At 64.1% G+C, this 54,948-nt stretch carries 56 protein-coding genes (2 of these 56 cut by a window edge); 25 read left to right on the plus strand and 31 right to left on the minus strand.

Annotated elements, in window-relative coordinates; all coding sequences use genetic code 11:
* Positions 1-166: the start of an acyltransferase family protein gene (locus ACP15N_RS08385; protein WP_425091786.1), read on the minus strand. Its footprint begins 902 nt before the window's first position; 166 of the gene's 1,068 nt are visible here — the first part of the coding sequence; the start codon lies at positions 164-166; its stop codon lies off the left edge, out of view.
* A 119-nt stretch (positions 167-285) separates the two neighbouring features.
* Positions 286-1,206: a manganese-dependent inorganic pyrophosphatase gene (locus ACP15N_RS08390; RefSeq protein WP_425091787.1), complete on the minus strand. Its 921-nt coding sequence runs from the start codon at positions 1,204-1,206 to the stop codon at positions 286-288.
* Between the two features lie 139 nt (positions 1,207-1,345).
* Between ACP15N_RS08390 and ACP15N_RS08395 the strand changes: the two genes are divergently transcribed.
* The gene (locus tag ACP15N_RS08395) at positions 1,346-2,029 is read left to right on the plus strand and encodes a DUF2161 domain-containing phosphodiesterase (protein ID WP_425091788.1); all 684 of its coding nucleotides are present in this window, start codon (positions 1,346-1,348) and stop codon (positions 2,027-2,029) included.
* 116 nt (positions 2,030-2,145) lie between these two features.
* On the opposite strand, the gene ACP15N_RS08400 is transcribed toward ACP15N_RS08395, so the two are convergent.
* Entirely contained in the window at positions 2,146-4,053 is a 1,908-nt protein-coding gene (locus ACP15N_RS08400; RefSeq protein WP_425091789.1) for a pentapeptide repeat-containing protein, read from the minus strand.
* 732 nt (positions 4,054-4,785) lie between these two features.
* On the opposite strand from ACP15N_RS08400, the gene ACP15N_RS08405 reads away from it, so the two are divergent.
* Both ACP15N_RS08405 and groL read left to right on the plus strand, forming a co-directional pair.
* On the plus strand, positions 4,786-5,097 hold the full coding sequence (locus ACP15N_RS08405) for a co-chaperone GroES (RefSeq protein WP_425091790.1): 312 nt from the start codon (positions 4,786-4,788) through the stop codon (positions 5,095-5,097).
* A 44-nt stretch (positions 5,098-5,141) separates the two neighbouring features.
* A complete protein-coding gene (gene groL / locus ACP15N_RS08410) occupies positions 5,142-6,785 on the plus strand; it encodes a chaperonin GroEL (protein WP_425091791.1) in 1,644 nt (547 codons plus the stop codon).
* A gap of 55 nt (positions 6,786-6,840) precedes the next feature.
* Here the strand turns inward: groL and ACP15N_RS08415 are convergent, their stop codons facing one another.
* A complete protein-coding gene (locus ACP15N_RS08415; protein WP_425091792.1) occupies positions 6,841-8,016 on the minus strand; it encodes a hypothetical protein in 1,176 nt (391 codons plus the stop codon).
* A 304-nt stretch (positions 8,017-8,320) separates the two neighbouring features.
* Between ACP15N_RS08415 and ACP15N_RS08420 the strand changes: the two genes are divergently transcribed.
* From ACP15N_RS08420 to ACP15N_RS08430, 3 genes are read left to right on the plus strand one after another with little or no spacing between them, the layout of a single operon-like run.
* Positions 8,321-8,812, plus strand: coding sequence for a GNAT family N-acetyltransferase (locus ACP15N_RS08420; RefSeq protein ID WP_425091793.1), 492 nt, complete (start codon positions 8,321-8,323; stop codon positions 8,810-8,812).
* Between the two features lie 45 nt (positions 8,813-8,857).
* Complete coding sequence (locus tag ACP15N_RS08425; protein ID WP_425091794.1) at positions 8,858-9,997, plus strand: alpha-D-ribose 1-methylphosphonate 5-triphosphate diphosphatase; 1,140 nt, start codon at positions 8,858-8,860, stop codon at positions 9,995-9,997.
* Entirely contained in the window at positions 9,994-10,848 is an 855-nt protein-coding gene (locus tag ACP15N_RS08430) for a DMT family transporter (RefSeq protein WP_425091795.1), read from the plus strand. Before ACP15N_RS08425 ends, ACP15N_RS08430 begins: the two co-directional genes overlap by 4 nt.
* Here ACP15N_RS08430 and ACP15N_RS08435 read toward each other — a convergent pair.
* Positions 10,836-11,411: a hypothetical protein gene (locus ACP15N_RS08435; RefSeq protein WP_425091796.1), complete on the minus strand. Its 576-nt coding sequence runs from the start codon at positions 11,409-11,411 to the stop codon at positions 10,836-10,838. The genes ACP15N_RS08430 and ACP15N_RS08435 overlap by 13 nt on opposite strands.
* A 201-nt stretch (positions 11,412-11,612) precedes the next feature.
* Between ACP15N_RS08435 and ACP15N_RS08440 the strand changes: the two genes are divergently transcribed.
* Positions 11,613-12,428, plus strand: a complete 816-nt coding sequence (locus tag ACP15N_RS08440; protein ID WP_425091797.1) for a hypothetical protein — start codon at positions 11,613-11,615, stop codon at positions 12,426-12,428.
* Positions 12,429-12,460: 32 nt separating this feature from the next.
* On the opposite strand, the gene ACP15N_RS08445 is transcribed toward ACP15N_RS08440, so the two are convergent.
* Positions 12,461-12,910: an NUDIX domain-containing protein gene (locus ACP15N_RS08445; protein WP_425092113.1), complete on the minus strand. Its 450-nt coding sequence runs from the start codon at positions 12,908-12,910 to the stop codon at positions 12,461-12,463.
* 81 nt (positions 12,911-12,991) lie between these two features.
* Between ACP15N_RS08445 and ACP15N_RS08450 the strand changes: the two genes are divergently transcribed.
* The gene (locus tag ACP15N_RS08450) at positions 12,992-13,750 is read left to right on the plus strand and encodes an esterase/lipase family protein (RefSeq protein WP_425091798.1); all 759 of its coding nucleotides are present in this window, start codon (positions 12,992-12,994) and stop codon (positions 13,748-13,750) included.
* Positions 13,751-13,774: 24 nt separating this feature from the next.
* Here the strand turns inward: ACP15N_RS08450 and ACP15N_RS08455 are convergent, their stop codons facing one another.
* On the minus strand, positions 13,775-14,803 hold the full coding sequence (locus ACP15N_RS08455) for a substrate-binding domain-containing protein (protein WP_425091799.1): 1,029 nt from the start codon (positions 14,801-14,803) through the stop codon (positions 13,775-13,777).
* A gap of 163 nt (positions 14,804-14,966) precedes the next feature.
* Between ACP15N_RS08455 and ACP15N_RS08460 the strand changes: the two genes are divergently transcribed.
* From ACP15N_RS08460 to ACP15N_RS08475, 4 genes are read left to right on the plus strand one after another with little or no spacing between them, the layout of a single operon-like run.
* On the plus strand, positions 14,967-16,091 hold the full coding sequence (locus tag ACP15N_RS08460; RefSeq protein WP_425091800.1) for an aryl-sulfate sulfotransferase: 1,125 nt from the start codon (positions 14,967-14,969) through the stop codon (positions 16,089-16,091).
* Positions 16,082-16,894: an ABC transporter permease gene (locus ACP15N_RS08465; RefSeq protein ID WP_425091801.1), complete on the plus strand. Its 813-nt coding sequence runs from the start codon at positions 16,082-16,084 to the stop codon at positions 16,892-16,894. Before ACP15N_RS08460 ends, ACP15N_RS08465 begins: the two co-directional genes overlap by 10 nt.
* Positions 16,894-17,682, plus strand: a complete 789-nt coding sequence (locus ACP15N_RS08470) for an ABC transporter ATP-binding protein (RefSeq protein WP_425091802.1) — start codon at positions 16,894-16,896, stop codon at positions 17,680-17,682. The genes ACP15N_RS08465 and ACP15N_RS08470 overlap by 1 nt, the downstream gene beginning before the upstream one ends.
* Before the next feature lie 20 nt (positions 17,683-17,702).
* On the plus strand, positions 17,703-18,665 hold the full coding sequence (locus tag ACP15N_RS08475) for an ABC transporter substrate-binding protein (RefSeq protein WP_425091803.1): 963 nt from the start codon (positions 17,703-17,705) through the stop codon (positions 18,663-18,665).
* A gap of 57 nt (positions 18,666-18,722) precedes the next feature.
* On the opposite strand, the gene ACP15N_RS08480 is transcribed toward ACP15N_RS08475, so the two are convergent.
* From ACP15N_RS08480 to ACP15N_RS08510, 7 genes are all read right to left on the minus strand, one after another.
* On the minus strand, positions 18,723-19,904 hold the full coding sequence (locus ACP15N_RS08480) for an oxidoreductase (RefSeq protein WP_425091804.1): 1,182 nt from the start codon (positions 19,902-19,904) through the stop codon (positions 18,723-18,725).
* A gap of 200 nt (positions 19,905-20,104) precedes the next feature.
* Entirely contained in the window at positions 20,105-20,794 is a 690-nt protein-coding gene (locus tag ACP15N_RS08485; RefSeq protein ID WP_425092114.1) for a fumarylacetoacetate hydrolase family protein, read from the minus strand.
* Between the two features lie 101 nt (positions 20,795-20,895).
* Positions 20,896-21,966 carry an Ldh family oxidoreductase gene (locus tag ACP15N_RS08490; RefSeq protein ID WP_425091805.1) on the minus strand — a complete coding sequence of 357 codons (1,071 nt, stop codon included), beginning with the start codon at positions 21,964-21,966 and terminating at the stop codon, positions 20,896-20,898.
* Complete coding sequence (locus ACP15N_RS08495) at positions 21,959-22,822, minus strand: ABC transporter permease (RefSeq protein WP_425091806.1); 864 nt, start codon at positions 22,820-22,822, stop codon at positions 21,959-21,961. The genes ACP15N_RS08490 and ACP15N_RS08495 overlap by 8 nt, the downstream gene beginning before the upstream one ends.
* Positions 22,819-23,628, minus strand: coding sequence for an ABC transporter ATP-binding protein (locus tag ACP15N_RS08500; protein ID WP_425091807.1), 810 nt, complete (start codon positions 23,626-23,628; stop codon positions 22,819-22,821). The genes ACP15N_RS08495 and ACP15N_RS08500 overlap by 4 nt, the downstream gene beginning before the upstream one ends.
* On the minus strand, positions 23,625-24,653 hold the full coding sequence (locus tag ACP15N_RS08505) for an ABC transporter substrate-binding protein (protein ID WP_425091808.1): 1,029 nt from the start codon (positions 24,651-24,653) through the stop codon (positions 23,625-23,627). Before ACP15N_RS08505 ends, ACP15N_RS08500 begins: the two co-directional genes overlap by 4 nt.
* A 66-nt stretch (positions 24,654-24,719) precedes the next feature.
* Complete coding sequence (locus ACP15N_RS08510) at positions 24,720-25,646, minus strand: fumarylacetoacetate hydrolase family protein (protein WP_425091809.1); 927 nt, start codon at positions 25,644-25,646, stop codon at positions 24,720-24,722.
* Positions 25,647-25,831: 185 nt separating this feature from the next.
* On the opposite strand from ACP15N_RS08510, the gene ACP15N_RS08515 reads away from it, so the two are divergent.
* Positions 25,832-26,536, plus strand: coding sequence for a FadR/GntR family transcriptional regulator (locus tag ACP15N_RS08515; protein ID WP_425091810.1), 705 nt, complete (start codon positions 25,832-25,834; stop codon positions 26,534-26,536).
* On the opposite strand, the gene ACP15N_RS08520 is transcribed toward ACP15N_RS08515, so the two are convergent.
* The 5 genes from ACP15N_RS08520 to ACP15N_RS08540 form a co-directional block, all read right to left on the minus strand.
* Entirely contained in the window at positions 26,533-27,117 is a 585-nt protein-coding gene (locus tag ACP15N_RS08520) for a c-type cytochrome (RefSeq protein WP_425091811.1), read from the minus strand. The genes ACP15N_RS08515 and ACP15N_RS08520 overlap by 4 nt on opposite strands.
* Positions 27,114-28,379 (minus strand): PQQ-dependent sugar dehydrogenase, encoded by a 1,266-nt coding sequence (locus tag ACP15N_RS08525; protein WP_425091812.1) that lies wholly within the window; start codon positions 28,377-28,379, stop codon positions 27,114-27,116. The genes ACP15N_RS08520 and ACP15N_RS08525 overlap by 4 nt, the downstream gene beginning before the upstream one ends.
* A 177-nt stretch (positions 28,380-28,556) precedes the next feature.
* Positions 28,557-29,630: a 5-(carboxyamino)imidazole ribonucleotide synthase gene (locus tag ACP15N_RS08530; RefSeq protein WP_425091813.1), complete on the minus strand. Its 1,074-nt coding sequence runs from the start codon at positions 29,628-29,630 to the stop codon at positions 28,557-28,559.
* The gene (gene purE / locus ACP15N_RS08535; RefSeq protein ID WP_425091814.1) at positions 29,623-30,108 is read right to left on the minus strand and encodes a 5-(carboxyamino)imidazole ribonucleotide mutase; all 486 of its coding nucleotides are present in this window, start codon (positions 30,106-30,108) and stop codon (positions 29,623-29,625) included. Before purE ends, ACP15N_RS08530 begins: the two co-directional genes overlap by 8 nt.
* A gap of 74 nt (positions 30,109-30,182) precedes the next feature.
* Entirely contained in the window at positions 30,183-30,401 is a 219-nt protein-coding gene (locus tag ACP15N_RS08540; protein ID WP_425091815.1) for a YdcH family protein, read from the minus strand.
* Between the two features lie 202 nt (positions 30,402-30,603).
* Here ACP15N_RS08540 and ACP15N_RS08545 point away from each other — a divergent pair, with 202 nt between their 5' ends.
* Positions 30,604-31,041: an Hsp20 family protein gene (locus ACP15N_RS08545; RefSeq protein ID WP_425091816.1), complete on the plus strand. Its 438-nt coding sequence runs from the start codon at positions 30,604-30,606 to the stop codon at positions 31,039-31,041.
* Complete coding sequence (locus tag ACP15N_RS08550) at positions 31,038-31,265, plus strand: DUF1150 family protein (protein WP_425091817.1); 228 nt, start codon at positions 31,038-31,040, stop codon at positions 31,263-31,265. The genes ACP15N_RS08545 and ACP15N_RS08550 overlap by 4 nt, the downstream gene beginning before the upstream one ends.
* A 5-nt stretch (positions 31,266-31,270) precedes the next feature.
* On the opposite strand, the gene ACP15N_RS08555 is transcribed toward ACP15N_RS08550, so the two are convergent.
* Both ACP15N_RS08555 and ACP15N_RS08560 read right to left on the minus strand, forming a co-directional pair.
* Entirely contained in the window at positions 31,271-32,158 is an 888-nt protein-coding gene (locus tag ACP15N_RS08555; protein WP_425091818.1) for an FAD:protein FMN transferase, read from the minus strand.
* Positions 32,155-34,263, minus strand: coding sequence for a 4Fe-4S binding protein (locus ACP15N_RS08560; RefSeq protein ID WP_425091819.1), 2,109 nt, complete (start codon positions 34,261-34,263; stop codon positions 32,155-32,157). The genes ACP15N_RS08555 and ACP15N_RS08560 overlap by 4 nt, the downstream gene beginning before the upstream one ends.
* Positions 34,264-34,360: 97 nt before the next feature.
* Between ACP15N_RS08560 and ACP15N_RS08565 the strand changes: the two genes are divergently transcribed.
* The gene (locus ACP15N_RS08565; protein WP_425091820.1) at positions 34,361-35,125 is read left to right on the plus strand and encodes an ABC transporter permease; all 765 of its coding nucleotides are present in this window, start codon (positions 34,361-34,363) and stop codon (positions 35,123-35,125) included.
* On the opposite strand, the gene ACP15N_RS08570 is transcribed toward ACP15N_RS08565, so the two are convergent.
* Genes ACP15N_RS08570 through ACP15N_RS08595 form a run of 6 tightly spaced genes read right to left on the minus strand, consistent with a single transcriptional unit; the run spans position 35,122 to position 42,049 of the window.
* The gene (locus ACP15N_RS08570) at positions 35,122-36,477 is read right to left on the minus strand and encodes an FAD-dependent oxidoreductase (RefSeq protein WP_425091821.1); all 1,356 of its coding nucleotides are present in this window, start codon (positions 36,475-36,477) and stop codon (positions 35,122-35,124) included. The genes ACP15N_RS08565 and ACP15N_RS08570 overlap by 4 nt on opposite strands.
* A gap of 4 nt (positions 36,478-36,481) precedes the next feature.
* The gene (locus tag ACP15N_RS08575; protein WP_425091822.1) at positions 36,482-37,342 is read right to left on the minus strand and encodes an isocitrate lyase/PEP mutase family protein; all 861 of its coding nucleotides are present in this window, start codon (positions 37,340-37,342) and stop codon (positions 36,482-36,484) included.
* Positions 37,339-37,935, minus strand: a complete 597-nt coding sequence (locus ACP15N_RS08580) for an isochorismatase family protein (RefSeq protein WP_425091823.1) — start codon at positions 37,933-37,935, stop codon at positions 37,339-37,341. The genes ACP15N_RS08575 and ACP15N_RS08580 overlap by 4 nt, the downstream gene beginning before the upstream one ends.
* Positions 37,925-39,994 carry a hydantoinase/oxoprolinase family protein gene (locus tag ACP15N_RS08585; protein WP_425091824.1) on the minus strand — a complete coding sequence of 690 codons (2,070 nt, stop codon included), beginning with the start codon at positions 39,992-39,994 and terminating at the stop codon, positions 37,925-37,927. Before ACP15N_RS08585 ends, ACP15N_RS08580 begins: the two co-directional genes overlap by 11 nt.
* Positions 39,991-41,682, minus strand: coding sequence for a hydantoinase B/oxoprolinase family protein (locus tag ACP15N_RS08590; RefSeq protein WP_425091825.1), 1,692 nt, complete (start codon positions 41,680-41,682; stop codon positions 39,991-39,993). The genes ACP15N_RS08585 and ACP15N_RS08590 overlap by 4 nt, the downstream gene beginning before the upstream one ends.
* On the minus strand, positions 41,675-42,049 hold the full coding sequence (locus ACP15N_RS08595; RefSeq protein WP_425091826.1) for a nuclear transport factor 2 family protein: 375 nt from the start codon (positions 42,047-42,049) through the stop codon (positions 41,675-41,677). The genes ACP15N_RS08590 and ACP15N_RS08595 overlap by 8 nt, the downstream gene beginning before the upstream one ends.
* Before the next feature lie 162 nt (positions 42,050-42,211).
* Here ACP15N_RS08595 and ACP15N_RS08600 point away from each other — a divergent pair, with 162 nt between their 5' ends.
* The 7 genes from ACP15N_RS08600 (at position 42,212) to ACP15N_RS08630 (ending at position 49,502) form a co-directional block, all read left to right on the plus strand.
* Complete coding sequence (locus tag ACP15N_RS08600) at positions 42,212-43,021, plus strand: GntR family transcriptional regulator (protein ID WP_425091827.1); 810 nt, start codon at positions 42,212-42,214, stop codon at positions 43,019-43,021.
* Complete coding sequence (leuC, locus tag ACP15N_RS08605) at positions 43,018-44,400, plus strand: 3-isopropylmalate dehydratase large subunit (protein ID WP_425091828.1); 1,383 nt, start codon at positions 43,018-43,020, stop codon at positions 44,398-44,400. Before ACP15N_RS08600 ends, leuC begins: the two co-directional genes overlap by 4 nt.
* Entirely contained in the window at positions 44,397-45,002 is a 606-nt protein-coding gene (gene leuD, locus ACP15N_RS08610; RefSeq protein ID WP_425091829.1) for a 3-isopropylmalate dehydratase small subunit, read from the plus strand. Before leuC ends, leuD begins: the two co-directional genes overlap by 4 nt.
* A 116-nt stretch (positions 45,003-45,118) precedes the next feature.
* Positions 45,119-46,102, plus strand: coding sequence for a TRAP transporter substrate-binding protein DctP (dctP, locus tag ACP15N_RS08615; protein ID WP_425092115.1), 984 nt, complete (start codon positions 45,119-45,121; stop codon positions 46,100-46,102).
* A gap of 43 nt (positions 46,103-46,145) precedes the next feature.
* Positions 46,146-46,652, plus strand: a complete 507-nt coding sequence (locus tag ACP15N_RS08620; RefSeq protein WP_425091830.1) for a TRAP transporter small permease — start codon at positions 46,146-46,148, stop codon at positions 46,650-46,652.
* Positions 46,652-47,959, plus strand: coding sequence for a TRAP transporter large permease (locus ACP15N_RS08625; RefSeq protein ID WP_425091831.1), 1,308 nt, complete (start codon positions 46,652-46,654; stop codon positions 47,957-47,959). Before ACP15N_RS08620 ends, ACP15N_RS08625 begins: the two co-directional genes overlap by 1 nt.
* A gap of 25 nt (positions 47,960-47,984) precedes the next feature.
* On the plus strand, positions 47,985-49,502 hold the full coding sequence (locus tag ACP15N_RS08630) for an AMP-binding protein (protein ID WP_425091832.1): 1,518 nt from the start codon (positions 47,985-47,987) through the stop codon (positions 49,500-49,502).
* 148 nt (positions 49,503-49,650) lie between these two features.
* Here ACP15N_RS08630 and ACP15N_RS08635 read toward each other — a convergent pair whose 3' ends face one another.
* Together ACP15N_RS08635 and ACP15N_RS08640 are read right to left on the minus strand one after the other, a co-directional pair.
* Positions 49,651-49,854 (minus strand): hypothetical protein, encoded by a 204-nt coding sequence (locus tag ACP15N_RS08635; RefSeq protein WP_425091833.1) that lies wholly within the window; start codon positions 49,852-49,854, stop codon positions 49,651-49,653.
* Positions 49,855-49,967: 113 nt separating this feature from the next.
* On the minus strand, positions 49,968-50,825 hold the full coding sequence (locus ACP15N_RS08640) for a lysophospholipid acyltransferase family protein (RefSeq protein ID WP_425091834.1): 858 nt from the start codon (positions 50,823-50,825) through the stop codon (positions 49,968-49,970).
* A gap of 151 nt (positions 50,826-50,976) precedes the next feature.
* On the opposite strand from ACP15N_RS08640, the gene ACP15N_RS08645 reads away from it, so the two are divergent.
* On the plus strand, positions 50,977-52,920 hold the full coding sequence (locus ACP15N_RS08645; protein ID WP_425091835.1) for an acyl CoA:acetate/3-ketoacid CoA transferase: 1,944 nt from the start codon (positions 50,977-50,979) through the stop codon (positions 52,918-52,920).
* Positions 52,921-52,966: 46 nt separating this feature from the next.
* Positions 52,967-53,626, plus strand: coding sequence for a phosphoglycolate phosphatase (gph, locus tag ACP15N_RS08650; protein ID WP_425091836.1), 660 nt, complete (start codon positions 52,967-52,969; stop codon positions 53,624-53,626).
* Here the strand turns inward: gph and ACP15N_RS08655 are convergent.
* Together ACP15N_RS08655 and ACP15N_RS08660 are read right to left on the minus strand one after the other, a co-directional pair.
* Complete coding sequence (locus ACP15N_RS08655; protein ID WP_425091837.1) at positions 53,623-54,750, minus strand: Gfo/Idh/MocA family protein; 1,128 nt, start codon at positions 54,748-54,750, stop codon at positions 53,623-53,625. The two genes, gph and ACP15N_RS08655, sit on opposite strands and share 4 nt — an antisense overlap.
* A 24-nt stretch (positions 54,751-54,774) precedes the next feature.
* Positions 54,775-54,948: the end of a GntR family transcriptional regulator gene (locus tag ACP15N_RS08660; protein ID WP_425091838.1), read on the minus strand. The gene runs 522 nt beyond the window's last position; the window shows 174 of its 696 coding nt (coding positions 523-696); its start codon lies off the right edge, out of view; its stop codon occupies positions 54,775-54,777.

The raw sequence follows: 54,948 nt of genomic DNA on the forward strand, positions 1-54,948 counted from the left end.
TCCCAGCCGACATGAGGCCGCGATTGGTATGGCCGACGACGACAAGAAAAATCGCCAGACCCTTTGCCATGTCCAGCCAGTCGAGCCGTTGACGGGGGGCGTCAGAAAACGAAATATCCGGGGTCGTCAAAACAGCCATCATCACAAAACCAAGCACGCTCGGCATTGCTTGGCTCTTCTGAGGGTGTCAACGTTTCGCTGACGAAGTAGACGCGCGGCCCGCCAAACCATGTCCGAAGGGCCACAAAATTATGCAATTCTCCGGCGAATGCGGAGTTCCCGGGCTCAAACTGCCAGGTTCGGGATGATCTGCTTTTTGCGGCTCACGATGCCGGGCAGAACGACGCTGTCTCCGGTTGCATCGGCCCCAAAGCTCTTCCGGGCAACGCCCTTCACCAGATCGTTCGGCACGAGCAGCGTGGCCTCCTCGTTCAGGATATCCACCACGAAAAGCAGAACCTGATCCACCCCATCTTCTGAGGCAACCGCTGGCATCGTTTCGATCAGCGATGCTTTGCGGTTGAGAACGGTGGCAGGCGATGTCGTCTCCAGTACAGAAACGCGGAATTTCGTGCCGTCCACCTCGTAGGCCTTGCTGTCCATGCGGATCAGTTCTGCGTCGGAGAATGCGGAAACATCGGATTTTGCGGCAAACATCTCTGTCGCGTAATCAGTCACGTTCACGCCCAGGTCCGCGGCGAGTGCGGCGACCACTTCGCGGTCGCGGTCTGTCGTTGTGGGCGAGCGAAATTCCAGCGTGTCGGAGATGATGCAGGACAGCGCCGCACCCTTGATCGCCTCGGGCATCTTGGCGGCATCGTCGCCCATCAGGTCGTACATGATTGTCGCGGTACAGGCGACAGGACGGATCGTGATGTCGATCGGGCCTTTGGTTTCCAGCCCGCCGACGAGCTTGTGATGGTCGATGATCTGTTGAATGTCCGCGCCGTTGATGCCGTCAGGCAACTCTGCGGGGTTGTTCGTGTCGACGATGATCACGGCCTCATCTTCGGACACATCGTCGATGATGGCGGGTTGGGTGAACCCCCACCGTTCCAACATGAACGCGGCTTCGGTGTTCGGTGTGCCGAGCAGAACCGCTTCGGCAGGGGTGCCTTTGACCTCTGACAGATACCAAGCCCAGATCAACGGGGATCCAGTGGAATCGGTGTCGGGGGATTTGTGGCCGAAAACTTTGATCGTCATATCACTCATGTCCATTCGGGGAGGCATTCGCGCGCGTTATAGGGGGCGTGCCGGGCCCTGTCACCGGGGCGCATGGGCGGCATTTGGACGCCGCGCGGGCAGGGGTGGTGTTCAGATCGCATCCCGTTAGGGTCGATGTATGACAAAGCCACGCGAGACGGACCTCTACCGCCCGATCAAGGCCTTGCTGGAGAGGCAGGGGTACGAGGTGAAAGGCGAAGTGGGCGCAGTCGACGTGATGGGCCTGCGCGACGGCGACGATCCCGTGATCGTGGAACTGAAGGTCGGGTTTTCCCTAGCACTTTACCATCAGGCGCTGGCGCGGTTGGCGGTCACGGATGCTGTCTACATTGCTGTGCCTCGCCCCAAGGGACGCATGGCCAAGCGCATCCTGAACGACAACACGGCCATGTGCCGACGTCTTGGGCTGGGTCTGATCACGGTGCGCCCGGACGGGTTTGCGGAGGTGCTGTGCGACCCGGGGTCCTATCGCCCACGCAGGTCGCCGATGCGCAAAGCGCGGTTGCTGCGAGAGTTTCAGCGTTTGCAGGGGGATCCCAACGATGGCGGCGCGACCCGCCACGGGATTGTCACCGGCTACCGCCAGGATGCACTGCGCTGTGCGGCGTATCTGGTTGAGTTCGGCCCGAGCCGCGGCCGCGATGTGGCCGCGGGCACGGGCGTACAGGTCGCTACACGCCTGATGGCGGACAACCACTATGGTTGGTTCGAGCGCGTCGAGAAAGGCGTGTACGCGATCACGCATGCGGGGCGTCAGGGGCTTGTCGACTGGGCTTACAGCTGGGATCCGGCGCGGCTCTGACCCGACCCGCCGCGCCCTGTGCTGCGTGGGTTCAAAGCACGCCTGGATTTTTGTCGGGTGAGGGGCGGATCCGGATCAGACCGCGCGCCTGCGCCAAGAGCACCCGCTAAATTGCACTACGGGTCTGTCTGCCTCGCGTAAAAGGCGCGTGACCAGGCAAAACCCGTCTCCGGATCCATGTCGGGAAAGTCACACTCCGCCGGCGGAGGTGTTGGTACGACATCGTCAAAAGCGGAGTCCGCCATGCCAACCCAGAACGGTTGCAGGTTCGTGGCAAGTGTCAGACCACGCCAGTGCGCGTAGAAGGCGGTGTCTGCAAGCACGTCCTCAACCCAGTGGCAGGGGCGCGGCATGCCCTCGGGCAGCGTGACGCTGCCATCGCCGAAAGTGTAGGCCAGCGCATCCGGCCCGTCGAAGATAGCCTGGCTCATATCGGCATTCCGAAAGGCCACCCACTCCAGCTGAGCGTTCGTGAAATCGGTTCTTCCGAACCAGAATGCACCGTCGTGGTCGAGCAAGACACCCGTAAGATACGCGCCAACAAATTGCGCGTTTGAAATCGTTGCACGTCCGATCCGCGTCCGGCCAAGCCACGCGCCAGACAGATCGGTCTGCACCAGATCCGCGCCTGTCAGGGTGGCCTCGCGCAGATCGGTGTCCACGAGCGTGGCGCGGTGAAACAAGGCGCCACGAAGGTTGGCCCCGTTGAGGTTGGCAGAGGTCATGTCAGCGACGTTGAGAAGCGCGTGGGAAAGGTTCGCGTCCGTAAGGTCGGCGCTGCGCATCCGTGCCGAGACGAAATCCGCGCCCGGGGCCGCGATCTGGTACATGTTCGCGCCGTTCAGCGTGGCCCGCCTGAAGTCGGCCATCGCGGCATCGGCAGACGCAAGGACGGCGTTGGTCAGGTCTGCGCGTTGGGCCACCACGCCTTCGATCACCGCGCTGTGGAAATCCGCGCGGCGCAGTTTCGCACGATTCATCCAGACACCGGGCAGAAATGCGAAAACGAAATCCGCGTGGTCCATGTGCCGGTCGCTCAGGTCGGGCTTCTCAAATATCGCCAGGGCACGGTCGCGTCGGTCGCGATAGGCGCCAAGGAATGCCGGATCTGCCAGACCAATGGCGCGGCATGCAACCGGGTCCGCCTGATCGGGACACCAGTCGCGGCCAAAGTCAGCGACGGCCTCGACATGGGGCACCCAGTCCCTGGAGAGCTGGGTGATGCGCGCAAAGCGCAAATCCGCAATCGCGGGGCGAAACCACTGCGCCGTCCGTTCAAAGGTACCGGGGTCTTCTGGGTGGCGCGTCACCAGCGCCCCCATCGGGTCCCATTCGGTGCGCGCGAGTGAGACACACGCGACAAGACCCCCGAAGGCTAGCGTGACCATCCCGAGAAGCCGGGCCCGCGACGGTGCCCTGTGCTGCACGCGACGGATCAGTGTGCTGAAACTCATAGCGCTTATTGCAGCAGCGATCGTCGCCAACAGACCCACGATAAGGGTCAACCAAGCTTCATGCGCAGGTTGAGAGACCAGCCAAAGCCACGCTAACAAAACGGGACCGGCCAGAAACAAAAGGGCAAAAGACACCAGCGCCCCGAGCAGCCCGAGGGGCGAGGCCTGGATCGGCGCCTGCGCCTCCGTATTGATCCGCGCGCGCAGGTGAAGCGCGAAGCCCGTCACGAGCCAGGGTGGCAGCGCCGAGGACAGGGGGCGCCCATCGCTCAGGACGGCAGGGGCATCCGCCACGGCGGACCAGAACTCCTCCAGCACGACATGCAGATAGCCGTTTATGGCGGCGACCAGAAATGCGCTCGCCATGATGAAGATGGTGACAGGTACCGTCACGCCAACGAGGGGCAGTTGGATTCCGGACCCGCTGTCGAAGAAATCGGTGTGGCGTACATTCAGGAGCGTGACAGCGACGAACAGCAAAATGCCGAGGTAAGTAAACCAGGTCGCCCTGGACGATGTCGTAAGCGTTGCGATCCGTGCGACCAGTGCGTCGGGGGTCACGTTTGCCATAGCCCAAGTCTCCGTTCAGGAGTGCTGCCCAACCGTGCGCGTTCCTCTCCAACCGGTCAAGCCAGCCGGATGCCGTCGGCTTGCGAAGGGCCGTGATAACGCGATCGGTGGCTGGCATGTGTTCAAGGTGCAAGGCATGCCCAGACCCGCACGTTGCGATTGTCTGTCACCGCCAATTCTTCGAAGTCCGAAGGCGTGCGCCTCTCGGTCCGCGACGGGTGCTAGGGAACGGAGGTCATCGCAAACGCCTCGTCCAAAACGTCGTTTTCTCGCGACGCCGGATGCCAATCCGAAAGTTCGCGGCACGTGTGTTGCCGTGAATGTCAAAGACAGGCAAGCCGCGTGAAAGGCCAGATTTTGGCAGCACTTACCTGCATGACGACCGGGTCCGGCTCTTGGGCGCCATATCGGAACCGTGCCGGTCCGTTCGGAGTCGTGAGAAACACTCAGCCGACGATGCAACCGTGATCCGTGGTGCATCCTTGTTTCATTCGACAGCAGATGTGACCGTGCAGGCGCAATCAACTCACGCTTCGAAGGCCGCAAGTCCGCAAGAGCAAAGAGGCGAAAAACCAGCATCGCGCCCCCCCCAAATTTTCCCCAAATGCCCGTTGACAGCTTGTCGCGGCATCTCTAACTACGCTGCGTTAGCACTCAAATTGCGTGAGTGCTAATGGCCTCTCGGGGACCCGGGGGGCGACGGAGAAACACTGAGCGAAGGAGCCTCAGAAAATGGCATTCAAACCGCTTCATGACCGTGTACTGGTTCGTCGCGTCGAGAGCGAAGAGAAAACCGCCGGCGGCCTGATCATCCCGGACAGCGCCAAGGAAAAGCCCGCTGAGGGCGTTGTCGTGGCGTGTGGCGAAGGCGCCCGCAAGGACAGCGGCGAGCTGATCCCGATGGCGATCTCCGAAGGCGACACGATCCTGTTCGGCAAGTGGTCCGGCACGGAAGTGACCGTTGATGGCGAAGAACTGCTGATCATGAAAGAGAGCGACATCCTCGGGATCATTACCGATGGTGCAGCGGCCAAAGCCGCCTGAACGCCTCAACTGATCATCAACAAAGACTTACAGGAGCGAACATAATGGCTGCTAAGGACGTCAAATTTGACACCGATGCCCGTAACCGCATGCTGACTGGCGTGAACATCCTCGCCGATGCGGTCAAAGTGACCCTCGGCCCCAAAGGCCGCAACGTGGTCCTCGACAAATCCTTCGGCGCACCGCGCATCACCAAGGACGGCGTGTCCGTGGCGAAGGAGATCGAACTGGAAGACAAGTTCGAGAACATGGGCGCCCAGATGGTGAAGGAAGTTGCTTCCCGCACCAATGACGAAGCTGGCGACGGCACCACCACCGCGACGGTTCTGGCGCAAGCCATCGTCAAGGAAGGCATGAAGTCGGTTGCCGCAGGCATGAACCCGATGGACCTCAAGCGGGGTATCGATCTGGCGACCTCCAAGGTTGTCGAGGCGATCAAGGCCGCATCGCGCGAAGTGAAGGACAGCGCAGAAGTCGCGCAGGTCGGCACCATCTCCGCCAATGGCGAAGAAGAGATCGGCAACCAGATCGCGGACGCGATGCAGAAGGTCGGTAACGAGGGTGTGATCACCGTCGAAGAGAACAAGGGCCTCGAGACCGAAACCGACGTTGTCGAAGGCATGCAGTTCGATCGCGGCTATCTCAGCCCCTACTTCGTCACCAACCCCGACAAGATGACCACCGAGCTGGAAGACGCGATCATCCTGCTGCATGAGAAGAAGCTTTCTTCGCTGCAGCCGATGGTCCCGCTGCTCGAGTCCGTGATCCAGTCCGGTAAGCCGCTGCTGATCATCGCGGAAGACGTCGAGGGCGAAGCGCTGGCGACCCTGGTGGTCAACAAGCTGCGCGGCGGTCTGAAAATCGCAGCTGTCAAGGCGCCGGGCTTCGGCGACCGTCGCAAGGCCATGCTGCAGGACATCGCGATCCTCACCGGCGGTCAGGTCATCTCCGAAGATCTGGGCATGAAGCTCGAAAACGTCACCATCGACATGCTGGGCTCCGCCAAGCGCGTGTCGATCACCAAGGACGAAACCACCATCGTCGACGGTGCGGGTGAGAAGGCCGAGATCGAAGCGCGTGTCAGCCAAATCCGCACGCAGATCGAAGAGACCACCTCCGACTATGACCGTGAGAAGCTGCAGGAACGTGTGGCCAAGCTCGCCGGTGGCGTGGCAGTCATCCGCGTTGGCGGCATGACCGAGGTCGAAGTCAAAGAGCGTAAGGACCGTGTCGACGACGCGCTGAACGCAACCCGCGCAGCCGTGCAGGAAGGCATCGTCGTAGGCGGCGGTGTGGCCCTGATCCAGGCGGCGAAGACCCTCGAAGGTCTGACGGGTGCGAACAACGATCAGAACATCGGTGTGAACATCGTGCGTAAGGCGCTCGAGGCACCGCTGCGCCAGATCGCCGAGAACGCAGGCGTCGATGGCTCCGTTGTGGCCGGCAAGATTCGCGAAAGCGATGATCTGTCCTTCGGCTTCAACGCGCAGACCGAAGAATATGGCGACATGTTCTCGTTCGGTGTCATCGACCCTGCCAAGGTTGTGCGCACGGCCCTGCAGGACGCTGCGTCGATCGCAGGCCTGCTGATCACCACCGAAGCGATGGTCGCCGACAAACCCGCCAAGGAAGGCGCGGCTGCTGGCGGCGGCATGCCCGACATGGGCGGCATGGGCGGCATGATGTAATCAGCCCCGCTGATGTGAATTCGGAAAGGGCGCCTGCGGGCGCCCTTTCTTTTTGTCAGATGTTCAGATCACGCCAAAGTGCCTCAACCCGCCGACGCAGCTCCGATCCGTCCTGTGCGCGGTAGCATTCGTTGAAATGCGTCTCGAACGCCCCGTGCATCTGCGGATTTGCGTTGTAGACGCTGTTGTCGAGAATCTTGAGGCTTTCATAAAGGTCCAGGTCACCAATGCTGCGGGCGGCGTGTTCCTGACAGAAGCAGATCTGCGCAAGACCACGTTCGCCAGCATTCAGACCGCGTGCAGCCATTGCCTGCTGTTGCAACGGAAAGCAGGAGGCGACAAAGGCACTTGCGTCGCTCGGGAGTCCGCCTTGTTGCGTGTCACCCGCCGTGTCCGGGAGCGAGACGCCCATCACCGCGGCAAGCCCAGCCTCCAACTGCTTGAATCCAGATCCTGCGCACCCTTCCACTGAAATCAGGTCCAGAACAGCGCTGCGCACGGTCGAAATCGGTTGCGGCGGATACACGTTGATATTGGACCGTGCCCATTGGGCAAACTCCGGGCGGACCCGAAACTCCTGCGTGTATTGCTCAGTCTCCGTGCCCCGGATCGTGCCGAACCCGTTGCGCGTGGTGGTTGTGGTGGTGACGGTCACCGGGATGTCCACCGCGTTCGGCCCACTGCAGTTTTTGACGTGCATGGAAATTGCCTGTAACGCCAGCATCGCGTCGTAGGCGATATCGTAGGGGTCCGACAGGGACGGGTCGCCTTGCAGGATCGCCATGAGGCCCTTGTGCGATGTGACCGCGCCACGCAAGGTCGGCGGGATGCGTGCCGCTTGGGCTCCGGGCGCGGCAGCAGTCAGCTGGTACTCGCGTTGCCACCCACTGTCCGCATCAAAGACATACAGCAGAAGCGTCGGTGGTTCCTGCCGTCTCGCGGCCCCTTCGAATGCGTGCAATATACCCTGCAGATCCCTGCGCGCCCCCATCAGATCGGAGCCGCGCAAGACATCCCCGACCTTGGCACCTTGCTGCGCGGCGGCCCCGTTCGGGTCAAGCGCGGCAACGAATGCGGTGAGGTCATGCTCTTCGAAATAAATGCCGAAGCGATCCCAAGCAATCTGCCGCCCCGCTTCGGCGCGCGGGTTCCCCAATGGACGGCCAAGGTCGGGCGTCACACCGTAAAGGCCGGCTGCACGAGCGGCCTCCACCGGGTTGGATTGCGACATTGCTGGGGTCGAAAGTCCGCCTGCAACAGAGAGAGTCAAAAACAGAAACACAACACAGCGCAGCATGAAAACCCTTTCAAATTCCAATTGAAATCAATCGAGCCTAAACCCGTCCTCGCGACCCGGGCAAGCATGCAAACCACAACTCCGGTGCCCTGGTGGCCAGCGCGACGTGATCACGATCAAGATGAGCGCGCCGGGACCTGAGAAAAACTGTTACCTTTAGCGGTAACATCCGCGAAAAGCTCTTTACGCTTGCGCAATGCTTCGGCCATCGTTGCGGCACATCCGGGGTGTGTGTTTCATGGTATCCTATTCAATCAGGCAAGCGACCGCACGGGACCACCTGGCGATCTCTATCCTGCTCAACACGAACTTCGAAGGACCGTCCGAGGGACGGCTCGTTCAGGACCTGCGTAGCCAGGGCGTTCTGACGTTGGAGGCCGTGGCAGTGGACGGCGATGCATTGGTTGGTCATATCGCGTTTTCCAACCTCGAAGCGCCTGAAGGCTGGGCGGCGCTGTCTCCGGTTTCAGTGCGGTGGGACCGGCGCGAGACCGGGATCGGGTCCGCGCTGGTGCAGTATGGGCTCGACCAGTTGCGCCAGCAGCATGTTCCCGGAATTGTGGTTCTGGGCGACCCGCAGTTCTATCGGCGCTTCGGATTCTCGCTGGCTGCCGCGCGCAATCTCAAGACCCCTTACCCGGCCGACAACTTCATGCTTTTCCCGATTGGCCCGGATGTGTCCGGCAGCACCCATGAGGTGATCTACCCCCGCGCCTTTCGCTATTTGTGAAGGGCAGGGCTTGCCCGGCGCAGGCGGGTCAGCCATGAGGTGCAGGTGCCTGATCTGCTTTTTGACAACGCCGCTCCGTTCGGAGCCGATGCGCCGCCACTGGCCATGCAAGACGGTCGGCTGTGTGCGCCTGCCAGTGGCATGCGGCGGGTCGATTGTGACGGGTTCATGGTCCTGCCCGGAATCGTCGATCTGCACGGTGACGGGTTCGAACGACATCTTGCGCCACGGCGCGGAGCCGTCGCCGATCTGGGCGAAGGGCTGCGCGCCGTCGATGCGGAACTGGCGGCCAACGGCATCACCACCGCCGTACTCGCCCAGTTCTGGAGTTGGGAGGGCGGGATGCGCGGCCCGGCTTTTGCGCGCGCCCTGGCGGAGGCCCTGCAGATCCACGGGGCAAGGCTGAAAACCCGGATGATCCTGCAATTGCGCCTTGAAACCCATACCGAAGACGGGTTCGCGGCGGCGGAGGCTTTTGTAGCAGAGGCGGGTATCGACTACGTCGTCCTGAACGATCACCTTCCGCATCGGGCTTTGGCGGCAGGCAAGCGCCCTCCGCGTCTGACAGGGCAGGCTTTGAAATCCGGTCGCTCGCCCGAGGCGCATCTGGCGCTCTTGCAACAGTTGCACCGCGCTCAGCCGCACGTCGAGGCGGCCTTGCCCGGCCTGTGTGCCCGGCTGCGCGCGCGGGGTGTTCGGCTCGGCTCCCACGATGATCCAACGCCCGAGCGCCGCGCGACCCTGCGTGCGATGGGTGTCCGGATTGCGGAGTTTCCCGAGACCGAAGCCGCCGCCCGCGCTGCGCATGACGCAGGCGATGCAGTCATTCTGGGGGCTCCCAACGTGATGCGCGGCGGTAGTCACAAGGACAACCTGCGCGCGCAGGACATGGTGACAACCGGTGTCTGTGACGCGCTGGTTTCAGATTATCACTATCCGTCTGTCCGGCAGGCTGTGTTCCGGTTGGTCCGCGAAGGTTTCCCCAGATCAACGGCGTGGTCCCTCGTGTCTGCCAATCCGGCCAAGATCCTGGGGCTCTGCGACAGGGGGGGCTTGCACGCGGGTCAACGGGCAGACCTTGTTGTTCTGGACGCGCAAACCCATGACGTCGGCGCAACGTTTGTCGGTGGCAGGGTCAGCTACGCGGCGGGGGTCTTCGCCGAACGTCTGATGGAGGCCGTATGAGCGCCCCTTATCGCGCCGTGTTGCTCGGGCTGACACTGATCGCCTTCGCTGCCAACTCGCTCCTGAACCGGGCCGCCCTCGTGGAGAACGCGATCGGGCCTGCGACTTTTGCCACGATACGGGTTGCGGCGGGGGCGGGCGTGCTGCTGGCGCTTGTGGCGCTGCAAGGGCGCGTACCACGCCCGGACGCCCGCAATCTGCGCAGCGCAGCGGCGCTGAGCGTGTACATGCTCGGCTTCTCCTATGCGTATCTGAGCCTTGATGCGGGGTTCGGGGCACTGTTGCTGTTCGGCGCGGTGCAGGTGACGATGTTCGCAGGCGCGCTCGTTCTGCGGGAACCTGTGCCGCCTCGGCGCTGGGTTGGTGCGCTCATTGCTCTGGGCGGTCTTGTAATCTTGCTCAGACCCGACGCCAGCGGCAGCGTCGGCGGGCTTGCCGGGGCTGTCCTCATGGTCAGCGCCGCGATTGGTTGGGGCGTGTATTCGCTGATTGGCCGGGGCAGCACCGCGCCGTTGATCGACACGGCGCTGGCCTTCGCGCTGTGCCTTCCGGTGATGGTGGTTGCGCTGTTGGCCCTGCCCGATCAGAATCCGGCCAGTTTTCAGGGGGTCGTGCTGGCAATCGTTTGCGGTGCGTTGACCTCCGGCGGTGGTTACGCGCTGTGGTATGCCGTGCTGCCCGGCCTTGGGGCGAGCCGGGCGGCGGTCGCCCAACTCAGCGTGCCCGTGATTGCGGCGCTCGGTGGTGTCCTGATCTTGTCAGAGACGTTGACGGTGACGATGGTGCTGTCTGCCGCATTGGTCGTTGCGGGCGTGACCGTGTCGCTCGGGCGCGGGCGTCAGGTGGGCTGACGCGATTTCCGCCTTGCCCGGCGTCCCAGTACCCCGAACGCGCCCAACCCGATCAGCAGCAAGATGCCCGAGGCTGACAGTGGCATGACCACAAGCGGCACGGCTTGCGATGCCGCAACCGGTGTGCCGGAAAATCCGCCCGCCTGCGTGCGGATGCTGAACTCGTTGACAGTGTATACGTCGTCGACAAATCCGAATGCGGCGAACACCGTGTCCGCCGCTGCGGGCAGGTGTACGGCTGGGGAAGTGGCCACATTGCCGGACGCGTTGTTGATGGCGACCGTCCGCAGGTTCACGAAATCCCGCGTGCCTAATTCGTCTCCTCCCGGGGTCAGGCCAAAGGAAATCCGCAATGTCGCCCCCGGTGCAAGGGTGCCTGCCGCGTCCTGACAGATCGGATCGAAGCTGCAACTGAACGCGGTTTGCTCAACCACAAGGTCCCCTGAACTTCGTATGTCGAACGAAAACAGGGACATGTTGAACGCATCCACCGTTGCGGACCGGGCCGTTGCGGACAGGGTGAAAAGGGCAGCAGCGACAGCCGCGGCTTTGACGAGGAACATCCGGTGTCTCCGTGGGTAAGGAACATGAGTGTCCCTGCACACTCACCGAGGCGTGGTTAAAAGAGCCTTAATCCCGAAGCCCGCACCTGTGCATGCGGCTCTGGGGGACTTGCGAAGAAACATCACCGACAAGCCGCATTGCGAGGCTGCTCTGCCCGTGGCATAGCGCTCGCGCGACACGTTCGGCTGCAGGACACGGCAATGCGCATAGCTTCTCTCTGGATCGGTCCGCAGATTCCGCGGCTTACCCGACTGGCGTTGAAATCGTGGTTGCGGCACGGCGAAGGCGTTGACCTTTACGTGGCGGACCCCGGTGCACCTCCTTCGGGGATCCCGGACGGCGTTGCCATCAAAAGCGCAGGCAAGGTCTTGCCGCTATCGCTCATGGATGATCTTGCACCGCTCGTGCTGACCCATCTGAGCCCGCGACAGGAACGGCTCAGCTATTCGGATATCTTTCGGATCATGCTCCAACAGCGCGGTCTGGGGTTCTGGATGGACACCGATGTCGTGCTTTTCCGGGACTTTTCGCCCGCCCCGGACACGGCTTACTTCGCTTTCGACAAACCCAACACCATTGGTGTCTCGGCGCTTTATTTCCCGCCTGATGATCCTTGCGTCACCGACTTCTTGAAGATTTTTGACACGCCGGACCTGTGGCCGCATTGGCTGGGCTTCAAGCGGGCGCGGCTGAAACCGCTTGTGTACAAGCTGCGCGGCAAGCCATTCCGCGCCACCGATCTCGGGATCACGGTGTATGGAAACGAAGCGATCACACGGATTCTGAAGAAGCAGAACCGTTACGGCGAGGCGCGCCCGATGGAGGAGTTCTATTATCTGCCCGGCTCCAGTTTTCATTTTTTCGAACCGGAATACGCGCAGGAACTTGTGGGAAATCCGAAGATCATCGGGCTCCACGTGCATCAGAAAGCCTTGTCGGAGGAGCCGCCCAAAAAGGGAAGCGTTTTCGACCTCCTTCTGGCGGAGTATGGCCTGTCAGGCGCTTCGGCACCGTAGATCTGCGCCTTGCTCCCGACGCCCCGCTGGCCTCAGCGCACAATCGGCTCAAGGGGGTCGTAGTAGACCGCAGTGTCCCACGCCACCTGCGCCAGCCCATCCGGCTTGAGCCTGATCCCTGCGAGGTCCGCCCGGCTGAAGAACTTCCGTTCTGTCACGACGCCTTCGGGATCCCGCCAGTCCGCGTCCAGCGCGCCCGTGATGATCTCGGCGCGAAAATAGATGTCCACTTGGTGAAAGCTGCCGTTTGGGTCGTGAAACTCGTTTACGAGACAGGGCGGCCCAACCGCGATGCCCAGTCCGGTTTCCTCGTGCACTTCGCGCTTGAGGTTGTCGGGCAGGGACGCGCCCCTTTCCACACCGCCACCGGGCGCAGTCCACAAGTCGCTTTTGACGCCGCCCCATGCATTGACCAGCAGCAGGCGGTCGTCCTTCAGAATGACAGCCCGAACGGCAAGGCGGGGGGCGATGGGACGGCTCATCGGCATGGGGGGACCGTGCCGCAGCCCTGCACAGGGTGCAAGCGCTACCATCGCGGATAAGAACGCCCTAGGATCGCACCCATGCACCGATTTGCCCTTGCCCTGATCGCGGGTCTCATGGCCAGCCCCGCTGCCGCGTCGGATCCGGCGCCGGATTGTATCGTTCTGCTGCACGGTCTTGCGCGGACGGATGCGTCCTTCACGGTGATGGAGGTCGTGCTGCGGCGCCAGGGGTACCGTACGGTCGCGCCGGAGTACCCGTCGACCGAGGCGGAGGTGCGTCCCCTTGCACGGATGGTCGTGCCCGCTGCCCTCGCCGCGTGTGGCCCGGGCCCGGCCCATGTGATCACCCATTCCATGGGCGGTATCCTGATGCGCGTGGCCGAAGACGAAGGGTTTCTGCCGCCGATTGCGCGTGTGGTGATGCTCGGCCCGCCAAACCATGGCTCGGAACTCGTCGATGTGTTGTCCGATCTGACCCTGTTCGACTGGATAAATGGCCCCGCAGGTCGTCAATTGGGCACCGGGCCCAACGCCGTGCCCGCGTCGCTTGGACCGGTGGGGTTCGATGTCGGGGTGATCGCGGGGAACACGACGTTGAACCCTTTCTTTTCACAACTCATTCCCGGCGAGGATGACGGCAAGGTCTCCGTCGCCAGCACACGGGTGGCAGGGATGACCGACCATATCACGCTGCCGGCAACGCACACCTACATGATGAACGACTTACAGGTCATCGCGCAGGCCGTGACCTTTCTGGAGACAGGAGCGTTCGATCCCGATCTTGATGTCGCCGATGCCGCGCGGCGGTTGTTGAACGCCGAGGCCGAGGGCCAATAACCCCACCGGTCGGTCAGCCGCGCCTTATGGAATATGGCTTGAGCCGCGCACGACGAGGGTCGGGGCGGGCACGGTCACGGGCAAGTCGTTTGACCGGTCTTCGATAATCTCGGCCAGTTTCTGTGTCGCAAGGGTCGCAACCGTGTCGAGTTGCAAATTCATCGCGGTCAACGGCGGCGTTTCGGTGCGCGCGCGAACTCCGTCATAGCGCGTTACGACGCGCACCTGCCCGGGCACCGCCAGTCCGTTCAGGCGCAGGGCGCGCATGACGCCGGTGGCCATCGCGTCCGTGGGCACAAGCACCGCGTCGAAGCTCTGCGCCTGTTCGATCAGACCGGACACCGCCTCCGCCGCCCCGTCCTCGGCCCGGTCTTCGGGCACCTCGACGACGGTTGCCTGCATCCCGATCCGCGCCGCTCTTTCGTGATACACCTCCTTGAAGACAAGGTTGCTGGGGCGGGTGCTGGCACCAACGATCAGGGGAAATGCGCGCGCGCCGGTCGCCAGAAGATGATCGATCAGCGTGCGCGCCATCAGGGCGTAGTCAAGGTCGACATAGGCGGTCTCCACACCGGCAGGCTTTCCGATGCAGACTGTCGGAACACCGACACGGTCCAACAACGCCAGTACCGGGTCGTCCGCCTCGGGTTCCACCACGATCGCGCCGTCCATTGCCAGTGTTCTGAACGTTTCAGTCGGGGTTTCGATCGGCGGGACAAGGATCAGCGCAGTGTTGCGCGCCAGTGCCGCGACCGCGGCCGAGGCCGCAATTTCCATCAGGAAGCCCAGTTTCGACGGCCCCGCGGCCACGGCGGTCGGCATGGATGAGAAGATCGCAATTGTGTTGGTCTGGCCGGTTCGCATCCGCCGCGCCGCATGGTTGGGCCGGTAATCCAACGCTCGAATCGCGGCTTCGATGCGCTTGCGCGTCGTCTCGTCCACGTGGCGTTTCCCGCTGATCGCGTTCGACACAGTGCCGGGCGACACGCCGGCCGCCTGCGCGACATCGATGACGGTGGCGCGCTTTCCGGGCGGCAGGGGGAGGTCAGTCATCAGCAATCTGCCTTCGAAATCATCGAAACGAGTGGTCCTGTCCAATTTTCAGGCGGGCGCGGCCAGAGCATGCAACTGTAACCGTTAAAACGTTTTACCGGACCTTCGGCAACTGCTACGTCATATTAAAACGTTTTAACGCAATGCTCGGGAGATACCCGCCATGCCAGACGGACAGCACGACCTGCCGCAACAGATCACCTTGTGCCGACGCCGCCTCGGCCTGACTGCGCATGACCCGCGCGGGTCTGCCGGGGGATACACCCTGTTTGCCCGGCAAACCGGCGGCGGCGTTGTTGATCTGATCACCATCGAGGGACAAACCGCGCACCAGTGGACCTTGCCGGTGCGTCCCGGGCGTGATGCGGTGATCCTTGCCAACGGCAACCTTGGATACAATGGCAGCCACGCGACGTCTGCCGCGCTCTATCCGGCGTGGGATCTCTGGCATGGGGGCGATTTCTACGAGGTTACGCCGACTGGCGAGATCGTCTGGCAGCACGAAGATATCTACCACCATCACGATGCGCAGTGGCTGCCAAACGGCAACCTGCTCTACACCGTTGCGGCCGAGTTGCCCGCCGACAAGGCGAAGCGCATCACCGGCGGCGATCCGGCCAAGGATGGCGCGGATGGCATCGTGCAATCGGACATCGTGCGTGAAGTGAACCGCGCGGGTGACGTGGTCTGGGAATGGCGCATCTGGGACCATATCGACCCCTCCGCTTTGCCCGTCCATCCGAATTTCGACCGGCGCCACTGGCCGATGATCAACGGTGTGTCGCAGACCCGCGACGGGCTGGTCCTGATGAGCTTGCGCACGACGTCGGGCGTGATCGCGGTGGAGAAGGCGACAGGCAACATCGTCTGGCATGCAGGCCCGGACATCGTCGCGCAGCAACATACCCCGATCGAGATGGAGGGGGGCACGGTCCTGTGTTTTGACAATGGCAACCTGCGCCCCGGCATGTCCAACTCGTTCTCTCGTGCGCTGGAGTTCGACCCCAGGACGATGGAAACCACCTGGGCATATACGGACCCGACGCCGATCTCGTTCTTCTCGCCGTTCATGGGCAGTGCAGAACGGCTCTGGAACGGCAACACGCTGATCTGTGAAAGCGCGTTCGGGCGCCTGTTCGAGGTCACACCTGACTGCAAGCTCGTCTGGGAGTACGTCATTCCGGATTTTGCCGAGTATCCCAGCCCGCTGAACGAATTCATCACTGGGGCCACCAACAGTTGTTTTCGCGCGCATCGCTACAAGGCGGAGCAACTCCCATGGCTGTGACCGATCCCGCCACCGCAAAGTCCCGCCCGGCGATGTGGCGCAGCCCGCTGAGCGCCTTGGCCGAGGGCGGCGCGCCATTGATCTCTTTCGGATTTGTGCTGGCGATCTGGACAACCGTCTCGCTGCTGAAGGTTGTGCCCGAAACGATCTTTCCCTCCCCCTGGTCGGTGTGGTTCGCCACCGTGGAAATGTGGCAGAACGGCACCCTGCCGAACGACTTGCGAGTCTCCCTGTCGCGGGCAGCCATCGGGTTTTCTATCGGCGCGTCCCTTGGCGTTCTGCTGGGGCTGATGACCGGACGCGTGGTGCTGGTGCGGACCCTGCTGAACCCGTTTCTGAACCTGCTCAGACCCATTCCCGCGATCGCGCTGGTGCCCGTGGCCATTGTCTGGTTCGGCATAGGTGAGGGGTCGAAGTATTTCGTCGTGTCCTACACGGTGTTTCTGACCGTCTGGTTCAACACCCATCACGGCATGCAGTATGTTCCGGAAACGTACTTGCGCGCCGCGCGGTCACTGGGGGCGTCCAAGCTGCGCGAGTTCGTGACCGTGATCATTCCGGCTGCGGCCCCGCACATCTTTGCAGGCATTCGGCTGGGCGTTGCGCTGGCCTTCCTGAGCCTGATTGCCGCCGAACTGTCCGGGGCGTCGTCGGGTCTGGGGTTCCGGTTGCAGGAGGCGCGGCAGTACATCCGCACCGATCGCATGTTCTCGCTTCTGATCATCCTCGGGATACTGGGGGCGACGGTGGATTACGTCGTGCATCGGATCGGCCAGAGACTCGTACATTGGGAGCAGGGCTGATGACCGATCAACCGAATGTCGGTCGCGTGGGCATTGATGATGTCGTGATCCGGTTTCCCAGCAAACAGGCGGAAACGACTGCCCTGGATCGAACCAGCCTGACCCTGGAACCGGGGACGTTCACGGCCCTGATCGGCCCGTCGGGATGCGGCAAGTCCACCTTGATGAACGCCATCGCCGGTTTCGTGGCACCCTCCGAAGGCCGGTTGTCGCTGGATGGTGCGCCGATCACCGGGCCGTCCAATGATGTCGGCGTGATCTTTCAGCAATACGCGCTTTTTCCGTGGTTCACAGCGCTCGGCAATGTGCGCTTCGGCCTCAAGCAGATGGGCTTGCCGAAGGCCGAGGAAATCGGCCGCGCCCGCGCGGCCCTCGAAGAGGTCGGGTTGAGCGCTCACGCGGATAAATTTCCGCAACAACTTTCGGGCGGGATGAAACAACGGGTCGCGATTGCGCGCACCTTCGTTGTTGGCCCCAAGGTTCTGCTCATGGACGAGCCGTTTGGCGCGCTGGATGCGCAGACGCGGGTGTCGATGCACAGCCTGCTCATGGGCGTATGGCAAAAGCATCGCGCAACGGTTCTTTTCGTTACCCATGACGTCGACGAGGCGCTTTTGCTGGCCGACGACGTGCGCGTGATGAGCCAGGCCCCGGGGCGGATGATCCGCCACTACGCCCTGACGCAACAACGCCCCCGCGCCTTCAGCCGCTCGGGACCGGAGCTTCTGGAAATTCGCGAAGAAATTCTCGGCCTGCTGCGGCCGGAAGACGACCTGATTGCCACCTGAACCACCGATTGGAGACTGCCATGACATACCTCAAGCCATTGGCCCTCGCGGCCCTGATCAGCTTGCCCGGTGCGGCGCTGACCGAAGAACTGACCTTCGCCTGGACCCCGAACCCCCAGACCCCGCAGGTCGATATCGCGATCAAGAACGGGTACTTCGAAGAGGCCGGGCTCGACATCAACTTCGTTGCCTTCCGCACCGGGCGCGAGGGGTTCGAGGCGATGCTGGGCGGACAGGTCGATATCACGTTCATGGCGGAGTTTCCGGCCGCTGTTGGTGCATTGACCGGGCAGGATTTCGGGGTTGTGGCCGATCTGGCGCGCTTCACCGGTTCGCGTGTGATCGTCAATACGTCGAGCGGGGCCGTTGCCAGCCCGGCGGATCTTGCCGGCAAGAAAATCGGTACCACGCTGGGCACGAACGTGAATTTCTACCTCGACAAGATCCTGACCGATGCGGGGGTCGAAGCGGAACTGGTCAGCGCCTCACCGCCCGATCTGGTGCCTGCCGTGGCGCGCGGCGATGTCGACGCAATCGTCCCGTTCCCCAGCTTCTACAGCGCGGCGCGCACAACCCTTGGTGACGATTATGGCGAGTTGCGGGTGCCCGGGTATCAGGTCCACTACATCCTGTCCGCCTCGCCCGAGATGATCAATGAACGCGCTGACGTTCTGGAGGCGTTCATGGGTGCGCTCGCCAAGGCCGACGCGGATGTGAAGGCTGACCCCGGGGCTGCGATGGCAGCGGTCAGCGCGTCCATGAGCGGGGCCATGTCGCCAGAGGATCTCGGCACGATGTGGCAGGATGTCGACATCGGGTTGAGCCTTGATACCGGGTTGGCCGAGTTGCTGGTGGCCGAAGCAGACTGGATCCTTGCCCAGGGTGTCGTGAAGGGCGATCCGGTCTCGCTTGAGGACATGCTTGGCAATTTCGCACCGGCGGCGCTTGAGGCCGTGATGCCCGACGCAGTGGATCTTCCGTAACCCGGACCGGGCACCGCTCTGTCCGAGGGGTGCCCGCGCCCGGTGCACATGTCGGGATCACAAATGCGCGCTGCGCCAGAGCGGTGCGCGCTGTGCATCGCGCGCGTCGTACGCCGCAAGTGCCTCCGCCAGCCCAAGGTGATACCGGTCCTCGCGATCCTCACCAATCGCGGTCAGGCGCATCGTGTACCAGGCGGTGACACCGCCGGGTGTCGTTTCTTCAAACCTTGGGAACACGACATCATTTTGTTTCGCGCTCCAGCGCTTTGGCAGGTCCGGCGCCAAGACCAGCGCCCGTGCCAACCCGACCAGATCGATGTTGCCCTCCGCCAGCGCGGTGTCCGCCTCCGCCTGCTTTTTGAAGCCACCCGTGGCCATCAGGGGGATATCGGTCACCCGTCGCGCGGCTCGGGCGAAATCCAGAAAATAGGGGCCCGATGTCTGCCGGTCCGACGCGGCAGGGGCGCCGGGAAAATAGGTGCCGCCGCTGATATCGATCAGGTCGAGCCCTGATCCGTTCAGATCGCGCACGACCGCCAACGCATCGTCGGGACTGAACCCTCCGTCAAGCAGGTCACTGGCATTGAGTTTCAGGGCCACCGTGAACGTGGGCGACACCGCAGACCGGGCCGCGGCCACAACCTCCAGCAGCAGGCGCATCCTGTTGGCGATCGGACCACCATAGGGGTCGTCCCGGCGGTTGAAGAGCGGGGAGAGGAACTGGCTCAGCAAAAATCCATGCGCTGCGTGAACCTGCACGCCTGAAAACCCCAACTGCTCTGCCAGACGTGCGGTACCCGCAATCTGGTCCGGCAGGGCCTGTATCTCTGCACGGGTCAGGGCGCGGGTTTTCAGCCCTGGCACGTCAAGCGCGCTGGGGCCCGCGGCAGGGCCAATGGCTTGCGGCGTCAATGCACCTGCATGGCCCAGTTGCAGCCAGAGGTGTGATCCAGTCACCGCTCCGCGCCGCGCCAGGTGACGAAACGCGGGATGATCGGACCCATCCGTCAGCAGCAAATTACCGGGTTTCTCGGGATAGCGCGGGTCGCCCTGTACCTCTCCGACTATGGCGGCGCCGACCCCGCCTTTCGCCCATCGCTCATAGAGCCGCATCTGCACCTCGGTCGGGTTGCCCACGCCATCCCCCAGAGAGTCTGACATGGCCGACTTCACGATCCGGTTTCGCAGCGTAGTTCCGTTCGGCAATGTGAACGGCAGGAACAGGCGATCAATGTGCATGGCTGGCGTCCTTTGCCTATGGCGTCCTGACGTAATCGCGCAGGCGCCATCTGCAAGAGGCCGCTTGACGGTGAGGCTGCAACCGGGGCGCAAGACCGGTGCTGATCCGGCAAGCAAAAGCGCCGCGGCCGGAAGCCTGCGGCGCTTTGGTTACCTTAGCCCCCGCGTTTCAGGACAAGCGGGCTTGTTCAGGTGCCCGTTCAGGTCACCGTGAGCCTCAGGTCGCCAACACCGGCCACATGGCCATGCATGCGGTCGCCCTTGTGCACCGGACCCACGCCGGAGGGGGTTCCGGTCAGGATCACGTCGCCGGGCTGCAGGGTAAACAGCGTCGACAGGATCGAGATCATTTCCGGCGTCTTCCAGATCATCTGGTTCAGATCGCCCGACTGGCGCAGCTCGTCATTGATCTTCAGCCAGATATCCCCGGCATCGGGGTGTCCGACCGCCGAGACGGGCATGATCGGGCCGGCAGGCGCAGACATCTCGAACGCCTTGCCGATTTCCCACGGGCGCCCCATTTTCTTCATCTGCCCTTGCAGGTCGCGCCGCGTCATGTCGAGCGAGACGCCATAGCCGAACACGCAGTCCAGTGCGTCTTCGACGGCGATATCCTCGCCGCCCGATTTCAGCGCGACAAGCAGTTCGATCTCGTGATGCACGTCCTCGCTGGCCTTGGGGTAGGGGAACTCGGTTGCGTCGGGCACCAGGTTGTCAGGGTTCTTCTGAAAGAAGAACGGCGGTTCCTTGTCGGGATCATGCCCCATCTCGACGGCATGGGCGGCATAGTTGCGGCCCACGCAATAGACGCGGTGCACCGGGAATCGTTCTGCCGTGCCATGTATCGACAGGGTCGCCTGCGCGGGCGGGGTGAAGACATAGGCAGTCATATCGGCGGCATCGGGGACGGAGTTCATGTGTTTTTCTTCCTTGTTGGTATCGATTTGGTTCTGTGATCAGACGATGCCGCGCGCATCTGCAAGCCGCAGCCCTAGACGGGAAACGGATCGGGCAGCCCGACATCCGACGCGAGCGCCTGCAGATCCTTGCGGAGCGCCGGGTTCAGCGACAATCCGGCAGTGCGGCGCGCTTCCGCCGCAGCCGTCTTGCCATCGCCCGGCAGGCGTACAGGCGCGTGCCCGGGCAGGGGGGGCGAGCCCCGCAACTCGGCAAAGACGCGCGCGGCGGCGTCTGCGAACTGGTCCGGGCTTAGACCGAACGCGGTCACGTCCAGTGCCATAACGAACTGACCGGTGTTGGTTTCACTGGTGGTGTCGGATGTGAACTCCACCACGTCGGAGCCGAAGGCGGCCCCGTTGAGCACCCCGGCCAGAAGCCCGATGGCAACGGACAATCCGAACCCCTTGGCACCGCCAATCGGCAGCAGGAACCCGTCCGCGCGTTTGGCCGGGTCGGTCAGCGGCGCACCGTCGCGCCCGACCATCCAGCCCTCTGGCATCAGCTCGCCGCGCTGTGCGAGCACCTTGATCTTGCCCATCGCGGCCACGGTCGTCGCCATGTCCAGAACAAACGGGTCCGCATCCGCGCTGGGGGCGGAGATGGCAAACGGGTTGGTCCCCAGCAGCAGGTCGGTTCCGCCGAACGGCGGAACATGGTTGGCGCTGCCCACGACGGCCGCCATGCCGATCATGCCAGCCTCGGCCTGCGGGCGTACATAAATTGCAAGCGGCCCTGCGTGGTTGCCCCGGCGCACGCCGACCCAGCCGATCCCGGCTTCCCTGGCTTTGGTCATTGCCAGATCCCGGGCTGCTGACATGGCCAGGTGTCCCAGCCCATTGTCGCCGTCAATCACCGCGGTCGCCGACGTCTCGTGGGCAACCGTTACCTGCGGCGTGGGGTTGCATCCACCGTCGCGCAAGCGTGCCAGATACTGCCGCAGCCGGAACACCCCATGCGTCCCGTAGCCGAACACATCCGCCTCGACCATCAGCGCAGCGACCTTGGCTGCATCGTCCGCCGGTACGCCCTGGGTTCGGAACGCCTCGGCCACGAACCCTGACAGGGACGTGACCGAAACGGTGTCTTGCGCGCCGTCAGCCATCGAAGGCGCCCACGCGTTCCTTGTGCCAGAACACCAGCTTGCGTTGCGTCCACTGGACCAGCAGGTACAGCGCCAGCCCGACAAGGCTGAGATACAGGATCAACGAGAACACGCGCGGGGTGTTCAACTGCGATGCCGCCACCCGGATCAGTTCGCCGAAGCCCTTGCCACCGCCCAGAAACTCGCCGGTGATCGCACCGGCCATGACGCCAACCGCGCCGATCTTGAGGCCGGTGAAGATTTGCGGCAGGCCGGACGGCAGCTTCATCTTGATCAGCGTCTGCATCCGGCTGGCACCCATCGTCTTGAAGAGCATCCGCGCGTTCTCATCCGCGGCATGAAGCCCCGCGGCAGTGCCGACGACAATTGGGAAGGTCGCAATGAACGCGGCCAGCGCCACCTTGGATTCGATCCCGAACCCCAGCCACGCCACAAAGAGCGGCGCGAAAGCCACCTTTGGCATGGTGTCGATGGCCACCAGATACGGCATCACCGCCTTTTCGCCAAAAGCGGTCTCGCCGACCAGAACACCCAGTGAGAACCCGATGGCGATGGCCAGCGCGAAGCCGTAAATCACCTCTTTTACGGTGATCCACAGCGCGCCGAGCATGTAGCCGCCCGTCAGAAGGTTCTGCCCCACGAAGATCATGTCCTTCAGCGTTTCCCACGGCGTCGGCAGAATGATCGGCGAGACGAGGCCGAAGTAGGTCACGAATTGCCACGTCCCGATAAAGAGCAGGAACACGAAGGTCATCGCGATCCAGCGTGGGACGGAGTCGATGAACGCGACCTCCTGTTCCCAGACGGTATCCTCGAATGGTTCGTTCAAAGACTGGCTGTGCTGAATGTCGGTCACATGTCTTCTCCCTTGTCCAGAAGACCACGGATATGGTCGACGATTGCGCCGAATTTCGGCGTGGTCATCATGTCGAGCGTGCGGGGACGCGGCAGATCGACCTCGACAATCTCGGCGATGCGGCCCGGTCGCGGTTTCATCACCACGATCTCGTCGGACAGAATGACCGCCTCCTGGATCGAGTGGGTTACCAGAAACGCGGTGGCGTCCTGTTCGCGACAAATCCGCTGCAATTCCATATTCATCATGTCGCGCGACAGCTCGTCGAGCGCGCTGAACGGCTCGTCCAGAAGCAGAACAGCCGGTTCGGTGATCAGCATCCGACAGATAGAGGCGCGCTGCGCCATACCGCCCGAAAGCTCGTTGGGGTAAACGTTTTCGAAGCCTTTGAGGCCGACGATCTCCAGAAGCTCATAGGCTTTGTGCATCGCCGCCTTCGCGGCCGCCTTGCCATCGCGGATCTCGATCGGCAGGACGATGTTCTCTACCGCCGTTTTCCACGGAAAAAGCGTGGCTTGCTGGAACATCATGCCGATGTCCCGCCGCGCGCCCGTCACAGGCTGGCCTTGCAGGATCACGCGCCCCTTCGAAGGCGGGATCAGGCCCGCCATGATTTTCAGCAGGGTCGATTTTCCGCACCCGCTGGACCCGATCACGGATGTGAAGCTGCCCTTGCGTAGGGTCAGACTGACATCTTCGAGCGCTACGACACTGTTGCGCGCGTAGGTCTTGCTGACGCGGGCCAGTTCGTAGACCGGCGCGCGCAAGGGCGCGCCGGAAATCTGTTCTGCGACAGCGGAGGTCATCCGCCGACAGCCTCGTTGCCGATCTTGGCAAATTCGTTGGTCCAGATCGCACCCAGATCGTCCAGTGGTGCTGCGATCTCACCACCTGCAACCAGCGCTTCCTGCCACTCTTCCCAGACGGCTGCAGGGTACCAGCCCAGATGCTCTGCATCGTCGGTCGGGACGGTCTTGGAGCGAACCGCGTCGAACAGCGCGGACTGGAACTCCTTGTCCTCGCCTTCCTGTGGGTTGCCAGCGGCCAGATGCGCCAGAACCGCCTCGCGGTTTGCGTCGTCCAGGGCGAAGGCATGGCCCTTCGCGAAGGCACGGCTCCAGGCTTCGACCAGTTCGCGATCATTGGCGATGGTGTCGGCCATGGTTGCGATGCCATTGCCGAAGAAGCGTCCGAACTCCGCAGGCGTGATGTCGCGAACGGCCATCCCCCGCTGGTTCAGGATCGCCGTGTCGGCTGTGGATGCGGAATAGGCGTCGATCTCACCATTCAGGAACGCCGCCGTCGCCGGGCCGCCGTCTCCAACGGTCAGGAACTCGAAATCGGTGCCTTCGACCATGCCTGCGCCCGTCATCACGTTGCGGGCAAAGCCCACTTCGGCGCCATCGGCAGTGCCGGTGCCGATGACCTTGCCACGCAGGCCCTCGATGTTCTGGATATCGGAGCCTTCCTGCACCGCGATTCCGAAATTGCTGCGCGCTGCAACGTTATAGATATGTACCGCATCCACACCGCGCGACTTCGCCGCGATCAGGGGGCCGGGGCCGGGGCGACCGAAATGCGCCTGACCAGCCGACAGAGCCTGCAACACCGCACCGGAGCCGTTGATTGCCTCCACCGTGACGTTCAGCCCCTCCTCTTCGAAAAAGCCTTCGCCGATGGCGACGAACACCGGGAACGAGTTGATCGCGGACGGGCTGGGCTGCACGAATGTGATGTCACGCAGATCCTGGGCAACGGCCTGCGCCCCAAACACGCTGGCAAATGGCAGCGCCGCGACCAATGCGGCTGTGAATAGTCTTCTGGATGTCATGTTATGTTCCTCCTTGGTATTGAAATGGGGTGTTGTCCGCACCTCTGACGGGTGCGTTCCAGCAGGTCACGCGATGCGCACTGTGTTCTTGAGTTGCCCGATTTTCGCGATATCGCAGACGACCGTATCGCCTGCTTTCAGAAACTGCGGGGGGTCCATGGCATAGCCAACACCGGATGGCGTGCCGGTCGCCAAAATATCTCCGGGCTCCAGCGTCATGCCTTCGGAAAGGGACGCGATCAGCGTGGGAATATCGAAAATCATGTCCCCCGTCTGGCCGTTCTGGCGCAGTTCCCCATTCACGGTCAGGCGGATGGTCAGGTTCTGGGGGTCTTCGATCTCGTCTGCGGTGACGATCCACGGGCCAATCGGGCAAGACCCGTCCAATCCCTTGCCCTTGAAATACTGGCCACCATGTCGGCGTTGCACGTCACGCGCGGTGATGTCGTTCAGGATCGTGTACCCGAATATGTGGTCAAAGGCGTCTTCCTTCGCGATGTTGCGCCCCGCCTTGCCGATCACAACGGCGAGTTCAACCTCGTAGTCTATGGCCTCGGACACGGACGGAAACAGCAGCACATCACCTTCGTGCCCGACCACGGACGTCGCGGGCTTGGTAAAGTAGACCGGATGCTCTGTGATCCCGATCTTGGTGTTCTGCGCGCGCTCGCCTTCGGCAATGTGCTCGGCATAGTTGCGCCCGACACAAAAGATGTTCTTCCGGGGCGTGTGCAGCGGGGCCAGGAAGGGCGCATCGGCGGACATGATCGCATCCGCGTGGTGGCCCTGTTCCGCCGCACCGATCAGATCGCGCAGTGTCGCCCATGTTGCCGGCCCGCCATCGATGATCGCCTGAAGGTTGCCGGTGCGCAGGGCAGCGCCCTCCGCGCCGGGCACATCGCGCGCCGCCTGGGCGATGTTCAACTCGGAATTGTCTTGCAAAAGCGCGACAGCAATACCTCGGTCTGCCGCAGAAACGGTCGCTAGTCTCATCCCATTCTCCTCCCAAAGACCGGGTGCATGCCGTACGGACAACGGGGTGTGGCGCGATCGGATGTTCCCTCTGACATCCCTGACCAGTCCCGCGGATGCGCCCGCCGACAGCTATTTGTTGCCTTTAAGTAAAGGGCGGCTTAGTGCTTCAGGCAACCAACCAATGTGCTGATTGGGTGAACCTGATGACCGACTCTGCTGAACTCGTGGACCGCATACGCCAGCTCATCACCGACGAAGGCTACGTGCTGAGCGACCGGCTCCCGGCTGAACGGGATCTGTGCAAGACCCTTGGGGTGACCCGCCACCAGTTACGCAGTGCTCTGATTTGCCTTGAAAAAAACGGACTGATCTGGCGCCATGTCGGACGCGGCACGTTCGTCGGCCCCCGGCCGGTTCTGAACATCGAAGAGGTCGCCTACTTGCGGGAGCTGGTATCGCCCGCGCAGATGGTCGAGGTGCGCATTTCGATTGAACCGGAATTGGCTGGCCTGGCGGCGAGGAATGCGACCGCTGCCGATCTTGAGCAGATGAAGACCTGTGCAGAACGATGTGAGTCCGCCGTGGACTGGCGCGGGTACGAGGCGTGGGACACCAATTTGCACCACGCCATCGCGCGGGCGTCCCACAACAAACTGTACCTGTATTTCTTTGAAACGCTGAACGTCGTGCGCCGCAGTTTTTTCTGGGGGCAAACCCGCACCACGACCGGACCTGCAAAAGACTATTCCAGTTTTCTGCAACACAGGCAGGTTGTGGAGGCGATCGAGGCGCGCGATGCGACCGCCGCAGGCGATGCGATGCGCGATCACCTGAAATCGGTCTACTCGCGTCTCTTCCCAGTGGCAAACGTGGGGCATCCTGCGGGCGATGCGCGGCCACGGGCCTAGTCCGCCAGCGTTATCTCCACCTCGACGTCGGCATACCAGTCCGCCACCGCGCGGATCTCCGCGTCACTCAGACCTGCGGAGATCTCAGACATGATGTCATGCTTGCGCTTGCCGTTGCGGAACGCCTTGAGTTGCGTGTCGATGTAGATGTTCACTTCCCCGGCAAGGTTGGGCGCATCGAGCAGGACCGAGATCCCGTCCGCGCCGTGGCACGATACGCACGCACTTGGCGCGTCGCTTTCGCTGACCCCGGCAGGTAACGTCGCGACCACATTGGCGCTTGCATACCACGCAGCCACATCCGCGATCTGCTGCGCGGACAGGCTGGCGGTCACCACTGACATCATCTCGTGCGCGCGGGCCCCGGTCTTGAATGCCATCAACTGCGCCTCAAGGTAGTCTTTCGGCTCGCCGCCGATATGCGGAGCGATCGGGATGCGGGCATATCCGTCGAGCCCATGGCAGGTCTGGCACATGTTCGCGATCTTGCGCCCCGCCTCGGCATCGCCACTTGCCGCCGGCTGACCCGAGCCCCCGGCGAGCATGAGCCCGCCGAGAACGATTGCAAGTCCACGCCTCATTGTGCGGGCGCAGGGTTGTACGCGATCCGCCAGATTGCTCCGGCGAAGTCGTCGGACACCAGCATGGAGCCATCGGGCAGGAACTCGATATCCATCGGGCGGCCGCGATACTCGCCGGTCTCTTCGTTCAGCCAGCCATCGGCGAACACCTCGGCCCCGACGGCATCACCTGTTTCGGGATCAAGGGCGGTGAACATCACCCGTGCGCCAACCGGCGTGGTGCGGTTCCACGACCCGTGCTGCGCCCAGAAGATGCCGCCATGGTATTCTTCGGGGAAGCTGCTGTCGTGATAGAACCGCATACCCAGATCCGCCGCATGTGCGGTCAGTTCCAATTGCGGTTCGACAAAGGTCACGCCCTCGGGGCGGGGGAAATCCGCTTCGGACACGATCTCAACGCGGCTGTTGGTCCAGGGGAAGCCAAAATGTTGACCAGCCTCGGTCTGCCGGTTCAACTCGCCCGGCGGAATGTCATCGCCCATCCCGTCGACCTGGTTGTCGGTCCACCACAGTTCGCCGGTCGCCGGGTTGAAATCCTGACCCACCGAGTTGCGCACGCCCCGCGTGTAGACCTCGCGTTCGGACCCGTCGGTGTTCATGCGGATAATGCCGCCGATGCCGATCTCGTCATACAATTCGATTTTCTCTACCGGCTGAACGTTATGCGGCTGGCCGAGCGAGACATAGAGTTTGCCATCGGGCCCGATATCGCAAACCCGTGCGGAGTGGTTGAAGCTTTCTTCCTCGACCGGGATCAACTCGCCCTGAGCCACGACCGTGCCGACCGCAATATCGGGGCTCTCGAAGAAGAACTCGGCCGCCGGGAACACGAGAATGCGGTTCCGCTCGGCAATGTAGAGGAACCCGTCGGGCGAGAAGCACGGCCCGTTGGGAATGTCGAAGGTGACCGAGGGGGCGAAGTCCTTGACCTCGTCGGCGACCCGGTCGCGGTCGCGGTCGACGATGGACCAGACCTTGTCCTTGCGGGTTCCCGCAAACAGCACGGTCCCCTGCGGCGCCATCGACATGGACCGGGCGTCCGGCACGACCGCGTAGAGGCTGACCTCGAATCCGTCTGGCACGTTGATATGCTGGATGATGTTGCGCAGCGCCTCGGCCCGGTCGCCTTCCTGTTCGACGAACGTAAACGTCGCGTCGGTCTTCTGCATGTTGCTGAGTTTTTCCATGTTGTCCTGAGCCATAACCGGCCCTGCAAGCATGGTTCCGAGCAGCAGCCCGGACAAAGTACTTTTGTGGATCATTTCTTCCTCCCTAATCTCAGAGAGTGCCCTGACGCATGTGCGTCCGCGCCCCTCCCCGGGCTATCAGCATGACTTTACGCTTGGTAAGCTGTCAACTTCTTCGATCAGTTCGGGCGTAAGGCCGGGCGAGCCCCCTGACGGTCGGAGGGGTGTGTTGCGTCGGAAAAAGCACGCGCTTCAGCTTCTTGGCGAAACCCTGTTCACGTGTCCCATCTTGCGCCCCGCCCGAGCCTCGGCCTTGCCGTAAAGGTGCAATGCGGCGGTCGGGTCCGCGGCCAGTTCCGGCACCCGGGCCATGTCCGCGCCGATCAGGTTTTCCATCACCGCATCCGAATGGCGCGCACCATCGCCGAGCGGCCATCCGGCCACCGCGCGGATGTGCTGTTCGAACTGGTCGATCACGCAGGCGTTCTGGGTCCAGTGACCCGAGTTGTGCACGCGCGGGGCAATCTCGTTCACGATCAGCCCCTGCGGCGTCACGAACAACTCGACACCTAGAACACCGACATAGTCGAGCGCATTCAGGATGCGTCCCGCCAGCAACACGGCATCCGTGCGTTGCGCGCCACTCAGCCGCGCGGGTACGGTCGTGGTGGACAGGATGCCATCGACATGCACGTTCTCGCCGGGATCGAAGCACGCGACCGCCCCGTCAAGCCCGCGCGCGGCAATCACCGACACTTCGTGCGAGAACTCCACGAACCCTTCCAGCACCGCCGGCGCACCCGCCATCGCGGACAAGGCGGCCTCGGCATCGTCCACGGACGTCAGGCGCGCCTGGCCCTTGCCATCATACCCCAGTGTCCGCGTCTTCAGGATCGCGGGCGTGCCCACGGTTTCGAGTGCGGTAGCGAGGCTCGCAGCATCCGAAACATCCGCATAGGGCGCGGTGGTCAGGCCCAATCCGGTCAGAAAGTCCTTCTCCGTCAGGCGGTCCTGGCTGATGGCCAGCGCGCGCCGCCCGGGGCGTATCGGGCGTACCGCCTCCAGTGCGTCCAGCGCATCGGTGGGGACGTTTTCGAACTCGTAGGTGATGACATCCACACCCGCTGCAAAGTCGCGCAAGGCGTCCAGATCTGCGTATGGCGCTGTGACCACGTGCTCGGCCACTTGTCCGGCGGGCGGCTGCGCGCCCGGCTCGAAGACATGCGTGCGCAGACCCAGTCGGGACGCGGCGACAGACAGCATCCGGCCCAGTTGCCCGCCGCCCAGAATCCCGATCACCGCGCCGGGCGCTAGCGCGTCAGTCATTGCTGGGCATCTCGGGTATGGAGGCAGACAGGGCGTCGCGCCACGCGTCCAGCCGCGCGGCCAGTGCGCTGTCTTCGTTGGCCAGAATGGCCGCGGCCATCAAACCGGCATTGGCGGCCCCGGCGGTCCCGATGGCCATGGTGGCGACCGGATAGCCCTTGGGCATCTGCACGATCGAATAGAGGCTGTCGACCCCAGACAGCGCCTTTGTCTGCACCGGCACACCGATCACCGGCACGCGGGTCTTGGAGGCCGTCATGCCCGGCAGGTGCGCCGCCCCGCCAGCGCCTGCGATGATCGCCTTCAATCCCCGGTCCGCGGCGGTCTTGCCATAGTCCCACAACCGGTCCGGCGTCCGGTGGGCCGAGACGATCCGCGTCTCATAGGCCACGCCCAGTTCATCGAGGATGGCGGCAGCTTCGCGCATCGTCGGCCAGTCGGACTGACTGCCCATGATGATGCCAACTTTAGGGTCCATGCGGGGTCTCCGGCGGATATGAGCAGGCGCGCACTATATCGGCGCGCGGGGCGGGTGCAACGCGGCAGGCGCGCTCAGGCGATGATATCGGGGAACAGTTCGTCCTCGATCCGGGAAATCTTGTCCTTGATCGATAGTTTCTGCTTTTTCAGCCGCCGGATGGTCAGCATGTCGGCGCGGCCCTGTTCCTCCAGGGCGTGAATGGCCTCGTCAAGATCGCGGTGCTTGCGCTTGAGCACCTCCAACTCAACGGTCAGCACCTCTTCGCGGCTCATTTCCCCAGTTCCGTTCATGGCGCGCGCTGTGTCCCGTGGTCGTGATATCCCCGCCCTTGATTTAGGCGAGTTTTGCGCGCGGGGGAAGTGCCTGGCACGTCTGGGTTAACTTTACCGGCACGTGCTGCCTTGTATGGTGCGATATGCCCTCCCATATTGGTATCGTGGCCGCGTTGCCGTCCGGGGCGCTGCCGCACAGTCGCTTTTTGAAGGACACCGCATGACGAAGATGACTTTGGGCACCCATCCCTTTCTTCTGGGCTTTGACCAGCTTGAACGTCTGGTCGAACGAACGGCGAAAACCGGTAATGACGGGTATCCGCCGTATAATATCGAACACGCCTCCGAGAACCGCTTTCGCATCACGCTTGCCCTTGCCGGGTTTCGCGAGGAGGATCTCAGCATCACCGTGGAAGACCGCCAACTGGTCATCCGCGGGCGGCAGGCCGAAGACACCGGCGACCGGGTGTACCTGCACCGTGGCATCGCCACCCGACAGTTCCAGCGCAGTTTCGTGCTGGCCGACGGGGTGGAAGTCAGCGGTGCTACCATGGACCACGGGCTTTTGCACGTGGACCTGCAGCGCAACACCCCCAATGTCGTGGTCAAGACTATCCGGATCAATTCCCCCTCATCCCCCGAAGGAGGCGACGCATGACCGAAGAATTCGATCTCAAGGAACCTGGCGGAGAGCCGATCGTCTATGTTCGGCCCGTGGCCGTCTCGGATCTGCCGCATGATGTGCAGGAACAGGTCAAGGGCATGGACCAGCTTTACGCGGTGCATGCCGAGAACGGCGACCGGCTCGCGGTCGTGCAGGACCGCAAACTGGCCTTTGTGCTGGCGCGGCAGAACGACTTCACCCCGGTGAACGTGCACTGATCGGCCTACAAGGACCGCAGGTTCCCCTCTGCATCGACGAGAACAACCCGGCGCGCCTCTTTCAGGCGCGCCTTTGTTTTGGCGATCTCCGGTTTCGGCATCAGGCAGAACGCCGTCGACAGGGCGTCGGCCCAGACAGCGGTCGCGCCTTCCACGGTGACGCTGGACCAGAGGGGCAGGGCCGTGCCCCGGGGATGCAGAATATGGGACTGGCCCGGCCGGACAGACATCGCCCCCGGTCCAGACGTGGCAATCGCACCGTCCTTCAGCCTGCGCTGTCCCACAAGCCCGTGGAGCGGATCGGCGATCCCGATGGCATGGGTTGCGTCTGACCCGGCCCGGTATTCGCCGATGTTGACCAGCGTCTGGCTAAACCCGTGCGCAGCCAGAACGTCCGTGACTGCGTCGGTGGCAAATCCTTGCGCGATGCCATTGAAGCTGAGCCGCTGTCCCGCCCCCAGACGTATCCCCGGGCCGTTGCGCGCTACGCGCTGCCAGCCGGTCAGATCGTAGCGCGGGGGCAGGGCGCGGCGCAGCGCCTCCCACGCGGTCTGGATGGTGGGGTCGAACATGCCGCCGGTCACTGCGTGCACGCGGTCGGTGATCTGGCACAGGGTGATCAAGTCGTCCGAGGCGGCCGGCGTATGGCCCGCGCGGTTCAGGCGGCTCAGTTCCGAGGCCGGATCAAACAGGTTGAACGTCGCCTCTACTCTGCGCAGGCGGTCCAAGGCGGCTTGCAATGCCCGTTCCGCCTCTGCTCCGCCGGTCAGCGAGATCGCGGCCTCCGCCCCAAGGGCGCGACCCTTCCAGTGATGGGTGCGCGCCAATGCGCCCTTTGGCACGCTCAATGCGGCGGCGGTGATGGCAATGAAACGGCGGCGGCTCAGGGTCATTCGGCAGCCACCTCCGCCCGGCCTGGTCGCCGACCCGCACCACGTGCGGCAAGGACCAGAGGGACGCAGCGCTCCTCGGCCTCATAAATCTGGACGCAGTCGAGGCATCCGAAGCACTCGTCATAAGCGACCTTGCCCGTCGGCGCGATGGCCTTGTAGCGGCACTTGACCTTGCAGAGTTGACAGGGCGATCCGCACTCCGCGCGCCGGGCAATCCAGTCCCGCCCCCGGATCATGCCGCCGATCGCCATGACCGCGCCAAGCGGGCAGACATAGCGGCAGAAGCCCTTGAACAGGACCATACCCAACAGCAGCCAGAGCGCCGCGTAGGCCACGTAATACCATTCGCGGACGAAGTAGACGGTGATCGCCGTCTTGAACGGCTCGACCTCGGCGGCTTTGTCGATATGGTGCGGCGCCCAAAGAGCGACCGCGACCAGAGCCGCCAGCACACCATATTTCACGAGGCGCAAGTGCGCGTCCCAGGCGGCATTCGGCTCGATCTGTGGCAAACGCAGCAGACGTCCGATCCGGTCGGCAAATTCCTGCAAGGCCCCGAACGGGCAAAGCCAGCCGCAAAACAGCCCGCGCCCCCACAGTACGAACCCCACGATCGCCGCCGCCCAGACCAGCAAAGAGAACGGATCGTAGAGCAGAAACGCAAAGCTCGCCCCGTCCAGAGCAGTGCGAAGCGTTGCCAGAACCGTCACGATAGAGAGCTGGCCTTGCCCCCAGAACCCCACGAAAATCGTCATCGCGGCCAGAATCGCAAGCCGGGCGGACTGCATCGAGTTCGATCCTGCAAAACGCGACAAGCCGGGACCGAGCAAAACCCCCAGTCCGATCAGCCCCACCCCCAGAACCGCGAGGTCAGTGGCGCGCCCGCGCAGCGCTTCGGCCGCGGGCGATAGCTGCCTTGGCACCTCGGGCCGGGTGTAGAAGCGCTCCGGCGTGACGACGTCGGTGCTGAGTGTGACCGTGCCGATCTCGGGTTTGAGGATGCCGTGACTGCGTACCGCCTGCACGTTCAGCGTCCAATCTCGTGTCGGGTCAAACCCCAGCCGCCGGTCGGTACGCAGGATCAGCGCCGCGCCGAAATCCGCAGCGTCGTGCAGGGCATCGGGCAGGTCGGGGTGCAGGCGCAGGTCCAGATCGCTGTCGCGCAGGGCAACCGGCAGCCCGTCCTGGCTGGCCGAAAGCCAGTCGGGTGAGGTGTTGCGCACGAACTCTTCGGAGACGAGGCCATGGCGCGCGGTCTCGACCACCAGAATGGGGGCATCGTGATCGGCGATTTCCATGAACCGGGCCAATTCCGCCAGTCCGTCCTCGTCCAGCAGCGCACGCGCCAGTGCGGGCGGTCCCAGATCGGCAATCCACAGGTCCAGATACGGCGCGTCAGGCTCGGCGACGGCCTCCGGGTCGTCCCGCTCCCACAAGGTGCCGGTGAACTCCGCCTGGATCTCGGCATTGCTGACGGTCAGCCGGGTGATCAAGCCTTGCGCCAGCATCGTGTCGAAGGTCAGGTCCTCATCGTAGGCAGGGTCGGGGCGCGCGGGTGGTCCAGCAGAGACGCCCTGCATCTTCTCGCGCGCGACCTGCAAAGTGGCAGCCAGAACTGATTCGTGGGCGATGCGCACGCTCGCCGTCGCCTTTGTCACGCCGTCGAGATAGACAAGCCCCGATCCGTCCGTCGCCCCGCCATAGGGCGTTCCCACCACCACCGTGTCCGAGATCGACAGCCCCGGGTACTGCTCGAAAAACGCCCGAAACGGTGCCTCGCCAAGTCCGGAAACGAAAATCGGCTCATTGTGCTCCAACAACCGCACATCCATGAACCGCCCCTCCAGATCGAGGGTGACGAGCACGTTGATCGCCGCGCCGGAGAACCCGGGCAAAGGGGCCAGCGGTTCGGTTTCGAACACGAACCCGGCCTCCGCACCGCCCGCATTCAGGATCGTCCAGACCCCCTTGTCGTTCACCTGCGTGCCCAGTTGAAAAGGTGGTACAACCAGATCGGCCAGCACCTCGGACGAGAGCGGCTCTGCCCGCGCCAAGGGCGCGCAGCATATCAGGAAAAAGGCCAGAAGCAGGCGGCTCAGCATCATGCTGCAACCCTAAAGCGCCCGGCGCCCGTGCCCCATTCTACGAAGGTCGCAGCACACATGGACTTGATCGCGCGCGGAGTTTCGCGAGACTGACGCCATGGCATCCGCGCTGCAGAAAACCCGTGTGACGCTCCTGTCCCTGCTGGGGCTCGGTGTGTTCTGGGCTGTGATCGCGCAGCTTCTGGGCGATGCATCCGTGCTGCCGCCCCCGTCGGAAGTCTGGTCGGTAACGCTCAAGGAATGGCACAGCGGCGCGCTGGTGTTCCACACCACCCAGACGTTGCTGCGTGTGGCGCTGGCCTTCGGGCTGGCGATGACCCTGGGCACACTTCTCGGGATCGTACTGGGCCGGTACGAAGGTTTGAACCGCTGGCTGGACCCTTGGGTGGTGTTCTTCCTGAACCTGCCCGCTCTAGTGGTGATCGTGCTGGCCTATCTCTGGATCGGGTTGAACGAGACGGCGGCGATCGTCGCGGTGGCGTTCAACAAGACTGCGATGGTGGTCGTGACCGTCCGTGAAGGCGTGCGCGCGCTGGATCCGGCGGTGGCCGACATGGCACGGGTCTATCGGTTTTCGGCTCTTGCGCGGGTGCGCCATGTGCTGATCCCCCAGCTTGCGCCATTTATCTCGACGGCAGTGCGCAACGGGCTGGCGGTGATCTGGAAAATCGTGCTGGTGGTGGAGTTTCTTGGCCGCTCCAACGGGGTCGGCTTTCAGATACACCTCTATTTCCAGTTGTTCGACACGGCCCATGTGCTGGCCTATTCGCTGACCTTCGTGGGCGTCATGCTCAGCCTTGAGTACCTGCTCGTGCAACCTTGGGAAGCCAGCGCGCGTCGCTGGCGCAAGGCCGCCGCCTAGGCTGCACCCGCGATCCGGCCCAGCACGACCGCAGCAAGCAACCCATTGCCGGACAGATATCCGGCATCGCCCGCGCCAGAGACCCCGCACGCCGCCCCGCCAACCGCGAACAGGTTTGGCAAAACGCCCCCATTCACAGATTTGACCCGGGCATCCGGCATGATATCCAGCCCCCCCTGCGTGTGAAACAGCGCGCCGGTGACCCGCACCGCGCGGAACGGTGCGGCCAGGGCCTTGGCGGGATCGAAGCTGCGGCCAAAGGGGCATGTCCCCGTTGTCTGGGCAAAGCTTGCTGCGAGCGCCGCGTGTGGCACGCCGATTGCGTCCGCGAGGGCCGAGATGGTGCTGGCCCGGCGCACCGCGCCCTGTGCCTCTGCGCTGCGAAAATCTTCGAACTGGCGCGCAATTCCCGCGATGCGCGCATCGAACACGGCCCAGGCCACGCCGCCCGGCTGGGCCAGAACATGCGCTGCGGCTTCGGAGTAGCCCTGGCTTTCGTCCCAGAAGCGGTCGCCCGATGCGTTCACCTGAAATCCGCCTTCTGTCATCGTGGCCCAGGTGATCAGGATGCCATGCGGGTGCGCCACGTTGCCGTGGCCCTGATACGCCCCGAGGTGCCGGGTCGCGGCCCCCAAAGCCGCCCCCCAGTCCAGTGCGTCGCCCCGGTTTCCGTCATGCCCGAAGTAAAGCGCCTCCGAGATCGCGGGCGTCAGCGCCGCGACTTTCTCGGGGTTTCCGCCGAACCCGTTGCAGGCCAAGATCACCCGCGCACAGCCGATCCGGTCCGTCCCGCCATCGGGGCGCGTGATCTCCACACCGGTAACCCGTTGCCCGTCCGCGAACAGGGTGGTGACTGGGGCGTCACACAGAACATCGATGCCCTCGGCCTCCGCCGTCGCGCGCAGCCGGTCGATCAGGTCTCGACCCGCGCGGGTGGGCAGACCATGCATCCGCCGCGCCGAATGGCCGGGATAGTCGAAATCATCAACCACGCTGAACGGCAGCGCGTAGCGATCGGCCAGCCAATCCAGCGTCGTGGCCGCCGCCTGCGTCAGGGCCGCGACGATTTGCGGATCGGGCTGATGATGCGCCTTGGCCATGATGTCGGCCGCAAAGGCGTCCGGCGTGTCCGCGATCCCGGCAGCAGCCTGCGCCCTGGTCCCTGCCGCGGGGATCAGCCCGGCGGACAGGGCCGTGGATCCCGCCGGCACCGGATCGCGTTCCAGCACCAGAACCTCCTGCCCGGCCTCTCGGGCTGCGAGCGCGGCGACGATCCCGCCTGCGCCTGCGCCGATGATGAGCGTTTCGACATGCGCGGGAAACCCAGCTGCGGGCGTGGGGGCGATAGCCACCGGGTCACTCCGCCCCGTAGCGTTTGCCCGTCTCCAGCATGGCCTGCGTGCCAAGGCGGGCGTTCAACTCGGCAAAGTCGAACATCTGGTTTGCAAAGGGCGCATTGCTCCCGTGCGCCGCCAGCGAGGCATAGTACGCCTCCGCCGCATGGGCCAGCGCGCGCACGATCCCGCCCGGAAAGATCACGATGGAAAACCCCAGCGCTTCGAGGTGCCGGGCCGATCTGATCGGTGTCGCCCCCCCTTCGACCATGTTGGCCAGCAGCGGGACGCGGCCGGCGAAATGTACGGCCAGCGCCGAAAGCTGCGCGTCACTTTCAGGGGCTTCGATGAACAGAACGTCCGCGCCGGCCTCAAGATACAGCTCCGCCCGGTCGAGCGCGGCAGCGTACCCCTCCACGGCGATGGCATCCGTGCGTGCGATGATCAGCGTGTCGTCCGACGCGCGCGCATCCGCCATTGCCCGCAGCTTGCCCGCCATCTCTGCCGCCGGGATCAGGGACTTGTCCGACAGGTGCCCGCAGCGTTTCGGGTATGTCTGGTCCTCCACCTGCAAGGCACTGGCCCCCGCGCGCTCATACAGCCGCATCGTGCGTTGCGCATTCAGCGCGTTTCCGAAGCCCGTATCGGCGTCAATGATCACCGGCAGGTCCACGCGGTCGCGGATCAGGCCCATGGTCTCGGCCATTTCCGTGACCGAGGTCAGGCCGATATCTGGCCGTCCGAGCCGGGTGTAGGCCACCGCCGCGCCGGACAGGTAGAGTGCTTCGAACCCCGCGTCGCGTGCCAGCTTGGCGGTCAGCGCGTCATAGACACCCGGCGCTGTGAGGATGGTTTCCCGGGCAAGGCGCGGTCGCAGGGTCATAACAGTGCCTCGGCCTCGGCGCAGGTCATCACATGGGTGACGGTTCCAAGCGACAGCAAGGTGGCGTCGTGCACCTCGGGCTTGAAGGCGGCCGATCCATCCGACAGAAGAATCGTCTCGATGTTGCGCAGATGCGCGTCCCGTATGGTGGAGGCGACACCGCCATTGGTCACGATCCCGCCGACGATCAGCGTGTCGATCCCCACTGCGCGCAGAATGTATTCCAGCCGCGTCTGATAAAGGGCCGAATAGGCGACCTTCTCGATGGTGTAATCCGCCGGGGCCAGAGCCTCGACCAGCCCGTGCCCCCATGCGCCGGGGCAGAAATCGCCCTTGCCCAGAAACGGGCGCAGCGCCTTCAGATGCGGGGCGATCAGTGGCTCGCCGCCGGGGCCGGGCACCAGCGTGAACTGGGCCGAAACGTAGTGTCCGCCCCTTGCGCGCAGCGCATCGCGTAGCGGTGCGATCCGGGCCGGCAGGGCGGCGATACTGTCGGCGGTCTGGCCGGCACGGCCATAGGCGCCATCGGGGTGCAGGAAATCGTTTTGCAGGTCGATGGTCAGCAGCGCAGTGCGTTTCGGGTCAAGTTGCATCGGAGGCCTCCCTGGGACTGAGGATGATATTGCCGAACCGGTCCACCTCTGCCCGCAATTGTGGTTCCACAAGGATCGTCGTGTCGGGCTGTTCGAGTATGGCCGGGCCATCGACCCGCGCGCCCACAGGCAGCGCAAGCCGCGCAAGAACGGCTGTGTCGTGCCAACCGCCGTCGAAGTAGACCGGACGCGTCCCCTTGCGTGCGGTGTGCAGATCTGCTTCCGCTTCCGGTGCCAGCGTGGTCAGGTCGAACTTGGGGCGTTTGCCGATCACCGCTGTCCGCAGGTTCAGGATGCGGGCCACACCGCCGTCCAGCAAGCGCCCGAACGCGGCCAGGTAGGCTGTCTCGAACGCGGCAGCGATCTCGGAACTGGTCGGTGCAAGCGCGTGTGCTGCCGGACCGGACCAGACCGGCACATCGACGGTGTGGGTCTGGCCGGCATAGGCCATGTCGAAGCTGATCACCGCGTCACGCGCCTGGAACGCGGATCCGGCACTGTCCAGCAGGCGCAGGCCGTCCGCCAGATGCGCCGCCACGGTCTGGGCCAGCGCGTCCGCATCCAGATCGGCCAGTGCCACGTTCAACGTCTGCACGAAATCCTGCCGCATGTCGGCGATCACACAGCCAAGCGCAGAGGTCACGCCGGGGTAACGTGGCACGATCGCGCGTCCGATCCCGACCTCCGCCAGCATTGCGCCTGCATGCAGCGCGCCACCCCCGCCGAACGGCATGAAGGCGAACGCCTTGGGGTCGTGCCCGCGTTCGATGCTGACCAGCCGGATCGCGCCCGCCATGCGCGAGTTGGCCACCCGTAGAATGGCTTCGGCGGCGGCGAGGGGGTCCAGCCCAAGCGGCTTGCCCACGTGGGTCGCGATTGCCTCGCGTGCGGCCTCAACGTCCAGCCGGTCCAGCTTGCCTCCGATCGGGTTGTCGGGGTCAATCCGCCCGAGCACGACATTCGCATCCGTCACCGTGGGCCGCGTGTTGCCCTGCCCATAGGCCACAGGACCTGGGGTGGAGCCCGCGCTTTCGGGCCCGATATTCAACAGCCCGCCCTTGTCGACCCAGGCGATGGACCCGCCTCCCGCGCCGATCGTGGCGATCTCGATCATCGGCGCGCGGATCACCATGCCGAAATCGATGGCGGTTTGCGGGCTGAGCGCCGTCTGCCCCTCCGCGATCAGCGATACATCGAAACTCGTGCCGCCCATGTCGCCGGTGATCACGTTGGCAAACCCTGCCGCCTGCGCGATATGGCCCGCGGCGATCACGCCCGCCGCCGGCCCCGATAACGCGGTGCGGATCGGGCGGGCGGAGGCGGTCTCAACACTCATCACCCCACCATTTGACTGCACGATCAGGAACTCGCCGCCGAAAGCCTGCCCGCGCAGAGCGTCATCAAGCCGGGTCAGATACCCCGCCACCTCGGGTTGAAGATAGGCGTTGAGCGCGGTGGTCGAAAACCGTTCGAACTCCCGCAATTCGGGCAACACTTCATGGCTCGCGGTGACATGCGCATTGGGCCAGACCGCCCGCACGGCAGCCACCGCGGCGGCCTCGTTGTCGGGGTTGGCATAGGCGTTCACGAACAGGACGGCGACCGCGCTACAACCCGCATCCCGCAGCGTTTCCGCGGCCGCACGCACGGCCTCAAGATCGACCGGTGTGTGCACCCTGCCGGTCGCCAGTGTCCGTTCCGGCACCTCCAGCCGCAGATCACGCGGAACAACCGGGTCGAAATCCCCACGCAACCCCCAAGTTGCCCGGCGGTCCCGGCGGCGCATCTCCAGCACGTCGCGGAAGCCTTCGGTGGTGATCACGCCGACCCGCGCCCCTTTGCGTTCCAGCAAGGCGTTGGTTCCGGCGGTGGTGCCATGCACGACCGTGGCCACCCCGGCCAGATCTGCGACCTGCTGCCCGATCCCGTCCAGAAAACCGCCTGACTGATCGGGCCGCGAGGTCGGCACCTTCGCCACGCGGGCCGTGCCGGAGGCCGCGTCGAGCACGAACACATCCGTGAACGTCCCACCCACGTCGACGCCGATCAGCGTGCTCATGCGGGCACCTCCTGCCAGTCCGGACCATAGGCTTGCGTGGCGGCCTCCGGTGTCAGGTATCCCAGCGCGACATCCCGCGCGATAGCCTCGGGCGGGCGATCCCCGGGCGGGCCGTATCCACCCCCGCCCGGGGTCTCAAGACGCACACGCTGGCCCTTCGAAAGGGTCATCCCAACCAATTTCGATGTGAGTGGTGGCTCGTGCCAACCGTCGTCCTGTTCATAGGCAAAGCGGTTCATCGCCGCTTCGCCGCCATCTGCCACGCCCTTGGGCGCAAATCGTCCCCGCTCCCCGAACAGAAACGCCTCGGCGTTTTCCTCCAGCAGTTCGATCTCATACACGGCCCCCAAACCACCCCGATGCGCACCGGCACCCGCACTGTCCGGGCGCAACGCCCATTGTCGGAACATCACCGGATAGGCCGCCTCAAGGATTTCCGCAGGCGGGATCGTCGCCGTGGAAATCGGTGCATTTCCGTGGTTCAACCCGTCGCTGTCCGCGCTGCCCCCATGGCCGCCGCCGTAGAAGGAAAACATCACCCAGCGGCTGCCATCGGGCCGTCGCCCGGCAATCGACAGCGCGTTGATCGTGCCATAGGCATTGGCCACCACCCGGTCCGGTGCGGCTTGAGCGGCGGCCGAGAATATCACGTCGATCATGCGCAGAATCGTCTCGGTATAGCCGCCCGTTGGCGCGGGAAATTCCGCCGACAGGAGCGAGCCTTCGGGGATGTGAATGTCGATGGGCCGCATCACCCCGGCATTGGCGGGCAGGCTCGGAAAGATATGCTTGATCGCGACATAGGCCGTGGCAATCGTCGTCGGCAGCGCGATATTGACCGGTCCACGTGTAACGGGTGCCGTGCCGGTGAAGTCCAGAACCAGCCTGTCTCCGGTAACTTCAAACGCCACGCGGATCGGCAGGGGCACATCGCTGATCCCGTCATTGTCGAGGAAATCCTCCGCCTCCCACCGCCCTTGTGGCAGGCTCGCAATTTCCGCCCGCATCAGGGTTTCGGCCCGGTCGGTCAGGGCCGTCAGCGCGCCTGCGACGGTCGGCGAGCCATACTCATCAAGCAGCGCATCCATCCGTTTCACGCCCAGATCAAGCGCACCCAACTGCCCGTTCAGATCCCCGCGGGCGGAGGCCGGAAGCCGCGTGTTGCGCAGGATGATGTCCAGGATATCGTTCTGAAACACGCCACCGCGCACCAGGCGCACAGGCGGGATCACGACCGCTTCCTGAAACACCTCAGTAGCTGCTGGATTGTAGTTGCCCGGAACAGCACCGCCCAGGTCGTGCCAGTGCCCGACCGAGGCGAGGTAGCAGAACAGTTTGCCCTCGTGGAAATAGGGGCGCACCAGGCGCATGTCCGACAGGTGCGTGCCGCCGATATGCGCATCGTTGAAGATCCAGACATCGCCATCCTGCGGTCCGCCGGATGCCGCGGCGCGGTTGATCACGGCCTTCACTGCCGCCGCCATGACGCCCACGAAAATCGGCAGGCCGGATTTCCCCTGAACCAGCGTGTCGCCCGTGCGCGCATCGTATATCCCGTGAGAGGCGTCATGCGCCTCCGCGATGATCGGGTTGAAAGCGGCGCGAAACAGGGTTGCATCCATCTCGTCTGCGATTTGTTCCATGCGCCCGGCCAGAACGGCCAGTGTGATCGGGTCGATCTCAGACATGTGCGCGGACCTCGCCCATGTCGTTCCAGACATCTTGCCGGGTGATCAGGCCACCGCTGACCTCAAACCGGTCAATGAACCGGATGCCGTCAAAACTGCGTCCGTCAGTTCCCGTGCCTGACAGCGTGCCGCGGCAATAAACCACTTGATTGTCAGCAGCTTGAAGCGTCTCGAACCCCTCGAAGGCCTTGCGGATCCGCGTGTAGCGGGGTTTGGACCACGCCACCAGATCGTCCAGCCGGGTCATCCGAACACCGCCGGGGAACGTCATCACGCACCCCGGCGCCAAATGGTGTGCGGCCTGCTCCAGGTTGCGGGTTTCCAGTGCGGTCAGAAACGCGCGCACGATGTCTTCGGCCTGCGGCATCGGGGTCCCTCCTCCCTCAACCTGTACTATCAATAATACAGGTTTACTTATCCCACAGATCAGAAAAGTGTATAGTAAGCGATGCAATTTCTTGGCGGAGCGGTGGCGCGCGCTACCTGATGCGCCAAGCGGGAAAGGGTTTGGGGAAAGGCAGGACTGTCGATGGCGACACCCGGTGGCTCTCATTTGCCCGACGGGGGCAAGGCGCGGCGCGCGTATTTGCAGCTGCGCGACGAGATCACGCGCGGCACCCACGCGCCTGGCGCTATCCTGCCCGGGGAGACGCGGCTTGCTCAGAAATGTGGGGTCAGCCGCGTCACCATCCGCCGCGCGCTCGATGCGCTGGCCGCCGACGGGCTGATCGAAAAGCGCCTTGGGGCTGGCAGTCTGGTGCGCGACCCGGGGGCGCAAGCCGTTCCCTTATCCGGCGACCTGGCATCATTGATGCCGCAACTGGTAGAGATCGGGCAGCGCACCGAAGCCCGGCTCCTGTCCTTTGGCTACGGCCACCCGCCGCAACCGGTGGCCACTGCGCTGGGGCTGGATGCGGGCGCGCGGGTCCAGACGGCGGAACGGGTCCGGTTGATCGGCGGCACACCGTTTTCGCACCTGACGACTCATGTTCCGGAGGCCATCGCCGCCAACTACTCCGAGGCCGATCTGGCCACCACGCCGCTCTTTCGGCTGTTGGAGCGTTCCGGCGTGCAGATCGATGGCGCCCACCAATCGGTGACGGCGGCCCTTGCCACACCCGAAGTCGCGCGCGCTCTGAATGTCGCCGTGGGGTCCGCGCTGTTGTCGCTGACGCGCGTGGTGCGAGATGCCGCGGGCGGCGGGGTGGAGTACCTATCCGCGCTCTACCGGCCCGACCTTTACCGCCTCGATATGGACCTCTGCCGGGTGGGCAGTGACGGCGACCGCCACTGGCAACCCGTGATCGGCGCGCCCCCCAGTGCGGAGGCCGCCGAATGACTGCGCCGCGGACCCTGCTCGACAAGCTCTGGGCCAGCCACCAGATCGCGCGCCGCGCCGATGGCTTCAGCCTGCTCTGGGTCGATCGCCATCTTGTCCACGAAGGCTCCCACCACGCCTTCGCCAAACTGTCCGAACGCGGCGTGAAGGTCGCCGAGCCGGACCTCACGCTCGCCGTTGCCGACCACTACGCGCCAGTGCGCAACCGCGCTGGCGGCGGGGCAACACCCCAGATCCGCGAGATGATTGCCCGGCTGGAGGCAAACGCGGCAACCCATGGTATCCCGCTTCTCGGTCTGTCGGACCCCCGCCAGGGCATCGTCCATGTCATCGGGCCAGAGCTCGGCCTGACCCTGCCGGGCCTTTTGATCAATTGCGGCGACAGCCACACCTCCACCCACGGCGCGTTCGGGGCGCTGGCCTTCGGGATCGGCGCGACGGAGGTTGCCCATGTCCTTGCCACGCAAACCATCTGGCAGACAAAGCCGCCCGCCATGCGTATCCGGTTCACCGGGCGGCTTGGCCCGGGTGTCGGGGCCAAGGATCTCGCGCTAAACTGGATCGCCCGACTGGGGGCGGACGGCGCACGCGGCCATGCGGTGGAATACGCGGGCCCCGTGGTCGAGGCGCTTTCGATGGAGGCGCGCATGACGCTGTGCAACCTCTCCATCGAAGGCGGCGCGCGGTTCGGCATGATCGCCCCGGATGAGGTCACGCGCACATACGTCCGGGGCCGCCCGCACGCGCCCGAGGGTCTTGCCTGGCAGCGCGCCGAGGCAGCATGGGCTCGACTGCACTCCGATGCGGACGCGCCCTTCGCGCAGGAGGTCACGCTGGATGCCGCGGAAATCGCGCCCGTGGTCACATGGGGCACGCGGCCCGATCAGGCGGTGCCGGTCGATGCGACCGTGCCGGACAAGGACCCCGACGCCCTTGACTACATGGGCCTGACGTCCGGAATGCCGCTTTCGGGCACGCCGGTGGATCAGGTGTTCATCGGGTCTTGCACCAATGGCCGGATCGAGGATTTGCGTGCTGCCGCCGCCGTTCTGGCAGGCCGCCGCGCACGTGTGCCGGGCCTTGTCGCGCCCGGCTCCATGGCCGTCAAGGCGCAGGCAGAGGCCGAAGGGCTCGACCGGATATTCACCGCCGCAGGGCTCGACTGGGCCGCAGCAGGCTGTTCCATGTGTGTCGGCATGAACGGCGATCTGGTGGCACCGGGCAAGCGCTGCGCCTCGACCACCAACCGGAATTTCCGGGGCCGGCAAGGGCAGGGCGCGCGCACGCACCTGATGAGCCCGGCCATGGTCGCCGCCGCCGCTGTCACGGGGGCCATTACCGATGTGCGCCAACTGCTGTCCGGGCGGGCAGTCGCATGACCGGCTGGACCACCCATACCGGGCGCGCCGTGGCGCTGCCGCAGGATGGGATCGACACCGATCAGATCATCCCGGCCCGGTTCATGTCGCAACCCCGCGCGGCGGGCTATGGCGATTTTCTGCTTTACGATCTGCGCCATGACCCGGCAGGCAAGCCGCGCGCAGACTTCCCGCTCAACGCAGCCCCCGGTGCCTCCATCCTCGTCGCGGGACGGAATTTCGGTTGCGGCTCGTCTCGCGAAGCGGCGGTCTATGCGCTGGTTGATGCGGGCTTCCGCGCGGTGATCGCGCCGAGCTTCGGCGATATCTTTTCCGCCAACGCGGTCAACAACGGGCTGGCCCCGATCCGGCTGGACTCCGACGCGATAGAGACGCTGCGTGGCGCGACCCACGACGTGACCGTCAATCTGCAAGAACTGCGCATCACGGTCGGCAACCGGCAGACCGCCTTCGATCTTGACCCGGTCTGGCAGCAGAAGCTCATCGAAGGCTGGGACGATATCGACATGACAAAGGCCTGGGCCGGCAAAATAGCGGCCTTTCGCAGCGCCGACCGCGCAGGCCGCGACTGGGCCTGGCCGCGCCCGGTTATCACCGAATAGACCACGGATATGTGGCGAGGGCAGGCGCCCCCTCAAGCGCGCCGAAAACAGGGAGTGGGGCCCGAGGCCTCGAAAAAGGAGCGAAAGAGATGAAGCACAGCATTATGGGCGCCCTGATGGCGGGTGGCATCGCCGTGACAGGCAGCGCGCAGGCGACCGAGACGGTAACAGCAGTCCATGCCTTTCCGACCACGCTGATCTACACCCAGAGCTTTCTGGAGTTCGTCGACAAGGTGAACGAACGCGGCGAGGGGGTCGTGCAGATCGAAGTGCGCGGCGGGCCCGAGGCCATCGGCATGTTCCAGCAGCCCGACGCGGTGCGCGACGGCATCGTGGACATGGTCTACACGCCGGGCTCCTTCTATGGCGGCGCGCTACCTGAGAAGGATGCGATGGTGGCCTCCAACCTCACCGCGATTGAGACGCGCGCCAATGGCGGGACCGACCTGATCGACCAGATTCATCAGGAAAAGATGGGCCTGAAATACCTCGGCTGGTTCGACAGCGGCGTGACCTACAACCTCTGGACCCGGGACGAGCCGCAGTTCACCGATGATGGCGATCTTGATGTCGCCGGCCTGAAGCTGCGCGGCAACGCGGTCTACAACGCGTTTTTCACCGAATACCTTGGCGCACAGGTGATCGACCTGCCGACCACGGATGTATACGCTGCCCTTGAGCGGGGCGTGGTGGACGCGACCGGCTGGACCCAGATCGGCCTGATTGATCTGAAATGGAACGAGTTCCTGAACTACCGGATCGAGCCCAACTTCTTCTCCACCGACCTCGGCGTCATCGTGAACCTTGAGAAATGGAACAGCCTGAGCGCAGAAGCGCAGACGATCTTGCAAGAGGTTGCGATCGAGCATGAGGCGGCGTCCGTCGAAGCCCTGCGCGCCAAGCGGGATGAAGACTTCGCAGCACTTGAGGAACAAGGGATGCAGGTTGTGTCTTTGGAAGGCGAAGCAAAGGCGCGCTACCTCGCCGCCGCCCGCGAAAAGACGTGGGAGCGGATGGAAGGCCTGATGGCAGACCAGCCCGGCGGGACGGCGAATTACGATCGCCTGATCGAGCTGTTTTACGATCCGTCGCTTGACTGATCCTGGTCGGGGCGGCCCGCGCCGCCCCACCTGACACCCCGGAATGCGCATCCTCAAAACCCTCTATGACAGTCTGATCTACGGCATGGCGATCCTTGCCGGGGCGGGGCTGGTGTGGCTGATGGTGTCGACCATCACGTCGGTGGTGATGCGCAATTTCGGGGTGCAGCCGTTTGCATGGCTCTTTACCTCCGCCGAGTACAGCATCCTCTACCTGACCATGCTGGGCGCACCCTGGCTTGTCCGCGAAAAGGGTCATGTGCATATCGAGCTGGTCACCGCCGCACTGCCACCTGCCACGCGCGCTGTGGTCAGCCGCACCGTTGCGGCGGCCTGCGTGCTGGTCTGCGCCATGCTTGCGTGGAAGGGCGCAGAACTGGCCATGACCAATCTGGAACGCGGCGATTTCGACGTGCGCGCGTATTTCTTCCCACGCTGGATTCTCACGATCTCCTTCCCTCTGGCCTTTGGCTGCATGGCGATTGAGTTCGGCCGGTTCGTCTTCGGGCGTGACCTGCTGCACTCCGGTGAAGCGGGAATTCACGAGTAATGGAATGGTTTGAGGCGCTCGCCCTACTGCTTGGGGCCATTGTCGCGCTGATGGCGGTCGGCATGCCCGTGGCGATTGCGTTTCTGGCGGCTAACATCCTCGGCGCTTGGGTGTTCATGGGGGGCGAGCGCGGGGTCGTGCAGCTTCTCAACAACGGGCTCGGGGCGCTGACGACCTATGCGCTGGTGCCCATCCCGCTCTTTTTGCTGATGGGGGAGGTGTTCTTTCACACCGGCCTCGGCGGGCGGATGTTCAATGCCATTGACCGGTTGCTTGGGCGTCTGCCGGGGCGGCTCAGCTACGTCACCGTTCTGGGCGGCACCGGGTTTTCGACACTCTCGGGATCGTCCATGGGCTCCACCGCGCTACTGGGCAGCCTGATGGTGCCCGAGATGACCGCGCGCGGGTACAAGAAGAAGATGAGCATCGGCCCGATCCTCGGAACCGGGGGCCTCGCAATCATCATCCCGCCCTCCGCCCTCGCCGTGCTTCTGGCCACGCTGGCCCAGATCGATGTAGGCGCGCTGCTGATTGCAGGGGTCATCCCCGGTCTGATCCTCGCCGGGCTCTACGTCGCGATGATCTGGGTGCAGACGAAGCTCGACCCGGCTGCCGCGCCGCCCTACGACGTGACCCCCATCACGCTCGGTGCAAAACTGCTGCTGATCCTGCGCGACGTGGTGCCCATGGTGGGTGTGATGGTCGTCTGCATCGGGCTGATGATCTTCGGTATCGTCACCCCGTCCGAGGCCGCCGCCTTCGGCGCGCTGGGCGTGATCGCCCTTGCCGCCGTCTTCCGCTGCCTGACGGTGGAGGCGCTTTATAAATCGGTCAAAGGTGCGCTGAAGGTCACACTCATGGCCTACATGATCGTCTTCGGGTCGGCCACGTTCAGCCAGCTTCTGGCGTTTTCCGGCGCGTCGCGCGGCCTCATCGCGTGGGCCACCGGGTTTGACCTGGACCCGATCTGGATGCTTCTGGCGATGTTCGGCGTGCTGCTGATCCTGGGAATGTTCATGGAACAGATTTCGATCATGCTGCTGACGGTCCCGATCTTCTTTCCGCTCGCCGACTCGCTTGGGTTCGATCTGATCTGGTTCGCGCTGATCATGCTGCTCGCGCTGGAAATCAGCTTCACCACCCCGCCATTCGGCTTGCTGCTGTTCGTGATGAAGGGCGTCTCCCCCCCTGGCACGACGATGCGTGACATCTATCTTGCCGCGATCCCGTTCATCTTCTGCTCGCTCGTGCTGGTCGCGCTCCTTATCGCCTTCCCGCCGCTGGCCACCTGGTTGCCGGGGCGCTAACCTCCGGGTCGGGGAGGCACGGCACATGAACCCGGCACTTTGGCTCACACGCACCGCCACGCGCGCACCCGATGCGCCCGCGCTGATGACCGGCACCCGGGTCGAGTCGGATTACGCCACCTTCGCGCAGGAGGCGGCCTGCCTTGCCGCCGGGCTCTCGGCGCGTGGGATTGGGGCGGGGGCACGCGTCGGGCTCTTCATGACGAACAGCACCGACACCCTGCGCGTGATGTATGCAATCTGGTTCACCGGCGCCGCCGCCATCCCGATCAATTCCAAACTCCACCCCAAGGAAGCCGCGTGGATCCTGTCGGATGCGCAGGCGGCGCTGTGCTTCGTCTCGCCGGACCTCGCCGCAGGCCTCGCGGAGGCCGGCTCGCCGTGTGGTTGTGTCAGAACCGGCAGCCCCGAACACGCGACCATGGCGAGTTTCCCGCCAATGACGGCTCCCGCACCGATCGCGCGCGATGACCTCTTGTGGTTGTTCTATACGTCCGGGACGACCGGCAAACCCAAGGGCGTCATGATCTCGGCGGGCAACATCGCGGCCATGACGCTCAGCTACTTCATAGATGTCGACGACGTGCAGGCCGAGGACGCGATCCTCTATGCCGCGCCCATGAGCCATGGTGCGGGTATCTACAACTTCATGCACGTCATCCGCAGTGCGCGTCACGTCGTCCCCAACAGCGGCGGATTTGATCCGGCTGAGATTTTCGGCCTGTCCAAGGCTTTGAAAAACGTTTCTTTTTTCGCCGCACCGACCATGGTTCGCCGCCTCATCGATCACGCGAAGGCAGCCGGGGAAACCGGCGACGGCATCAAGACCTGCGTCTATGCGGGCGGGCCGATGTACCTGGCCGATATCCTCGATGCGGTCGACACGCTCGGCCCGCGTTTCGTGCAGGTCTACGGGCAGGGCGAATGCCCGATGTCGATCACCGCGCTGAGCCGCCATGACGTCGCCGACCGCAGCCATCCGCGCTGGCGCGAGCGGTTGGCCTCCGTCGGGGTGGCGCAAACCGTCACCGAAGTGGCCATTCTGGGTGGCGCGGGCCGCCCGGTTCCCCCGGGGCAGACCGGCGAGATTGCGGTGCGCGGCGCGGGCGTGATGCCGGGGTACTGGAACAGACCCGACGCAACGGCTGAGACGATCCGCGACGGGTGGCTCTGGACCGGTGACATGGGCCGGATGGATGAAGACGGCTATGTCACCATGGTCGACCGGTCCAAGGACATGATCATTTCCGGCGGGTCCAACATCTATCCCCGCGAGGTGGAAGAGGCGCTTCTCACGCACCCGGATGTAGCTGAGGTTTCAATCGTCGGCCGCCCCCATCCCGAATGGGGGGAGGAGGTCGTGGCTTTCATCGTCCCGGCGCCGCACGCGGGGTTGAACCCCGCCGCCCTTGATGCCCATTGCCTTGACCACATCGCTCGCTTCAAGCGCCCCAAAGCCTACTTTTCATTGGGGGCGCTTCCAAAGAACAACTATGGCAAGGTTCTGAAAACGGACCTGCGCGCACGGCTTCTCAAGCCCTAGGCGGATACAGGCGAAAACACGACCGGTTGTTGTAAGCCGTTGATTTATCGATCTTTACAGTCACGGAATGTCCGGGCGTGGTGCGCCTCGGCGGGCAGGTATACGCGCTGCACCTGGCTCAGGCCGGCTGTCCCGTCGGTCCGTGGGATCAGGCGACGAAGCCCAGACGGGTCAAGGCCGCCGAAGCCTTTTCCTTGCTTTCCGGTGCCCCATCCAGCAACTCGGAATTGAGGTGTTTGACAATTGTGCTCAGCCGCTTCGAGGTCATTGCGTCCCGCAGGAACTCAGCGACTTCCTCTTCGCGCAGCGACAAGATATTTGACATGGTATTGGCAGCGAACATGTCAGCCATGATGTGCATCCTTCAAGCCCCAGTTTCTCCCCAGTCCGGTCGTAGCAAAAACCTTGTCGCCCGCGCGAGTCATTTCTTAACGGGCGTGACGTGACGACACGGCAGGCGTGAACTCAGGCCCAGCCGGGGCGTCGGGAACTGTCGATCAGGGACACGGCAGGCGCGTGCCGCCCGCCCAGTGCAAGTGTCTCTTTGCGCAGGATTTCAATCGCTTGATCGGACTTCGCGGGCAGGCTGGCAGCCGAGATCGGCTCGCCCATTGTGATCCGGAACGGCTGACGGTGCTTGTTCAGCGTTTCATGAAACAATGTGATGTCACGCAGGGTGGGGTGGATCAGGTCGAACAGGTAAAACAACGCAGAGTTGCGCGCGCGGATGTTCACGGGAATCACCGGCAGGTCGAATTTGCGCGCGATCATCGCCGCCGAGGCCATCCACGTGCGTTCATGCAGGCGCAGTCCCCGACGCTTGGCCAGACGGCCTGAGGGAAAGATCACTCCAAGACGCCCCGCCTCGATCGCACGGCGGGTATAGGCCATTGTTTCGCGCGTCTTGGACACGCTGCGCTTGTCCTCGCGCCATTCGACGGGCGCGATCAGACTGTCCATCTGCGGCAGCACGCGCAGGATGTCGGAATTGGCGTAGAAGAACAGATCGGGGCGCAGCGGCGCCAGCAAATGGTGCAGGATGATGCCGTCCGCGATGCCTGTGGGGTGGTTGGCCACCACCAGCGCGGCCCCCTGACGGGGCAAGTGCTCCAGCCCGGTCATTTCGACGTCACGGGCCAGCATCTCGCCCATATGGGCCATCAGCCGGTGGGTCGGCATCGGTTCCAGCGCCTCGCCCAGGGCGACCGTGCGGTCATACCCCAGCATGTGATCCAGTGCGCGCCGGGTCACACCGATGGACCGGCCCGGGCGAAACAGCCAGGGCGCGCGTTCGGCGATCAACGGATCAAGTCTGTCCCTCATGGCGCCGTTGGATCAGCGCCATGCGACAGGTGCGTGACAGTTTTCTGAAGCAACTGTAATACGGCGAGGTCTTGCCGGGCGGGGCGTCATTTTTCGTTGACCTTGGCAGCCGCGTTCGGAACTCTGGCGCGGGGTAGACGGGGGAAAACGCATGCCGAACAAGCTGATATCCGCTGCGGCGGCGGCTGAACTGGTCCGTGACGGAGACTGGGTGACCACGTCGGGCTTTGTCGGGATCGGCGTGCCCGAGGAATTGCTGAGCGCGCTCGAGGCGCGGTTTCTGGACACCGGTTGCCCCAAGGGGCTGAACCTCTTCTTTGCCGCGGGGCAGGGTGATGGGAAGGAACGCGGGCTCAACCGGTTGGGGCACGAGGGGCTTCTGGCCCGCGTGATCGGCGGGCACTGGGGGTTGATCCCCAAGGTGGCCAAGCTCGCCACCGATGGCCTGATCGAGGGCTGGAACCTGCCGCAAGGTGTGATCAGCCATCTTTACCGGGACATTGCGGCGGGCAAGCCGGGCACGCTTACAAGGGTGGGGCTGGGCACGTTCGTCGACCCGCGCCTGCAAGGCGGACGGATCAACGACATGACCCCCGAAGGTCAGGTCCAGGTGATGGAGATCGGCGGCCAGGAGCATCTGTTTTATGCCGCGCGACCGCTCAACGTGGCGCTTCTGCGTGGCACCACCGCCGATCCTGCGGGCAATATCTCGATGGAGCGGGAGGCCCTGGTGATCGACAATCTCGCGCAAGCGATGGCGGTCAAGAACTCCGGCGGCGTGGTGATCGTGCAGGTCGAGCGTATGGTGGCGCGCCACGGCTTGAACCCGCGCGACGTGGTCATTCCGGGCGCGCTTGTGGATGCCGTCGTGCTCAGCGCACCCGAAAACCACCATCAGACCTTTGCGACCCCTTACAGCCATGCGTTCTCCGGCCAGTTCCGGGTGGAGGCGGACGAGGCCGCGGCGATGCCGTTGACGGCGCGCAAGATCATCGCGCGCCGTGCCGCGTTCGAACTGCCGATCAACGGGGTCGTCAATCTCGGGATCGGGATGCCCGAAGGCGTGGCTGCCGTGGCCGCCGAGGAGCGGCTGCTGAGCCACCTGACCCTGACCGCCGAGCCGGGGGTGATCGGTGGGCAACCGGCCTCGGGGCTTGATTTCGGCGCGGCGGTGAACACGGATGCGATCGTGCCACAGGGGGCGCAGTTTGATTTCTACGATGGCGGCGGGCTGGACATTGCCGTCCTCGGGATGGCGGAGGTCGATGCGACAGGCAATGTGAATGTCTCGCGTTTCGGACCCAAGCTGGCGGGCGCCGGGGGGTTCATCAACATCAGCCAGAATGCCCGCGCCGTCGTGTTCGCTGGCACGTTCACCTCGGTCGGTCTGGATCTCGCGGTGGACCACGGCGGGCTGGATATCCGGTCAGAAGGGCGTGTGCGCAAGTTCGTGGACGGGGTGGAGCAGGTGACGTTCTCGGGCGCGCTGGCGGCGAAGGCAGGCAAGAAGGTGCTGTATGTCACCGAACGCGCGGTGTTCCAGCTCAAGTCCGACGGGTTGCACCTGATCGAGGTGGCGCCGGGCATCGATCTGCAACGCGACGTGCTGGACCTGATGGGATTCGTCCCGGTCATGGGAGAGGTCGCGCAGATGGACCCGCGCCTGTTTGTCGACGCGCCGATGGACCTGGCAGTGGACCTGATGCATCTCGATCTGGATGACCGCCTCGCCCTGTCGCCGGACCGCAAGCAGCTGTTCCTGAACTTCGAGAAGATGCGCGTGCGGGCACAGGCCGATATCGACAAGGTGCGCGCGAAGGTGGAGGCGCTGTGCGCCCCGCTGGGGCACCGGGTGGATGTGATCGCCAACTATGACGGGGCGCGCATCGACGAAGAGGTGGAGGATGACTGGATCGCCATGGTCAAAGCAATGGAGGATCGCTACTACGACACCGTGACGCGCTATTCCGGCTCGGCCTTCATGCGGTTGAAACTGGGCGATGCCTTTGCCCGTGAGGTGCGCGCGCATGTGTTTGAAACGGCTGCCGAGGCGCGTGCGTTCCTGACCGCCGCACGAGAGGCGGGCCTCGGGTGAACCGCACGCGGTGCGGCACCTCCGGCTGGAATGTTTGGAGACTGAAATGAGCAGGCGCTTCGATGCGGTCGTGTTTGATCTGGATGGCACGCTGGTGGACAGCGCGCCGGATATGGCTGCCGCGCTCAATGCCGCGCTGGCCGAGGTCGGACTGGACCCGTTCTCGCTCGGCGAGGTGATTTCGTTTGTAGGCTCAGGCGGGCGCATTCTTGTCCGGCGCGCGTTGGCGGCGCGGGGGGCGCGCGATCTGGACGAGACCGAGATGTTGGGCCGTTTCATCACCCAGTACGAGGGCAAGCTGGATGGGCAGACACAATCCTACCCCGGGGTGATGGCGATGCTCGCGCGGTTGCAGGAGGCGGGCGTGCCGATGGGGCTGTGTACGAACAAGCCCGAGGGGCCGGCGCGCGGGGTTTGCGCCGCCCTGGGGCTCGATACCTTCATGCCGGTCATCGTCGGTGGCGATACGCTGCCGGTGCTGAAACCGGACCCTGCGCCGCTGCTGCATGTCTGCCGCGCGCTGCGCGTGATGCCGGAGGCGACGCTTTATGTCGGCGATAGCGAGACCGACTATGTCACAGCGCAAGCCGCGCGCACACCGTTTGCATTTGTCGAGGGCGGATATCAGTCGCGCCCGATCCGGGATTTCGCCCCGACCTTCACGCTGAAATCCCCGGCCCTCGTGGCCGAGCTCGTGTTGGGTTAGGCGACGCCACTTGCGCGGCTGTCATCCGGGCGCAGGGTCACGGCCTGCCCCGTTTCGATGGATTTCTGCGCAGCCAGTCCCATTTCCACGGCCTTCCAGCCATCCCTTGCGGTCACCTCTGGTGTGCTCTCTTCGCCCCGCACAAGGGCGGCAAATCGCTGGTGCTGGTAGAAGGTCGCGCCGTTGTGGTCGCCGGCCTCCAGAAGGGCGGGATCGACGGGAATATCCATCCGCATCCGTCCCAGCTGCGCACGCGGGCTGATTTGCAACTCAGGCACCGGCGATGGGCCCATCTCGGCGGGCCAGAACCGGGTCGGGCCGGGCACGAACGCTTCGATCTTGCCTGCGGGACCGACCGCGCTCAGCTCTTCCTGATAGCGGCTGCCTTCGGCATACATGCACAGCTCCAGCATGGCGCGCGCACCGTTTTCAAACTCTGCAATCACGTAACCTGCATCCAGAATGTCCGGCACGCCGTCGCGGTAGCTTTCGTCGCGATGGTTCAGCGCGGGCGGGGCGGAGGCCATGATGCGCACCGGTTCGGACCCCAGCGTCAGACGCATTAGGTCGAAGAAGTGGCAGCATTTCTCTACGAAGGTGCCGCCAGTGAACCGGTTGAACCGATTCCAGTCGCCGACCTTGTGGAGAAACGGAAAGCGATGCTCGCGGATGGTCAGCATGGTGATCCCGCCCGTGACGTCGGGCGCGCGGTCCAGAAACGCGGCGATCGGCGGCATGTAGCGGTATTCCATCGCCACCCAGACCGGGGCCGGATACCGCGCCAGCAAAGCCTTCAGTCGCGGCAGATCTTCCGGGTCGGTGAAGAGCGGCTTTTCCACCAACAGGGGCAGGGGACGCGTCGCCGCGATCTCTGCAATCTGGGGCACATGGGTAAAGTTCGGGCTGGCAATCACCAGCGCGTCGAGCCCCGGATGCGCGAGCAGTTCTGAAAGGCTGGCACAAGCGACCGCTTCCGGGGCCAGCGCCTGGGCTGCCGCGCGCATCTGCGGGTCCGGCTCGCACAGCGCGCCGATCTGCGCGCCCTCCAGCAGGTGGATATTGCGGATGTGTTCCTGCCCCATCATGCCGGTGCCGATCAGGCCGTAGGTGAGCGGTGTGCCCATACGTGTCGTCTTCCTCTTCCTCGTCTAACGCAGCCGTTGGACGTATCGCGCGCGCGCGCCGTGAAACCAGGTGCGCGAGTACTCGACGGTCACCCCCTCGGTCGACCGTGCCCACCGTTCCACGTACCCGGCAACCTCGCCCGGGCGGGCCAGCGCGGCAGGTGTCCAATCGGGAAACGGGTTCAGATGCACCCGGTC

Origin of the sequence: Tropicimonas sp. S265A, from assembly GCF_049800835.1 — a bacterium.
Classification (GTDB): domain Bacteria; phylum Pseudomonadota; class Alphaproteobacteria; order Rhodobacterales; family Rhodobacteraceae; genus Dinoroseobacter.

Excerpts from the sequence above, each read along its gene's own strand:
- ACP15N_RS08390 (WP_425091787.1), bottom strand. The coding sequence starts at position 1,206 with ATGACGATCAAAGTTTTCGGCCACAAATCCCCCGACACCGATTCCACT.
- ACP15N_RS08395 (WP_425091788.1), top strand. The coding sequence starts at position 1,346 with ATGACAAAGCCACGCGAGACGGACCTCTACCGCCCGATCAAGGCCTTG.
- ACP15N_RS08400 (WP_425091789.1), bottom strand. The coding sequence starts at position 4,053 with ATGGCAAACGTGACCCCCGACGCACTGGTCGCACGGATCGCAACGCTT.
- ACP15N_RS08405 (WP_425091790.1), top strand. The coding sequence starts at position 4,786 with ATGGCATTCAAACCGCTTCATGACCGTGTACTGGTTCGTCGCGTCGAG.
- groL (WP_425091791.1), top strand. The coding sequence starts at position 5,142 with ATGGCTGCTAAGGACGTCAAATTTGACACCGATGCCCGTAACCGCATG.
- ACP15N_RS08415 (WP_425091792.1), bottom strand. The coding sequence starts at position 8,016 with ATGTCGCAATCCAACCCGGTGGAGGCCGCTCGTGCAGCCGGCCTTTAC.
- ACP15N_RS08420 (WP_425091793.1), top strand. The coding sequence starts at position 8,321 with ATGGTATCCTATTCAATCAGGCAAGCGACCGCACGGGACCACCTGGCG.
- ACP15N_RS08430 (WP_425091795.1), top strand. The coding sequence starts at position 9,994 with ATGAGCGCCCCTTATCGCGCCGTGTTGCTCGGGCTGACACTGATCGCC.
- ACP15N_RS08435 (WP_425091796.1), bottom strand. The coding sequence starts at position 11,411 with ATGTTCCTCGTCAAAGCCGCGGCTGTCGCTGCTGCCCTTTTCACCCTG.
- ACP15N_RS08440 (WP_425091797.1), top strand. The coding sequence starts at position 11,613 with ATGCGCATAGCTTCTCTCTGGATCGGTCCGCAGATTCCGCGGCTTACC.
- ACP15N_RS08445 (WP_425092113.1), bottom strand. The coding sequence starts at position 12,910 with ATGAGCCGTCCCATCGCCCCCCGCCTTGCCGTTCGGGCTGTCATTCTG.
- ACP15N_RS08450 (WP_425091798.1), top strand. The coding sequence starts at position 12,992 with ATGCACCGATTTGCCCTTGCCCTGATCGCGGGTCTCATGGCCAGCCCC.
- ACP15N_RS08455 (WP_425091799.1), bottom strand. The coding sequence starts at position 14,803 with ATGACTGACCTCCCCCTGCCGCCCGGAAAGCGCGCCACCGTCATCGAT.
- ACP15N_RS08460 (WP_425091800.1), top strand. The coding sequence starts at position 14,967 with ATGCCAGACGGACAGCACGACCTGCCGCAACAGATCACCTTGTGCCGA.
- ACP15N_RS08465 (WP_425091801.1), top strand. The coding sequence starts at position 16,082 with ATGGCTGTGACCGATCCCGCCACCGCAAAGTCCCGCCCGGCGATGTGG.
- ACP15N_RS08470 (WP_425091802.1), top strand. The coding sequence starts at position 16,894 with ATGACCGATCAACCGAATGTCGGTCGCGTGGGCATTGATGATGTCGTG.
- ACP15N_RS08475 (WP_425091803.1), top strand. The coding sequence starts at position 17,703 with ATGACATACCTCAAGCCATTGGCCCTCGCGGCCCTGATCAGCTTGCCC.
- ACP15N_RS08480 (WP_425091804.1), bottom strand. The coding sequence starts at position 19,904 with ATGCACATTGATCGCCTGTTCCTGCCGTTCACATTGCCGAACGGAACT.
- ACP15N_RS08485 (WP_425092114.1), bottom strand. The coding sequence starts at position 20,794 with ATGACTGCCTATGTCTTCACCCCGCCCGCGCAGGCGACCCTGTCGATA.
- ACP15N_RS08490 (WP_425091805.1), bottom strand. The coding sequence starts at position 21,966 with ATGGCTGACGGCGCGCAAGACACCGTTTCGGTCACGTCCCTGTCAGGG.
- ACP15N_RS08500 (WP_425091807.1), bottom strand. The coding sequence starts at position 23,628 with ATGACCTCCGCTGTCGCAGAACAGATTTCCGGCGCGCCCTTGCGCGCG.
- ACP15N_RS08505 (WP_425091808.1), bottom strand. The coding sequence starts at position 24,653 with ATGACATCCAGAAGACTATTCACAGCCGCATTGGTCGCGGCGCTGCCA.
- ACP15N_RS08510 (WP_425091809.1), bottom strand. The coding sequence starts at position 25,646 with ATGAGACTAGCGACCGTTTCTGCGGCAGACCGAGGTATTGCTGTCGCG.
- ACP15N_RS08515 (WP_425091810.1), top strand. The coding sequence starts at position 25,832 with ATGACCGACTCTGCTGAACTCGTGGACCGCATACGCCAGCTCATCACC.
- ACP15N_RS08520 (WP_425091811.1), bottom strand. The coding sequence starts at position 27,117 with ATGAGGCGTGGACTTGCAATCGTTCTCGGCGGGCTCATGCTCGCCGGG.
- ACP15N_RS08525 (WP_425091812.1), bottom strand. The coding sequence starts at position 28,379 with ATGATCCACAAAAGTACTTTGTCCGGGCTGCTGCTCGGAACCATGCTT.
- ACP15N_RS08530 (WP_425091813.1), bottom strand. The coding sequence starts at position 29,630 with ATGACTGACGCGCTAGCGCCCGGCGCGGTGATCGGGATTCTGGGCGGC.
- purE (WP_425091814.1), bottom strand. The coding sequence starts at position 30,108 with ATGGACCCTAAAGTTGGCATCATCATGGGCAGTCAGTCCGACTGGCCG.
- ACP15N_RS08540 (WP_425091815.1), bottom strand. The coding sequence starts at position 30,401 with ATGAACGGAACTGGGGAAATGAGCCGCGAAGAGGTGCTGACCGTTGAG.
- ACP15N_RS08545 (WP_425091816.1), top strand. The coding sequence starts at position 30,604 with ATGACGAAGATGACTTTGGGCACCCATCCCTTTCTTCTGGGCTTTGAC.
- ACP15N_RS08550 (WP_425091817.1), top strand. The coding sequence starts at position 31,038 with ATGACCGAAGAATTCGATCTCAAGGAACCTGGCGGAGAGCCGATCGTC.
- ACP15N_RS08555 (WP_425091818.1), bottom strand. The coding sequence starts at position 32,158 with ATGACCCTGAGCCGCCGCCGTTTCATTGCCATCACCGCCGCCGCATTG.
- ACP15N_RS08560 (WP_425091819.1), bottom strand. The coding sequence starts at position 34,263 with ATGATGCTGAGCCGCCTGCTTCTGGCCTTTTTCCTGATATGCTGCGCG.
- ACP15N_RS08565 (WP_425091820.1), top strand. The coding sequence starts at position 34,361 with ATGGCATCCGCGCTGCAGAAAACCCGTGTGACGCTCCTGTCCCTGCTG.
- ACP15N_RS08575 (WP_425091822.1), bottom strand. The coding sequence starts at position 37,342 with ATGACCCTGCGACCGCGCCTTGCCCGGGAAACCATCCTCACAGCGCCG.
- ACP15N_RS08580 (WP_425091823.1), bottom strand. The coding sequence starts at position 37,935 with ATGCAACTTGACCCGAAACGCACTGCGCTGCTGACCATCGACCTGCAA.
- ACP15N_RS08585 (WP_425091824.1), bottom strand. The coding sequence starts at position 39,994 with ATGAGCACGCTGATCGGCGTCGACGTGGGTGGGACGTTCACGGATGTG.
- ACP15N_RS08590 (WP_425091825.1), bottom strand. The coding sequence starts at position 41,682 with ATGTCTGAGATCGACCCGATCACACTGGCCGTTCTGGCCGGGCGCATG.
- ACP15N_RS08595 (WP_425091826.1), bottom strand. The coding sequence starts at position 42,049 with ATGCCGCAGGCCGAAGACATCGTGCGCGCGTTTCTGACCGCACTGGAA.
- ACP15N_RS08600 (WP_425091827.1), top strand. The coding sequence starts at position 42,212 with ATGGCGACACCCGGTGGCTCTCATTTGCCCGACGGGGGCAAGGCGCGG.
- leuC (WP_425091828.1), top strand. The coding sequence starts at position 43,018 with ATGACTGCGCCGCGGACCCTGCTCGACAAGCTCTGGGCCAGCCACCAG.
- leuD (WP_425091829.1), top strand. The coding sequence starts at position 44,397 with ATGACCGGCTGGACCACCCATACCGGGCGCGCCGTGGCGCTGCCGCAG.
- dctP (WP_425092115.1), top strand. The coding sequence starts at position 45,119 with ATGGCGGGTGGCATCGCCGTGACAGGCAGCGCGCAGGCGACCGAGACG.
- ACP15N_RS08620 (WP_425091830.1), top strand. The coding sequence starts at position 46,146 with ATGCGCATCCTCAAAACCCTCTATGACAGTCTGATCTACGGCATGGCG.
- ACP15N_RS08625 (WP_425091831.1), top strand. The coding sequence starts at position 46,652 with ATGGAATGGTTTGAGGCGCTCGCCCTACTGCTTGGGGCCATTGTCGCG.
- ACP15N_RS08630 (WP_425091832.1), top strand. The coding sequence starts at position 47,985 with ATGAACCCGGCACTTTGGCTCACACGCACCGCCACGCGCGCACCCGAT.
- ACP15N_RS08635 (WP_425091833.1), bottom strand. The coding sequence starts at position 49,854 with ATGGCTGACATGTTCGCTGCCAATACCATGTCAAATATCTTGTCGCTG.
- ACP15N_RS08640 (WP_425091834.1), bottom strand. The coding sequence starts at position 50,825 with ATGAGGGACAGACTTGATCCGTTGATCGCCGAACGCGCGCCCTGGCTG.
- ACP15N_RS08645 (WP_425091835.1), top strand. The coding sequence starts at position 50,977 with ATGCCGAACAAGCTGATATCCGCTGCGGCGGCGGCTGAACTGGTCCGT.
- gph (WP_425091836.1), top strand. The coding sequence starts at position 52,967 with ATGAGCAGGCGCTTCGATGCGGTCGTGTTTGATCTGGATGGCACGCTG.
- ACP15N_RS08655 (WP_425091837.1), bottom strand. The coding sequence starts at position 54,750 with ATGGGCACACCGCTCACCTACGGCCTGATCGGCACCGGCATGATGGGG.